The organism is Thermicanus aegyptius DSM 12793 (assembly GCF_000510645.1).
Lineage (GTDB): Bacteria > Bacillota > Bacilli > Thermicanales > Thermicanaceae > Thermicanus > Thermicanus aegyptius.
In genome coordinates, this window is record NZ_KI783301.1 from 2,237,950 (window position 1) to 2,295,620 (window position 57,671).

Below are 57,671 nucleotides of genomic sequence, written 5' to 3' on the forward strand. Positions count from 1 at the left end.
TATATAACAAATATATAAAAGAGTTGAATTGACACCCACAACAAGGTCGCAGTAGTTGATAAAATCAAATATGAAATTATTTTTATCCTCATTGAATATTTTGACTGGATATTTAGAAAGCCACGAATGGTCTTCTCTTGGGTGTGGTTTGACTATTATATTTACCTCTGAACTACTATCTTTAAGTACATACCTTTTGAAAATTTCTTCCTGGGTTATACCATAGCCATCCTCTTTGAAACTCTGCGAGGCGAAAAGTATGGTTTTCTTCTCATCTTCAAAGTATTTCCTGAACTCTTCTTTAAATTCGGGTTTGTATATCTTCATTTTCTCAAAAAATGGGTTGCCGTAAGGTAAAAGTTTTTCTTCTGCGAATCCTTCCTGAATCATTTCTTGTCGTATATATTCATTTGGAACGATAATATAGTCAGGTTCTACTGCAAATCTTTTTCTGTATCCACCAAAAAAGTCTAGCAACCCTATTGTTGTTATATTTGATTCTTTAGCGGTCTTAATTACTTCATAATTACATTGACGAGGCACTCCATCTACGGCAACAGCCATGGAATTTCCCTTTCTAATAAAATTCAGTACACTTTCCAAATCATTAAACTTGTATTGTCTTATACCGTTTTCTTCTAACAGCTTTTCGATAACTGGAGATAATGTGGTTACAATTATGTTAGCTTCTAATATATCTTTTTTCTCATATATCGGTGAAATGAAATCGACCCCCGCAGGTTGCATTAGAAACACAACTATATTCTCCTTCACGGTAATCCTCCTCTTCTTTACGATATAGGTGGGAGTTAAAAATCGAAAATTCAACGCGCCTACTTTTTTTTTATCAAACAATCACCTTTAATTGCTCCCTTAACCACCCCGCCGCAAGTCCACCACTTGCAAGAAACTCCTCCACCTGTTTAAACAACCGTTCGGCCTTTTTCATCTCTTTATCTTCTTCTTCCTGAACAACATCCACCCTCCCTTCGTCCTCCAGAATCTTTTTCCTCAATTCTCTCGTGGACAGCCCTTCATCATTCGCTACCGCAATATATTTTTGCGGCTCTTTGCTGTTAGCCGCAATCCGATGATGATACCATGACAAAGATGGTATGCGCGTACTCTCCTCTGGAAAAACCCGATATACCTTTACAAGTTCCCTGATCTGCGCCGTGCTCACCCCCAATTGCGACGAGAGAAAGCTCGCTTTCGCGCCCGCTTTAAGCATCGCGTCAAGAAGCTGCCCCTTCGTCCAACGTACTTCTTGCTCCTGCTCATCCAATTGGTGGTAAGCTGAGATAAGTTCCTCCAGGGTTGGCTCCGGCTCCTCTTTTGGAATTTCCTTTTCCACAGGCTGAGGCAGCAATCCAAGAATACCGTAGATTTCTTCCGCCGTCTTCCCTTCCCGCCCAGCCACCGCCAGAATCAAATGATGGCGGTCGATGTGACCATCATGATAAGCACGGTGATGTTCCCCGCAAAGCTGAATAAGGTTTTCCCGGATGTCGCTTCCCCCTGCTCCACGGGTCCGAATGTGATGGGGTTCCCCGGGGGCTTCCCTTTCGCATCGTTGACCGGTTGCCGGATCAACGTATTCACACCGAAATTCCGCTTCCTCACGGATGGATTGAATCACTGATCGGTTTTGAATTCGTTTATCTAATACCTGCAAGGCTTCCGCCTCCATTCTTTCTGTTTGATAGAATTTTACCCAGAATGATCGATGCTTCCCCGGCCAGTAAATCTCCCGGTGGAAGCGGAATTTTTTCTTGTTTAAGAACTTTGAACTGGTCTTTGGTCATCGGCTTTAATTGCCACGGAGCGGTGAAATGCTTCTTTGCCTCATCTGGAGTGGTTCCAAGGATGATTCCCCATACCTTAGCTTTCCGTTCCGTCCAGTCCAGCATGGCTTCCAGATGGCGTTTGATACAGAAACTCGCCTCAAAACGGGTAAGGTTCACGATCTCTTCCATCGGCCATCCGAACCCTTCCAGCGCCTTTTTCTGCCCATCGGATACCCGGAGCGTAGAAGTATCATAGTTTTTAGAGCCCCACTTTTCTTTAAATTTTTTCCTCTCTTCTAAGTACATGTCCTCGTCTTCCCTCAATTCCTCAAGTTCTCCCAACACGTCACGCCAATCGTAGTCCGGGAGGACGCTCGTATCTGAAAACTCAACCAGTAGATCCGATACTTTCTCCACTTCGATCGTCGGGAACACTTTGGAGATAAACTCCCTGACTTCAGGAATTTTCTTTTCTTCCTCCAGAACGGCTACGGTAAGCCGCTGCCCCTGCTTTACAGAATTTTTAAGGCCGACCATTTCCATCACGCTTACCACGCGGTGTCTCTTTGTGTTATCTGCAATGTCAAGCAAAATGAGGCGTTCTTTGTCCGGATGTAACCGCGTCCCGCGACCGACCATCTGGGTAAATAATGCCAACGATTTCGTGGGCCGCGCTAAAATAACCACCTCCACACTGGGTTCATCAAATCCTTCGGTTAACACCGAGACATTCACAACCACCGGAATTTCTCCCGTCTTTAGACCATCCAGCACTTCCCTCCGTTCCTCTTTCGGGGTTCCGCCGTGGACAAATGCAGCATTGATTCCCGCCCTTCGAAAGATTTCGGTGAGAGACACAGCATGTTCAATGTCTACTGCAAACACAATCGCTTTTTTCCCCGGGGCGTACTGCACATAAGCCTGAACAATCGCTTCGTTTCGATCCGCCACATTCACACGCTCCGAAAGCTCTCCGAGGTTAAAGTCCCCGGCGTTCGTTTTCACAGAGTCCAAATCCACATTGGTTTGGACTCGATAAGCTTCGATGTCCACAAGATACTGGTTCCTAATCCCTTCCAGTATCCCGTAGCTGTAAACCACCTCATCAAACACTTTCGCAAGCGTGACCCGATCCCCACGAAAAGGGGTTGCCGTTACTCCCAAAAGCAATTCCGGATTGAAGTAGTCAATCACTCGTTTATAACTGGGAGCAATGGCATGATGGGCTTCGTCAATGACTACGGTGTGAAAGCGATCAGGCTCCCACTGTTTGAGACGTTTTTCGTGCAGGGATTGGATACTTGCAACAACAATATCCGCGTCCTTTTCGTTTCGCTCCGCCTTTACCACGCCGATTTCCGCCTCCGGATAAACTAAACGGATTTTGTCTTCCGCCTGCTGAATAAGTTCGTCACGATGAGCCAAGACCAAAGCGGTTTTCCCGCGTCGGCGGAGTAATTCGGCAAAGACAATTGTTTTCCCCAATCCAGTGGCAAGGTTTAGTACCTGCTTTTTGACCCCTCTGGCAAGGGCTTTTTCGATGGCTTCCAACGCTTGTTCCTGGTAGTCCCTTAGCTTGATCAATTTTCTTGACTCCTTTCTACGCCATTTTTTGGGCTACTTTTTGTTTTTGTGCCAAATATTCGTTTGCGTCTTTAAACTCCCGAGGCAAAAACTTTATGCTTGCGTTAAGTCCTGCCGCTCTTAACAGTCTAAGATTTTCTTCTGCGGATCTCATTCCTGCTTCGTCATTGTCAGGGATGAACACAATTTTCTTACGACCAAAAAACTCTTTGATTTGAGCAACTTGCCTGTTGTTCAACCCAGTCCGCATGATAGCTACGGCTGGGAAACCTTCCTGCCAGATCGACATGGCATCAAACACACCTTCGACGACGAACAGTTCTTCCCTCGCCAGTTTTCTCGCTTGTGGGACGCCAAACAGCGTAACTCCCCCATCTTGCCTGTAGCGGTATTTCCCGGTAAGCATCCGGTAGAGAATCCCCTGGTTTTCTCCTTCGTGATCGTAAAGCGGGATTGAGATATTCCCGTCTTCAACGGTTACACTGAATTCTTTAATTGTCTTCTCATGAATCCCGCGCATAGCCAAATATTCGCGGCCTTTTGCTTCTTCATGCAACCCCACTGTGGTATGCGCATACCCTGATTTGGGGCTGGGGGAAGTGAAGGGCTTTGGCATCGGGTTTTCCTTCTCCGTCCGGTTTTCAAACGAAACGGGTTTCTTTTGCGCCGGTTCGCGTTCTATAGCGCTCGCATGAAGAACATCACTCGGCGCCTCATTCGACAGGTAAGAGAGAATCCACCGAACAGACTCCCCAAAGCGAAGGCCGTGCATCCGCTTCACAAGCTCCACCACATCACCACCAACGCCACAAGCATGGCAGTACCAAAGTCCGTTTCGCTCGTTAACGTAGAACGATGGGTGCCGATCATCGTGAAGCGGGCAATGACCCGCCCACTCCCCGGAGCTATTCTTCGGGCGGTAAAGTGTTACTCCGATCCTGCTCAGCAATTCCACAGCGTCCACGTTTTGACGAATCCACAAGGCAGCCTTCCTCGTGCCGGAAGTCCCGTAAGATTCTGTCAATTTGGGAGCATCTTCCATGATCGAAAAAGTCCCACGGCCTGCACCAGCTGGGGTATTAGCACTATAGTCCATTGAATGATCTGTATTAAACCCTGTAGTAGGGATAGACTTACTGTTTATCTCGCGCGCACGCGCGTGAACGGATTCCATGATCGAATCTGAGCTCGCCTCAATGGGACTTTTTAGGGCAGTAGGACTTTTTGGGGCGTTGTTCAAGGCAATGGGACTTTTTGGGGCAATAGGACTTTTTGGGGCGTTGTCCAAGGCAATGGGACTTTTTACGGCATGGGACTTTTTAGGTATAGGTCCCATAGGACTTTTCACTGCGCCACGTCCCGAATGACCGCCTGAAATGAGCTTTCGGCTCACTCTCCCCTCCAGCCCTTCAACGATATCCTTCATTCCTTTCACGTCGGATGATTTAGAAATGTACGTTTTCTTTTCCGCGATGACTTTTTCTACATTAGCCTTGTGAGAACCGTTTAACGTAGCATATCTGGATCTATCTGAACTTAACCACCTTTTTGCGGTGATTTCTGTAACTCCGAATTTCTTAGTTACCTCTTCAATAGAAATAGACCCACCAGAATTTAAGACCCGTTCCTTCCATAAGAAAAACTCTTCCTTCATCGTCTTGTATGGGGTATCTTTAGCGGGTGCATTAGTAATTAAAGTTTGGTCCCATTCCTTAAATCCTTCAACTTTATAACCATGTTTCGTTCGCCTTACGTGAATCAACCCTGATTCACGGAGTTTCTTGACCCACCGCATTATGGTTTTTCTTTCGACGGAAAAAAGATCGCTTAATTCGCTCAAATTTCCAAAAGAATGGTTGACAAAAAAGATATACATTTGGTACAATCTAGATGTCATGGTGTTGTTTTGAAGGGAGCCTTTGGGGTTGTGGCCAAGGCTCCCTTCTTTTTACCCTCCTTTCACTTTTTATGCAAAAAAATGTTTTTGCCTTATACAAAAAAACTCTACAAACGAAACGCAAACAAAAGAGCGATGGCTGGAAGAGAAGCCATTAGTAAAAGATTACGTATTGCATCCTCAATTATCTTTTTACCTTCTTCTAACTTATCTTTGACAACTACATCATCACTTACGACTTTAGCACCCAATTTATTAAGCTGTTCTCCGCTGATCTTTTCACCTGACTCATTGATATACAACGGATTCCCCTCCGCATCCGTCCCTACAATTTCAAGATAGGTTCCGTCAGAGGTTTGGAGATAATGCGAATAGTACCCGTCTACCACATAAGGGCTGTTTTTGTATGCATCGTTAGGCTTATATTTATAAACTTCTTGTGTTACGCCACCCCCATCATAAACATGAAACGGAAGGGGAATAAATACTGGGAAAGGTCCTCCTGCCGCTTCCGCTTTGGTGAATGGGATAGAAAAAAGCACCATTAACATAAACGAGATCAGGATAAGAGATTTGACCTTTGATTTCATTTTTGTTCCTCCTTTTACCATTTTTAGTTAAAAAAACACTCTCACCCTATGCGATAAAAAAGGCCCGCCCTGTTCTTTTGGAACAAAGCGAGCCATTAAAACCTTAGTAGGGATAGATTTACTGTTTATCTCGCACGCGCGCGCCTAAACTTGCCTTCATAGGACTTTTTGGTTCACTGTCCAAAGCAGTGGGACTTTTTACAACATGGGACTTTTTAGGTATAGACCAAAATCCACGCTCCTAAGAAAGCGACCATGACGATGACGGCAACAGCAATAAGGGCAATTAGCAAGCGATACTCATCTTTTTCGTCTTTTAAAAATTGCTCGAACAGTCTTTTCATGTTTTTCACCTCCCATAAATAGATAAAAAAATCGACTCCTCTTTTTCAGCGCAGGAGACTTCCGCTCTGTTCTTTTGGAACAAAGCGAGCCATTAAAAGTATCCTCTTTTTTTAAAAAAAATGGTATAGATCACATTGATTTGTATAGTTAATTTTAGTCTCGAAGAAACTTTTGGAATGCCTTATTTAAGCGGTCTAATATAAAAAAAATAAGAAAGGCGCAACTTCTAATCATCGTGAAACTTTTTAAACGCTTTAGCTAGGACGGTTAATCCTTTAAGTACATTTAACAGCATTGTCACGAATAGACCTAATCCTGCCCCTCCGCCCATAGCATTTAAGACACTCTCAGGGAGGTCAATTTTTAAGTATATTAGCCCGAACATTAGTGCAACTAATCCAAAGAATCCAACAAAGAAATTGATTCCGTAAGCTAAAATGAAAGCTACTAAAAAAGCGATGGACCCAGCAAAAAACTCAACCATTTACATTCACCTCCTTCAAAATTAAAAATTAAAAAAAACACATTCATTTTTTATATCGTCACCCTATCCTTTTTTTTAGCTTCCCGATCTGAGATATTACTCCTTAACCATTTTTTTAAGTATTGTTATAATCTTGTCAGATACTATTTCAGATATAAAAATAGCAAAAATCGGAATTGATATAAGAATTATGAAAGATAATGCTGAATAGAAATTATTATTAATTATCAATCTTGATCGCCTCCCATCTTAAAATATTCCATCGCTTTTTCCATCGCCTTTTGCAGGCTTATAAAATTGTCCTGGGTTCCACCGGTATCTGGGTGCATTTGCTTAACAAGGGTTTTGTATCGTTCTTTGACTTCGGCAAGATCTTTCGGAATCTGATCAAATCCCAAAAACCGAAAAAACGATGGTACCTCTGGTACTTCACTTACCGAAGGGAGATACAACATGCCGGCAACCCATGTCTGTAAATCGTAGATACCTCGTTCTACCATCCTTGCCAAATCTTCCAGTGATAAAACGACTTGAGCAAAAGCGTCCGAACCATAACGAAGTTCTATGCCATTTGATTTCGCTTTTTGAACCGAGTGTTCAAAGCGATAAAGCTGGCCCTTGTACTCAAACTGGACGAAGCAACCGAAGCGATCCCAGTTGAAATCGTAGGATTCCACCCCGAGACGATCCATTACCCGTTCCAGTTTTTGTTCATAAAACCCCGGTTTTACGTATTGTTTCTTCATTACAGGTACTCTCCTGTTCTTTTAAAAGTTCTTCTACAAACCGAGAGGCTTAATCATAAGTGTAGACTATGCTTGAACTACGCTGATCCTCTCATTAAAATTCTTCTAAGGGTATTGGACTTTTTTATTTGTTGGCAATTGTCAAAATGTATAAATGGCCTGCACCCTCTTTTTACTCCCATTCCCCCGTAAAAAGGGAGTGGAGAACATAGATGGAAATAATCAATGTTATAATAATTAGCCAAATATTGTTAACCAACATCATCAACACGATACCAGCGTATTTCGAAACAATTATTACTTTATCGGTTGTCCTCATGCTCATGAAAGCCTGAGAAACGAACAGTAAAATCGTAATGGCAGATATAGTTAAAGCAATGAAATACGCGTCTGGCATTATTCATTCCTCCTTGAAATTTAATTTATCTTGATTAAACCCTTTTCCGCTTCTTCTCCTCCGATCCCCTGAAGATGTTCTTTCAATTTTTCTACCAGACCTGTATTCCTCTTTACAATTTTGTTATTGCTTATCGCAATTTGAAGCGCTTTTCTTGTGCCGATTAACACAACTTTTTCCTCGGCCCTTGTGATCCCCGTATAGATGATGTTCCTTGCCAACATGATGTAATGCGATGTAGATACGGGCATAATGACGATCTTCGCTTGCCCACCTTGAGACTTATGCACAGTGATGGAATAAGCAAGCGAAAGCTGTTCCATTTCATCACGGGTGTATTTTACTTGTTTGTCCTGAAATGTGCATTCCACGACGATCTCTTCATTCCCGTCGTCATCTATGATGGTTTCGATACTTTTAATTGTACCTAAGTCCCCGTTCATTGGGCCTTTTTCGTAGTTGTTTTTCCTCTGGATCACCGTGTCCCCAACGCGGAAGATCGTCTGCCCATACCTTAATTCGTTTTTGGCTGGAGAAGGGGGATTCAAAATCTCTTGTAGAGCTTGATTTAACTCCAATGTACCAATTACACCTTTTTTCATCGGGCTTAGAACTAAAATGTCTTCTTTCTTATACCCTTTCTGCACGAAACGAAGGACGCTTTTCAGGATCGTCTCCTGTATCTTCTCCGGTTCCTCTCGTTCAATGAAGTAAAAATCATCTTTTGCCGGGTCGATAAGGATGGGTTTTCCCTTGTTGATTCGATGGGCGTTAACGATAATCGAACTATCCTGGGCCTGGCGGAAGATTTCGTCTAACCGGACGTGGGGAATACCCGCTTCGATTAAGTCATGCAGAACATTTCCGGGGTTTACACTGGGCAGTTGGTCTGCATCTCCCACGAGAAGCAGCTTTGTCCCCCGTTTAATCGCGTCGAGCAGCATGGCAAACAGTTCCAGATCCATCATCGAGACTTCATCTACAATGACGAGATCAAAGGGTAGCGGGTTCTTAAAGTCGAATTCCGGTTCTCCACCCGGCATGAGGTTGATCAAGCGATGGATCGTCAAAGCTGGAAGGGAGGTTACTTCCGACAGTTTCCGCGCTGCCCTACCGGTGGGAGCGGAAAGTCCGATTTTGGCGCCAGGATGAATTTTACGATACACTTCTATGATTGCTTTTGTTACAGTTGTCTTTCCGGTTCCGGGGTTTCCGGTTAAAATCAAGACGTTGTTCCTGAACAGTTCCCGGATCGCCTGCTTCTGTTTTTCGGCAAGCACTTTCTTCTCTTTGATCTGATACTCTTTGATGTAGGTTTCCAAAGACAATGCTTCGCCATCCCGAACACCGGCTTTTAGCAAACTAACCAGTTTCAGGCTCACCCTCATCTCGTAATCGTAGAGTTTTTTGGGGTAAACCCTTTTCTCCTCGATTGCGATTCTTTTTTTCGCTTCCAGATAATGCAAGGCTAAGTTTAAATCTTTATCTCCGACTCGGTTTTCATGATCCGGGACATTGTGATTCAGAATCTGTAGCGTATCTCGGACAAGCTTTTCTTCTTCGATAAAGCAATGTCCGTGATTGTAGATTTTCTCAAACAGAACAAATTCCATTCCGGCCATAACCCTGGCCATTGAATTCGGCAGAATCCCTATCTTTCGGGCAATCTCATCCGCCTTGAGAAATCCAATCCCGGTTAGCCGGGTTAGAACGTAGGGATTCCGCTTGATTTCCGCTACAGTGTTTGACCCGTATTCCTTGTACGCTTTAATGGCCAAATTAGCGGTGATGCCGAAGGGCAATAAAGCCATCATGATCTGTTGTAACTCATATGTCTGTCTGACGCTATCTACGATTTTTTGTGCTTTGATTTTACCGATTCCCTTTATCCCCTGTATGGAGCTTTCCCCTTGCTCCATCATGATCTTGAGCGCATTTTCCCCCAAATGATCCACGATCTGTGCGGCTCTTTTAGGTCCACATCCTTTGACCACGGGAGAAGCCAGGTATGCGATGATCTGATCTTTTGTTTGCGGCATTGGCCTTTCATGCCATTCTACCTTAAATTGCCTGCCGTACTTTGGATGAGTAACCCATTCCCCGTGAATCGTGATTTCTTCCCCTTTATCAATCCCAATGATCGGTCCGGTAACGGTAAATTCTTCATCGGCCAGAAACCTCGCAATGAGAAAATCGTCGCTGCGAAAGATGACTTTCGTTATTGATCCGGTATAGCTTTCACTCATTTAGCTGTATTTCTTCCCTTAATTTATTGAGGATTATAGGCACAATGAAGTTTCCTTTTACCGATTTTTCATAGGGGGTATCGGGGAGAGTTTCTTTCACTTTAAGGAAAAGGGAAAATGGGATTAAGAATCGTTCTTTCTTGACTTTAATAAACGCCTTGCACTTTTCGATCTGGGTCTTGATAACCCCCACGGCTTCATCTTTCAGTTTCTTTAACTGATTGGCCGGAGTGTTATCCAGTTCGTCCATCTTGCGGATGTATTCTTCTTGTTTTTTGATGTTTTTCTCCATATTTGCTTTGTGAAGAAGTTCTCTTTGTTCATTAGCGATTTCTTCTTCTGTTTTCGCGCGATCTACTGTTACGTCAAGAGTTGATTCGAGGTCTATGTTTGTCAGATGATGGAATTCTTCTTCTGAGACACGGTTTTTAAGTATCTGGATTACCTTTGGAACGCTTTTGATTAAATGCCAAAGGTTATTGGGTAGTTTTATATCGTTGAGCTCAATAAGAATATATCCTTCCAATTTCCCTCGATCCTTAAAGCTTGTTCCTTTTTGAGTGATAGTTTCGTAAGCGTGTATCGCTCTTACGGTTGTGTCACCGACTTTTTTCAACAATCTTGACAGTGTATCTTTTACCTCAATTTCACTTCCTGTGTACACTTGCACCGCGAAAACAGAAGTCATTTTATTTACCTCCTTGGCTTGGGCTTGGATTTTCTTTTCTCAACCATTACCCGTTCAGGACGGGGATCAGGACCTTCTAGTGTTACGATCAACTTGTCATTGTGCACGCGCATACCTTTGACTCGTTTATATCCAAACCTTTGAAGCTCGTTTGCTAAGCTTCTTAGGGAAACCGCTACGTTTTCCGCACCAACCGTTACTCCTTCTGAAGGGTTCGGCAACGCAACGGATATCTCGAAATCTTCTTGAAGACTTTCAAGACTTTCAATGAAATTTTCTATGAGATTGATATTTTCCATCTACATCCTCCTCTCTTGAAGAAAATCAAAAGAGACTGCAAAGACAAGGTTTGGTGCCATTGGTGGGATTCGAACCCACACTCGTTTCCTAAGCCTACCTGAGAGGATAACCCGCTTCCCTACTAAGCTTCTCCGAGAGGCTGTTCGGTGCTACACCCTTACTGGCTATTCACCGTTTCATGGTTACTGGAACCTCTGGTTGCGACGGAGATCCGTTTTCTCCCGCTCTTCCGTCTTGAGCTACAAAGGCATTTTTAAACTGGCAAGTTAGCATATTGGCAAAGGCGGCAGGATTTGAACCCGCACCTACGGTTTTGGAGACCGCTGTTCTGCCGTTAAACTACGCCCTTATGGTGCTGGCGGAGGGACTCGAACCCCCAACCGCGCGCTAATCTGGCGCATACGTGAGGTATAAGCTCACCGCTCTACCAATTGAGCTACACCAGCATGGTGACCCGTATGGGATTTGAACCACTGTTACCACCGTGAAATGGTGGTGTCTTAACCACTGACCAACGGGCCATATTAAAGTAAGCTTATGAACATTACATCCAGACGAATTTTTCCTCGATGATTTCTCCTTGCTTATATCGGTATGTGATCATCTCATCCCGTGACGGGTGTACTACAACCCCCATTGGTGTACGACGTACAAAACGCCATCCGTGCTTTTCAGCTTGCTCTTTCATGATCTTGTCCAATTCTCTTTCTACTTGATATGGTTCACAGGTTTTATATGATTTTTTATAGACTAATTCCATCTAAACACCCCACTTTTTTTAAGCAGCATGTTTCTGATTGCCGCGGTCTTTTATTTATTGATGTATCGTTTTGCAAATGCGTAGTTTGTACGCAAATTATTTAGTAAAGCCCTGATTCTCTTAAGTTTCAATATTTTTTCTATATCTTCTTCTGTAGGCCTTTCGCTGGTGATTACAATCTCTTTTTTGATCTTGCGGACTTCGGCTTCTAAAGCGTTTATATCTTTCTTTAGTTTCATTACATATTCTTCCATAGTATTTTCCATCGGGCTCGCCTCCTTTTTAGAAGGATTTTTCGAATAAATGTTGAAGTTACTTATTACCCTCGACTTCTGATTTCTCCGTTTTGTTTGGTTTATAGTCAAGCATGATTCTTATTGCTTTGATCATTCTTTCAAGGTCAGGCTCGTAAACAGCTTGGTAGGTAATTCCTGAAGGATGCTTTTTCGAAGGATGCTTTTTCAATGATTCTCACCTGCCCCAAGTCGGGTTGTAGATAAATTGGTGGGTTATTCCACTTGGACGATAACTTTTAATGATGATCATCTCCTCTCAAGCAAAAAAGTATTAAGAGCGTAAATGAATCTTTATGTTGCTTTTGTAATCTTCAAATAGCTTTCTTTGATCCACTTTCTGACGATTTATTTCCTAGTTGATAAAGAAACGTTTCGTTTCTTTGATCTTCAAAAAAAAGAGTCCAGTCGATATTCAAAACAGACGCTATTCTTTTTGCTACTACTACACTTGGATCACGATCACCACTTTCGATCATCCCATAATACTGACGACTTATTCTAGCATTAGCAGCCACTTGTTCTTGGGTCATATTCATAAGCTCCCTAATTCTAATTAACCATGGACGTTGCACATAATCACCCCATTAACGAATCATTTTGTTTCTCATGACTACAGTTTAACGCAACATTATGTTTCTGTCAATACTAAATGCTACTTTTTGTTTCTTTTATTTTTTGCTACATACAGTTGCATTATAATTAATACATACTCAGCAGAGGATGATGGTGCTTATGTTTCAAAAAAGGTTAAAAGCTTTAAGGACCAAAAAAAAATTAACTCATCAGGATATGGCTGATTTCCTTGGAATTAGTCGTCAAGCATACGGTCTTTATGAAAATGGAAAAAGGGAACCGGATTTCCATACATTACAAAAGCTAGCCGATTTCTTTAATGTCAGTACAGATTACCTTTTAGGGAGGACAGACGAACCAAACAATGAAACCCTCGCTGCCCATCGTACAGATGACCTAATGGCTGATCTCCCCCCAGAGGCGCGTAAGTCCTTGGAGGAGTTTATCGAAAGCATGAAGAAGTTATATGGCGGGAAAAAGGAATAAAGCCAGTTCAAATGACACTCATGATGTCGTAAATACAAGAAAATCCTCAAATGAGCCGAGCATTGCGTGATGGACAAGAAGAAATAAAGGCTCAACTGAATGCTCTTTCTGTGGATGTTCATGTACTTACCAGCAAAGTCGCTTCACCGGAAATGAAAAACTGGATCGACAGAATCAAAAGACAGAATCGAAATATGGAATCTTTAGCCATTCGATTTATTAAAACGATGAATTAAAACGATAAGATAGATATGTTCTCTTTTTCATTCCAAAAAAATAAGAACATATATTCACGGCTAATACTGCTTTATATATAATATATATAAATAGAAAGGGGTGCTGTTCCATTGCCTTTTCCTTTACTTCAATTAGCCGATAAAATGGGAATAAAGGTACACTATCACGATTTTTCTCCTCCTTTGGAGGGGGTTTATTGGTCCCATCCAGATTATCCGCCGATCATTGGGCTTTCTCGTTCCCTTCTTAGTGACCGTGCTCGTTATCGTTGTGTACTGGCCGAAGAGATTGGTCATCACTTTACTACACCTATTTTTGCTACCCTCCCCAAAGCATACTTTCACTATCGTGATCGACTTGAAATTAGCCGAGCCGAATATCGTGCCTTGAAGTGGGCGGCGAATTATCTGATACCTTTGGACAAGCTCTGTGAAGCTCAAAAAAATGGGATTGTTGATCTGTGGGATTTAGCGGAGCATTTCGATGTTACGGAGGAAATGATGAGGTTTCGGATGAATTTGGCAGATGTGCGGGGGAGATTGAAGCTCATGGAGAAAATGTCGGTGTGATAAAATTTTGATGAACCCTTGTAAAATATATTTCACGAGATAAATATCATCTAAGGGATTAAAATCTAGGGGATGATGATAGGCTGTTTGTGCAAAATGTACTAATGTTTAAGAAGGAAGAAAGGCGGTGGAATCATGTTGGAAAGCGTTGTATGGTTGGCTAGTTCTCTGGAAGAGGTGATTTTTTTAACTCTTCAGTAGTATACAATCGTTATTATCTGCAAAAATTATACCTATTTTAAATTTGAATTAATTTAATATTAAAATAGATGATTCTACAGTTAATTTTAACTTGAGCGAGAGAAAAAAAGAAAGAAGGGAGTTAGTTTCAATGAGTGATTTCTTTGAAGAAATAACTGAATCATCAGAAGTAAAATCGGAAATAGTTCGTAAATACTTTGGAGCATGGGCTAATATCATGAAGTCTCGTTCCACTAAAATGGTATATATCGATTTATTTTCAGGTCCCGGAAGATACAAAGACGGGAGCGAATCTACACCTTTAAAAATTTTGAAACAAATTATTCAAAATCCTGCCCTTAGAGAAAAAATGGTGACTATTTTTAATGATAAAAAAGAGTCGTATGCGAAAAATTTAATGAATGAAATCTCTAAATTAGAAGGGATTGATTCTTTAAAATATAAACCTTTAATTGTCAATACTGAGGTTGGTGATGAAATTGTAAATTTATTTGAGTCAATAAATTTGGCACCCACTCTTGCTTTTATCGATCCTTGGGGTTATAAAGGGCTGAGTTTAAGATTGATCCGAGCTTTAGTTAAAGACTGGGGATCTGATTTGATCTTTTTCTTTAACTACAATAGAGTTAGTATGGGGCTTAACAACTCTTCGGTAACAGAATGTATGAACAACATTTTTGGTGAAGAACGAGTTATCCAGTTAAAAGAAGAAGTAAAATTCATGTCTCCTTATGAACGAGAATTAACTATTCTTAATTCTCTTGCAGAATCTCTTTCAGATCAGGCAAAATATTATGTTTTACCTTTCCAATTCGTAAACGCGAAAAAAAATAGAACTAGTCATTACCTAATATTTGTGTCAAAACATGAACTGGGTTATACTCTAATGAAAGAGATCATGTGGGATCATAGCTCAGAAAAGGAAGATGGAGTGGCCAGTTTTTCTTTTATTCCGTTATCTCAGGAATATCAGCAATTATCCATATTATCATTATATTCTCGGCCCCTTGACGAATTGGGTATAGAACTTATGAGAAAATTTTCAGGTAAAACAATGTCTGTCCTTGAGATCTTTAAAAAACACCATGTTGGAACACCATATATTTTAAGAAATTATAAAGAAGCATTAAGTAGACTTGAAGAACAAAAACGGATTAAGGTCAATCCACCAGCAGAAAAAAGAAGAATGCGTAAAGGGAAAAGAACATTTCCGGATACAACAATCGTGCTTTTTCCTTGAAGCAGCAAAAAGATCATTTGTTCTTATAAATCGGTATGATATAATTCACTTAAGAAAGGAGTGTATGAATTGGCAAGCAGATCGAACATTGAATGGACAGAAGCCACTTGGAATCCTGTAACCGGATGCACTAAGATTTCCGAAGGTTGCCGTCATTGTTATGCGGCTACGATGGCAAAAAGGCTTCAGGCAATGGGAAACCCTCGATATAAAAACGGATTTAAGGTAACTTTACATCATGATTTAATCACATTACCTCTAACATGGAAAAAGCCACGTCTTATCTTTGTAAACTCGATGTCTGACCTTTTTCACAAGGATGTCCCCCTTGAGTTCATCCAACAAGTGTTTGAAACGATGGAAAAGGCCTATTGGCATACGTTTCAGATTTTGACAAAACGTTCGGATCGTTTATTGGAATTGGCTCCTCATCTTCCTTGGCCGGATAACGTTTGGCAAGGTGTGAGCGTAGAAGACGAGCGGGTGAAATTCCGAATTGATGATCTTCGTAAGATTCCAGCAAAAATTAGATTTCTGTCTTGCGAACCTTTAATTGGTCCTTTAGAAAATTTAAATTTAGAAGGTATTCATTGGGTAATTGCTGGTGGTGAATCAGGACCAGGAGCAAGACCGATGAAAGTTGAGTGGGTAAGATCGCTAAGAGATCAATGTGTAAATCAGGATGTAGCATTTTTCTTCAAACAATGGGGCGGCGTTCAAAAGTTCCGAACCGGGAGGACATTGGATGACCGCACTTGGGATGAACTCCCTGTCCGACCAAGACTTAACTCGGAAGTCAGTTTACAACCCGTTTAAATTACAAAATCCACGCAGGAAAGCCCACGGCTTCAGTTGTGGGATGAAAGCGAAAAAAAGAGAACATGTGTTGTGGTTTTTTCGCGTTTTTTGTATCATAAAGATAGAGGACAGAAAGGAGCAGGGGGCGATGGCGCGGAAGAAAAACTCCGGCAACCACACACCGATGCAAACCATCACGTCTAGGGCCAAAATTGTCTATCTCGCAGACCAGGACGCCCTACTACTGGGGCTTTTGGGTTTTTTCGCAACTAAGCTCTGGAATACTGCCAATCATCATCGGCGCGTGGTCTGGGGCGAGACTGGTAAAATCCCAAATTTTGTTGAACAATGTAGGGATCTCAAGACTAACAGGTGGTACAAGCTGATACCTTCACAAAGCGCCCAGGAGATTCTTGGGGAACTGGACGACTCCTATCGCTCCTGGTTTTCTCACCGTAAAAACGGCGACCTAAGCGCACGTCCGCCGCGATTCCGGAAAAAGGAACCATTAAGCACCATAACCTTTAAACAGAAGGCTTTTGAAATCCTGCCGGGCAACCATGTCAAGGTGAGGTTGCCCAAGACCTACGCGAGGCGGGAAATGGTTTTGGAATACCACCTTCCTCCTGATACCACCTTGGGCAAAGTTCAGCAGGTCAAGTTGTCCTGCGACCCCACGAGCGGGGATTGGTACGTGCACATTGTCCATAAAGTGCCAATTAAGTACCGTGAAACCGGCCAGGTCATGTCTCTTGACCTTGGGATCGTGAACACTGTGGCCGGACTAATCACGGATGGGTTTTCATTTCTCGTGCCCGGAGGCGAGCTTTTGGCCCTTGACCGGTACTTCCAGAAGGAAAAGGCGAAATGCACGAAATCAACCAGCAGAAAGTGCATCAGAATCAACGCCAAATGGGGAAGGCAACGCAGCCACTATCTGCACGCCTTGACAAAATGGCTGGTGGACCTGGCCGTTGCCCACAACGTTTCCACCATCCTAGTCGGCGAATTAAAGGGTATTCGCGCAGACAAAGATTGGGGAGACGCGGGGAATCAGAAACTTCACACCTGGCCCTTCAGCAAGATAATAAGCTTGCTCACCTACAAGGCAGCCCTTGCGGGCATTCGGGTAATTAAAGTGTCGGAAAAAAGCACCAGCACCACCTGCCCGGTATGCTCCAGGAGAACTAAAAAAGCCAGGGTTTACCGAGGATTATTCGTCCATTGCGGTCTTGCGCTGAACGCCGACTTGGTGGGCGCGTACAACATTTTGCAAAGATATCTCCGTGAGACGGGTCAGGCTTGGCCGGACCCGGTGGGAGTAGTGGGCGCACTGGCACGCCCAGCAGTCAACCTGTTTGTGTGGAGAAAAACCACACCGCTAGGCCGAGGACAGGGGACGTTCAGGCGGGCTGCTTAAGCCTGTTTGGACATCTGCGAACCGACTATCCCCGAAGGGGAACCAAACCCCTTTAGGGGTGGGAAGATGTCAGTTAACCTCCCATAATAAAACTAAGGGAGGTTAGTTTATATTTTATCAACTTCATCCGACTTCCCTCCAGCCCCCCCAAAAAAATATGTAAGGTGATCTTTATGAAAGTAGCTATTTACGCAAGAGTATCTTCGGAAGATCAACAAGAAAGAGGCACAATTGGAAACCAGACTGAATTTGCCCAGAAATATTGTGACCTACATCAATTAGATGTATTGCATTGGTATCTTGATGATGGGATATCCGGGACTATTCCTCTCGAAGAACGCGAGGAAGGAAAGAAGCTCTTGGAAGACGCAAAAGCCGGGAAAATTGACTTGCTCCTGATCTATCGTCTGGATCGACTAGGCCGATCCGCACGAATCATTTTAAATGCAGTCTATGACCTGGAACAAAACGGGGTTAAAATTCGTTCCATGACCGAACCCTTCGACACCGGCGATCCGTCTGGGCGTTTTCTCCTAACCATCCTCGCAGGTGTTGCGGACCTGGAACGGGAAACAATCCTTGAACGCATGTGGTTAGGAGCAAATCGTGCGGCCCGCTCCGGCAAATGGCTGGGGGGGATTGTCCCTTATGGATATCGAGTGAACAAGGATGGATTTATTGAGGTCAACGAAGACTTTCTCCCGGGCTTTGATATGAGTGAAGCTGATGTGATACGCTTAATCTATCGTCTTGTTGGGGAACAGGGAATGTCCACAATCAAGTTGGCGGATTATCTAAATGCGCTTGGTATACCTCCTTCTTATGTAAAGGACGCACGCATGGTTACGCAAGGAAAAAGAAAAGTTGCCACGTCCGGTATATGGCTTCCCGGAAGAATCCGAAATATGATTGTAAACACAACCTATAAAGGAATTCATTATTATGGCAAACGAACAAATAAGAAAAGAGAGCTTATTAAAAGAGAAGTCCCTGCAATCGTTTCTGAGGAATTATGGCAAAAAGCACAAGATGCCTTGAAACAGAATCAGATCGAGGCCATGCGAAATTCCAAAAGGAAATATCTCCTCAGAGGCTTAATCAAATGCGGTGTTTGTGGGCTCACCTATCACGGATCAGTTTTTGGAAAGGAACTAAAGGCGTTTTATCTTTGCGGTGGGAAAACTTCCTATCACGGACCTTTTAAAGAAAAATGTGTTTCGAAGAACGTCCCGGCAGAATGGGTGGAGGAGTTGGTCTGGAATGATTGTGTGAATTTTATCCGTAACCCTGGAAGTGCCATGATGGAAATGGCAGCAACCTTTGAGGAACGTACATTTCATAAAAAGGAGATCCTCGCGGAATTGGAGAGTGTAAAAAAGGCCTTAAACGAAAAAGAGGAAGAGAAGCAGAGCATTCTCGACCTTTACCGTAGGAAATTGATCGGAAGTACCGATGTGGAAATCCAGCTTCAACGTATATCCAAAGAGAAAGACTCATTAGAGCTTAGAATCGCGGATCTCGAAAATGAACTAAGGCTGGAGGATGGGATGGCGAAGCAGTTTTTTTCCGTGGAAGAGTTACTTAAAGATCTCCGGAGCAAAATTGAAGGAGACCCTCCGTTTGAGGTGAAAAGGGAAATCATCAAGACGTTGGTGAAAGAAGTGGTCGTCCATACGATTCCAAAAGAAAGGGGAAGGCCAAATGCGACGGTTACTGTACACTTTACCTTTTCCAAGGATGTTCCACGCACGGACAGGGATTCATCGAAGCGATTAACATGAATCGGGCAGGGAAGGTGAGCGCCCCCCTCGCCCTGCCGATGGTCACCTGACCATCTTCCAGCGGCTGGCGCATCACTTCCAGGGTATGGCGGGTAAACTCCGGCATCTCATCGAGAAAGAGAACGCCCCGGTGGGCCAGAGAGACTTCCCCGGGCCTTGGGACGGCTCCCCCTCCCACCAGTCCATGGACCGAAATCGTATGGTGAGGAGACCGGAAAGGACGGTTTCGCATCAAAGTGCCCCGCTCATTTAGTCCCGCAATGCTGTAGATCTTCGTCACCTCCAGCGCTTCCTCCCTTGTCAAGGGAGGAAGAATCGATGGAAGCCGCCGGGCCAGCATCGTCTTCCCCGAACCGGGCGGGCCCACCATCATGAGGTTATGAAACCCCGCCGCCGCCACCTCGAAAGCCCTTTTCGCCTGATATTGTCCCTTCACTTCCTTAAAATCAGGGAGAGTCTCCTCCTCGATCTTCTCCTCATCCTTCATACGTGAACGTGGTATCGGAGAGGGATTTTTCAAGTATGAAACCACCTCCTCCAGACTTGTCGCCGGAAGAGTCGTAATCTCTAACAAATCCCCCTCATTCCGGTTCGCTTCCGGAATAACCACCAACTCATACCCCGCCGCCTCCGCCGCCATTAACATGGCGAGGAGCCCCTGAACCGGGCGCAAGCCCCCTTCCAGGGAAAGTTCCCCTACGAAGAGGATCTTCCTGAGGTCAAGGGGGGTTTTCAATTGTCCGCTGGCAAGAAGTATCCCCACCGCGACAGGCAGGTCCAAAGAGGAGCCTTCCTTCTTCATGTCGGCAGGGGCTAAATTGGTCGTAATGCGAAGGAGCGGGAACTCAAACCGACTATTGCGTATGGCGGAGCGCACCCTCTCCCTCGATTCACGGATGGCGCTGTCGGGAAGTCCTACCAGATCGAAGGTGGGCAATCCGTTGCTCAAATCGATTTCTACCTCAATGAGGTGTCCGTCCACCCCATATACGGTTGCTCCATATACCCGAGCGTACACTTGATGCATTCTCCTTATCTACTCAATATCACAACATGTCGCATGGATTACTCCTATCCTCATTCGTATTCTACATCTATCGTCTAAATCCTTTTATGAGTTCCCAAAAATCACCCTTTTCCTTAGAACCGATTCAGGTTAGCGTCCCAGCAGGAAGAGAGTGGAAGAGAGAAAGAGGATAAAGAAATTGGCCACCCCATACATGAGGTGAACCGTTTCGACGATGTGAGAAGGCCGAAGCGGATGAAGCGGCTCTCCCAGGTAGGCACGGAAAGATTCCACTCCTTGATAGCGATTGAATCCCCCTAAACGGATCCCTAATGCGCCCGCCACCCCGGCTTCAGGAATCCCACTGTTGGGACTGGGATGCTTGCCGGCATCGCGCCACATGGTTCGCCAAGCCCCCACGGCATCAAGGCGGTAAACGAAAGAGAGAAGTACAATCAGGATCCCGGTGATGCGGGCAGGGATGATATTGAGCACGTCATCCAATCGCGCCGAAGCCCAGCCTAAGTTTTGGTACCGTTCGTTTTTATACCCCACCATCGAATCGAGGGTATTGGCGGCTCGATAGGCTAGGGCGAACGGCGCACCACCCACTGCGGCATAAAAAAGGGGGGAAATGATGGCATCCACGATATTCTCCGCCACCGTCTCCACAGCTCCGCGAACCACCTCTTTCTCCTCCAAGTGTTCCGTATCCCTTCCCACAATCATGGATAAAGAAGCGCGCGCATGCCGCAGATTTCCTTCCCTCAGCTTGTCATACACCTCCATCGCCGCATCCGCCAATCCTTTGGAGGCGATGGTCGTCGAGATGAGCCAAATCTCCAGGAGTTCGGAAAGCCAGGGATGAATCATCTTTAATCCCGTAATGAGCCCCCAAGCAATCCCCCCGCTTCCTCCAACCAAACATAGAGGATAAAGAAGGCCAATCCGGCGAAGCGCCTTCTCCGATGAAGCCATTCTCCTCAAAAACGGTTCCATGCGGCGAATGATGTTTCCCATGATTACCACCGGATGAGGAATGAAACGCGGATCTCCAATCCCACGATCCACCAGATAGGCGAGGAGAAGTTTCAAAGAGAGCATCATCTCGCCAAAGCCTCCTTAATGGCGGCATAGACCGCCTTGCCCACTCCATCTCCCAACGTCGTCGCCGTCCCGGCGAAATGATGTGGATACTCTTCCCCCTTCCCGCCCTGGACCGCCAAAACGATGGAATCCGTCGTGGTTCCCGTGGCGATTTCTCCATCTACGGTACGTACTCCCAAATCCTGCAACAGGGCGCACTTTGCCTCTGTGGCCGTCATGATGAGATTGATCATGGCTGCCTCGGTAAGCGATGCTTGCAAAAAGAGAAAAAGGTTGATGGTACCGCTAAGGTAACTGGAAAAAAGAGACTTCACTTTCCCCACCCGTCCCGTATTAGAAAGGCCTGCCGTGGCGCAGACGACCAACCGGTACTGATCACCCACCCTCTCGATCACCGAGGTTCGCTCCAAATTGGCTGCGGTAAGAAGAACCACCGTGCCTTCCTCCTCAAATCCCCAGGTGGCAAGGCGCTCCTTCACCCACTCCTCGGGGTTGTCGCTGTGATAAGAAAGCGGAACCTTTCCATTAATAAAGCGACTTATCTGTCGCAGCCCACCTCCCCAGAGTGCAGAACTCAGGGTGGTCATGGTCTCACCGCTTTCCACCAAAAGGTAATCGGGATGTAACTGAAAGGTAAGGGTGGGCCAAAAAGAAGGGGAGTACATGTAACGATCTGTTCCATTCCCATGCTTCAACCAAAACGTGTTCATCCCCTTTGCTCCCCTTTAAGACGCAGAGGGAGCCCGGCCACTACCCATGTCACTTCATCGGAGACGGACGCCACCCTTTGGTTTAATTCCCCTAAGAGATCGGCATACCATCTCCCCAGAGGGGAGAGCGCTACACCGCCGAGACCGATCTCATCGGAGACGATAAGCCAATTCTGATCTCTCCCCTTGATCACTTCGAGAAAACGGGAGATGTCCTCTATGATTCTTTCGTTATGCCTGGCTCCGCGCCATTCCGCTTCCGGAATGGGGGACAACCGATTGCTTAACCAAGCGGAGAGGGAATCCAATAAGACCACCCGATCCCCTTCTGTGATGGATGAGATTCGTTTTAAATCGAGAGGCTCTTCCATCACTCGCCAAGAAAGGGGACGCCGCGCTTGATGAAGACGAATCCGTTCTTTCATCTCCTCATCCATGCAAACGTTGGTCGCCACATAAGAAACCGGCCCCCCATCTCCTTGAGCCAACTCCTCAGCCACCCGGCTCTTTCCGGAACGAATCCCGCCTAACACCAGATGAATGGTCATCTTTCTCCCTCCCCTTGTTTTACAAAAAGGACCGGAGCCTGTTCGGATCCTACCCGCGAAAGGAGAAGATCCCGCGCCCGTGCCATCTCCTCCATCAATCGTGCATTCTCCGTCCGCGTGCGAACCGCAATGCGAAAATGGAATGGGGTTAATCCCACATACGAAGAGGCATTGCGGATGAGAATGCCCCGCTTTCCCAAAACCTCCTGCAGGTCCGTCACCGTAAAAGGATCCAGAATACGCACCAAGAGGTAATTGGCGGCGGAGGGATAGACCCTCCACCCCAGCCGTTCCGTAATCGCCTCGTTAAGAAAGCTCCTCTCCTGCTGAATCAACACGCGCGTTTGTTCCACATACTCCTTCTCGTCAAGACAAGCCAGTCCCACTTCCTGTGCAAGGAGATTGACACTCCAGGGCACCTGAAAACTCTCCAGCCGACGGATCATGTGGGGTGAAGCCAAAGCATATCCTAAGCGTAATCCGGGAATGGCATAGATCTTCGTCAGGGATCGGAGCAAGAGAAAATAAGAATCGTGGCGGAGAAAGGGAAGGAGGGTCGCCTGCTCCTGATCAGGAAGAAAGTCGATAAAGGCTTCATCCAACACGCAGAGAATCTGTCGCGCTTTACTCCATGCGAATAGATGAAGCAATTCTTCCCGTGCATACACACTGCCCGTCGGATTATTGGGAGTGCCCAGGAGGATCAGGTCACACTCCTCAAATCGGGCCAGCATCTCTTGAAGATGCGGGCGGTATTCATTTTCCTCCGCAGCCACATAGCGGACGATTTCCACCCCGTAGATCCTCGCCATCCGCTCATATTCAACGAAAGAGGGGGATAGGAGCCCCACCCTCCGAGGACGGAACGCTTGGAAGAGAAGAGAGAGCAGTTCTGCCGCTCCATTCCCGACGAGAATAAAGTCCTCTTCCATGTGGTGCAAAGAAGATAATTTACGGGTTAAAGCCCGTTTCCCCGGATCTGGGTAACGATCAATCCTCCCCATGGCCTGTTCCATCGTTTTATATACCGTAGGGGGTGGTCCCATGGGATTGATGTTGGCACTGAAGTCGAGGAACTGGTCCGGATGAAACGGGAATTTCTCCGCCGCGCTCACCCGATCCCCCCCATGGCCATATTTCTCCAACCGACCCTCTTCGAGGTTCATCCTCGTCACTATCCTTTCCACTTGAACCTCCACTCACATCATCGATCACTCACTTAAAGACGTCCGGATAAACATCTTTCGCGATCTCCTCCAAGGCATCCATGAGACGAGGGCCAGGGCGTGAAACGGTATCCTGATTCAATTGGTAGATTTCTCCATTCTTAACCGCCGGAACTTCCTTCCAGGCCGGACGCTTCTTCACTTCTTCTACGGCATTGGGTACATAATCATAAGTTAACAAAATGACATCCGGTTTGGCCGCCACCGCCTGCTCCTCCGTCCACTTCGGCCAACCTTCCTGATCGGCGGCCACATTGATGGCTCCCGCCGCTTCGAGAAGCTCATTCATAAAAGTTCCCTTTCCGGTGGTATAAAGTTCCGGGGGAGCAGAAATCTCCACCCATACTTTTTTCTTTTTATCGGCTGGGATCGTTTTCGCTTTCTCCACCACCGCCCGGTAACGTTCCTGCATGCCTTTAATCACTTCTTCTCCTTTATCGGAAGTGCCCGTCACTTTCGCCAAAAGTCGAATAGATTCATAGACCTGATTCAGAGAAGTCGCGTCGTTCACCACCAAAACGTTTAACCCCGCTTCCCGCATCTTGGCCACCTGATCCACTTGTCCCGTCACATGCCACTGGTTGGCCAGCACAAGATCGGGATGGAGGGAGACCACTTTCTCAAGATCTACATTCATGTCGCCCACTTTCTCTTTGTTCTTTACCTCTTCCGGATAATTATCATTGCTCGTCACCCCTACGATTTGATCCCCGTATCCCAACGCATAAATAATCTCTGTATTGCTGGGAATGAGGGAGATGATCCGCTCAGGGGCTTTTTCCACCGTAATCTCTTTGCCCGTCCCATCCTTGACGGTCACAGGGAAGGCATTCTCTTTCGTTGGGTTGTTTTCCGTGGGGGCGGTCGTCTGTGGATTCGAAAGTTGACCGGATGCGCTCTGTTCCGGTTTCCCTTGATCGGCACTGCACCCGATCATGCCCATCATGACTAGCGACAAGATAAGCAGGAACAGGCTTAATTTACGAAAGATCGACTGTTTCATTTTTTCCCCTTCCTTTTTACTGGTCTATTGGTCCATAAACATTTTTATAAGGACAGCAGAATCGATTCCCTTTTCTTTCTATCCCACCTCCATCCTCGAGTTTCCCTTCATGGCGGCATGAAAAAGGAGACTTCCCCTTCAGGAAATCTCCTTTTGCAAACGGATTTCGATACAAAGCTATGTATCTTCTCTGCCGTTGCCCTTTTCCTCGAAGGGAACTTGCCGTTCTTTTAGGCAGGTCTCCTGGCTTGCAGTTCCTCGATTCGTTCACCTTCCCATGCACGACGGTACACAGTGGCTGCCTTTCGGCCTAAACGTCTCTCCCTGCTTACAGTGGCGGGACCGCGCCGGATTTCCACCGGACTTCCCTATTAACACTTAGCGAGTCAACTAAGTGACCTAAAAGAGATATGAAGTTGATCTAAGCTTAATTATAGTAAAAAACCGGAATGAATCAACCGTCTTAGGATCTAAACAGGATCAAAATTTACATCATTCATCCTTACTTTACTCCTCTTTCTTTCTGACCACCAATACCGGGCATCTCGTCTGATGTATCACCCCGTAACTAACACTTCCCAAAAGTGAACCTCTTAATGGCCCCATCCCCCTCGCCCCCATCACGATGTAATCCGCCTTCCACTGATCCGCAGCCTCCACGATTTTCTCTGCAGGGTTGCCCATCTCCACAACCTTTTCATAGGGGATGTGGGCTTCTTCCAAAAGGGACAGATAAGGAGTCATCACCGCCTCTCCCAATTCCTCGGCATAGGAACGTATTTCTTCTTTGGAGAAAAAGATCTTGGTATGGGCGGTATCGAAACTGGGCTGTACGTTCATGATAAGAACCTTGGCGGCAAAAGCCTTGGCCAGTTTCATTCCTTCCTGCAGCGCCTCTTTGGAATGGTCAGATCCATCTACCGGAACCAGAATCACCATCTTGAACATCGCCTCCCCTTCCGGCCTTTATCCAATCTGTATGATAACTTCGACGGAGGGAGGCGATTCCCCTTCCTTGCCGGGCTAGAAAAATAAAATCACACAAAACATTTTCATGATATCGTTTTCATTTTTATTATGATATAATAGAGAATAGTACAATAATTCTGTTACATAGAAAGGGAAAAGAAATGGCAGGTTATCGGCAAAAGCCCCCAATCCACAGGAGGGAAAAAGATGAACCCCCAGTTATCCTTTCATTCAGCCAGAGAAATGCATAAGAAGATCGATGAATTGGCCAATCTTTGGAGGACCTATGTTTTGGAAAACCATGACCCAGGACCCATACGACAAGATGTTCTGGAATCGTGGAAGCGGAGTGAACAATTCGGCGTAAGCCCAAAACAGAAAAGGACCTCGATCGTATGGACCGATGAAGAGATAAAAGAATGGACTCGGAAATCAAATTTCTATAAGATTTCTTATCCCATCTTGCAACACCTAACCTCTCAAATCAAGGGAACCGGTCACATGGTGGCGTTAACCGACCATCATGGGCGAATCGTCTATTTGGAAGGGGACCAACCGATTTTAAAAAAGGGGGAAGAGATTCATTTCCTTCGCGGGGCCGATTGGAGCGAGAAGACGGCAGGCACGAACGCCATCGGAACATCCCTCGCGCTCTCCCACCCCATCCAAATTTTCTCCTATGAGCATTTTAGCGAAGGCTTCCATCCCTGGACCTGCGCTTCCGCTCCCATCCGCGACCCGTTTACCGGGGAACTACTGGGTGCCATCGATCTGACCGGGCCCACCGAGTTTGGGCAGCCCCATACGTTGGGAATCGCCACGATGACCGCTTCCATCATACAACAGGGATATAAAGAAATCTCCCAAAAGAATTATCATCTCCTGCATGATCATTTTTTTAAAACGTTGCAGCTCTATAAAAATGACCCCCTGATGGTGCTCAGCTCTACGCTGCAGGTGATCGATGCTTCGGAGAAAGCCTTTGCCTTATTTCAGATGCAGGATCTCCATACCTTTTGGTCCCTTCCCGGAATGGACGGACTAAGGGAAGCCCTCCTTCAACAACGGGAAAGCAAAACCGAGATCGAACTATCCTCTCGTTCGTTAAAAATCATCTCCCAACTTCTCATGACGGATGGGAAGAAAATAGGGTACCTCCTCCATCTAAAGCGGTCGGAAAGAAAGCCGATTCCCCGCCTTATCCCGGAAGACCCGTGGGAGGAATTGATCGGGCAATCCCAGGTAATGAAAGAACTGATCCAAAAAGGCAGAAAAGTCTCTCCCACCAATGTTCCCGTCCTCTTAACCGGGGAAAGCGGTACGGGAAAGGAGAGGTTCGCCCAGGCGATTCATCGGTCCAGCCTCCGCCATAAAGGACCTTTTGTCGCCATCAACTGCGGGGCCATTCCCAAAGAACTGATGGCCAGCGAACTCTTCGGTTATGAGCCGGGAACCTTTACAGGAGGGAACCCGAAAGGGAAGGCCGGAAAATTCGAAGAGGCGAATGGAGGGACCCTCTTCCTGGATGAAATCGGAGAGATGCCTCTGGACCTGCAAATCTATCTGTTGCGGGTATTGCAAGAGAAGGAAGTTATACGGCTCGGTTCCTCCAAACCGATCCAGGTGGATGTTCGGATCCTGGCCGCCACCAACCGAAATTTGGAGGAAATGGTGACGAAAGGGCTATTCCGGGCAGATCTCTACTTTCGCCTAAACGTGGTGGAGTTAAAACTCCCTCCCCTGCGGGAACGAAGGGAAGACATTCCACTCTTATGCCGATATTTTCTCCGGAAAAGCGCCATGAAGCATCAGAAACAGGTCTTGCGACTGGACGAAGAGGTAATGAACCTCTGTATGCATCATCCCTGGCCCGGGAATCTCCGCCAACTGGAGAACGTGATCGAACACGCCCTCATTTTCGCCCATGGGGACATGATTCAGCGGACGGATCTCCCGGCCTCCCTCTTCTTTCAACCTGAGATGGCATCGGAAGAAGAGGGGGAAGGAGAGGAGGATAACCCCCTGGCTGCAGAAGAAAAACGTCTGCTCCTAAAGCTTATCCTCGAGACGGATGGGAACCTCTCCGAAGTGGCAAGACGTTGCAACATCGCCCGATCCACCCTCTATCGGAAACTGCGGAAGTACAAGATAAAGATGAAATAAACCCCGTCATAAAATCTCCATCAACTCTGAAAACGGAAAGTTCACCTCTTTATCCCCGATCATCGAAATTCCAGGAACACGGCTGATACCGCATCGGAACTCATGCGAGGTTCATACCCTCATATGCGGGGTTCATACCCGAATAAAGGAAAATGCGCCCGTTTTCGGGCGCACGTAGAAAAATCGCCATCAGATTCCACAAAATATCTCCAGTTCTGCATCACCATTCCCCTCAAGCAGCGTTTATCTCGGGACCGGGCGCCCCAACCATTCTTCGTAGAACGCATCGATGTCCGGCTCAAACTCCTTGATGACCGGATACCAAGGGGCCACATTTTCCACCTCCAATTGGGTCCCGCAGGAAGGGCAGTAATATTCCCGGAGCACCTGCCAGGCAGGATCGGGTGCCAGGAGCTTGGGATAAATCTCTTCCAGCTTCTCCTCCGTATCCCTCACATAAACCAACGCATGGAGTTTCCAATTGTCCGATGCATCGCAAAATTCATGGCCGCAATCGCACTTCACCACCCGTTTTCCATCTTCTTTCGCCACGATATAGAGATGGAGGCCTGCCGGAAGGAGGATCTTCTCCTTCCAGGGAACCCGCTCCTGCAAAATCTCCAGGTATAGATCAAAGCGATCCGGGTCCTTAAAACTGGAGAGCATCTCCTTCAGCTTAAAGAACTCAATCGTCCCATCGATCAATTCTTCAATGGTCTTCTTCTCATATTTCGCCATCTGTGATCCCTCCCTTTTTGGCTCTTTCCCGCAAAAATCGCCTAATGACTCCCCGACGCACCGGAAGAGTGAATTTAGTTGCGGCGATGCGCTCCGAAGATGGGCATCTCCTGCGCTAACTCGCTTTCCGTCAATTCCCATTCGTCGGGCAGATTCCAGAAAGCACGGAATTCCTGGAGAAAGCGACCACTTAAGGCGAAGCTGGAAGCATACATGTGGCGCACCTGGATGGCTGCCTCTTTCTTCAGAATTTTTTCCCGTTCCATCTCCATCCATTCCCGCGTCGGCCTGCCTCTTTTGATCCGCTCCTGCCGGATCTTCCTCCTTCGCTCTTCCGTCTTTTCTTCATCCACCACCCATTTCCCTTTCTCATTCCGTGAAATGACGGCTCCGTACACCTTCTCCGCATAGTCGGGCAAAAGATGGCCACCATTCAGATCCTGTTCAATCGCCTTCGGTCTCCTCTCCAGGGGGTCGCCGAATCCAGGGCCCCCTCGGAGATAATTGAGGTAAAGATCATAATTCTCGAAGATGGCCTCTGTGGTGATCGCCTGCTTATCCCGGTATACCTCTTTGGCATTCATCACCTTCTCATACTGGGGATTGCCGGGATCGGGATCGCCTCCCAGCGGGATGGGCAGTTTCTTTTCGATCCGTTCATTCAAATCAGTGCCATGGGCTTCAAAACGATATCCCGATGCAGCCGGATATCCGCCCATGAGCCCCCCGTCGCTCGATACATAACCGTTCCCCATGAAGAACATGGTCCAATCCTTCGCACCCCAAACCATGCGCAGGCTCTCATACCCATTTCCTCCCCGGTATTTGCCCGCTCCTCCCGTATTCGGTTTTATCTTTCGGCCCAGGTAGATCAGGGGTTCGGCCAATTCCCAGATCTCCATATCCCCCATGTCCCCTTCCGGGTTCCAAACCGCGGCGGCGTGATCAATTCCATCCTTTACCGCACCGGCGCCTACCCCTTCCGCCGCCGACTCAAAACTGTTCACCGCATGATTCTCATGAAACTGGTTGTATCCGCCTCCTTGCAGCCAGTTGCTGGTATTGGCATTCCCTGCGTTTACCTCTTCCAAGTATCCCCGGGCAAAATAGGCTCGGCTTAGGGAACGCCACAGGGGGCTCCAGGCCGATACGAGGAAGTGCCACGCGTAACTATGGGCGGTGCGGATATCATCGGGGTTGAGCCAGGAACCGTACGGTAGATCAAATCGGCTGGCAAAGTAAGCGCCGTCATTGATCCGGTCATTGGGGACGAGGGTCTGGGAGAGCATCACCCAGATGCCGCTGGTGATGGATACCGGGGTTGCGTTATAGCTGTGCCATCCCCAGCGATTTACCCCTTCAAAATCAATTTGGAACTTCCCATCCTTGTGAATGGTCATCTCATGGGGAGCATGCATCATGGTGTCGATCCGGGCATAGGGAGGGACATCCACATTCCGATAAGGAATATCGACGAAGGAGACGCCTCGGTACTTTCCAGGAATGGTGAGTGTTTTCACCTGATTGATAAATCCCCGCCGCCCGTCTTCAATCACTTCCCGGATGAACTGCTTATAGGCATCAATCCCCTCATCCTCCACCATCTGCAGGACCAGATCCCGAATCATGTGGCAGCCGGCAATCCGGGTCCGTTCATCCAACAGCCAATATTTGGTCGTGCGGATGGAACGTTGGCTTTCAATGAGCCAATCCCGGGAAAGGGTATCATTCTGACCGATTTTGCGGCAGGCGATCTGATACCCGTCGTCATAGCGGGTGACCGGTCCCACCGTCATGCTTCCCGGCGCGGTGGCGCCCGTGTCGATGACGTGGGTGACGCCTCCCACCCAGCCGATCAGTTCATCTCCCCAGAAAATGGGGACGATCGTGTGGACGTCGCAGGGATGGACATTCCCGATTTGACAATCGTTGTTGCAAAAGATATCCCCCGGATGGATGCCCGGATTTTCTTCATATTCGTTGCGGATCATAAACTTGATGGCGGCGCCCATCGTCCCCACGTGGATGATGATCCCCGTGGACGTGACGATGGAATCCCCCTCCGGGGAATAAAGGGTAAAGCAGAGTTCCCCTTCCTGCTCCACGATCGGGGAGGCAGCCACCCGTTTCGCCGTTTCCCGGGCGTGAACCACCCCTCCCCGGAGTTTGGCAAACATCTTCTCAAAACGGATCGGATTCGATTCCTTAAACGGAAGCTCCGTAAGCCCGGCGTAATGCCCCGTCTCTTTGCTGATGCGGTCCATCTCTTCCCGCATCTCCTTCAGGGTCTTCCCGTTCCAGCCAATGGCCTTATTGGGGCTTACTCCTGCTTTTAAATCTTCTTGCCGAATGGCCAAAGTAAATCCCTCCTTTTTTCTGTCTCACATTCCAGTTCCTTTTATGCGTTCCGCGGCTCTTTCAAGTGAAAGATCCGGTGGGCATCCAAATAGGTCTCGTAACCGGGAGGCACGACAAAGGTGGTGGCCGAAGATTCCAGAATGGCAAATCCTTTCACCCGGTTTCCTGCCTTTAAAGCTTCCATCTTCCATATGTCGGCCTTCACCCATTCTCCTTTCCAGTACACATTCCTTTGCCCCACATAAGCTTCCGCCGGGGGGGTTGCTCCCTGCAGGGGCTCTTCGGGAATCTTCGGTTTCGGCACATCGACGATTCCCCGGACGATCGCCCCGGTGACGGAGTACCCCAACTCCGGAGAACGGGCCGCCTTCGCATAAACCCTGGCATACGTCTCTTCAAAGGCATTCACCAATTCTCCCCAGTCTTTCACCGTTTTTACCTCCCGGATCGGGGATTCGATCTCCAAGTCGTTTAATTGCCCCTGGTATTGCATGCGGAAGTAGAAACGGAACTTCACCTTCTCCTTGGAAAAAAAATTCTTCTCAAACTCTTCCGCCACTTTTTCCGCCAGTTCTTCCCACGCCGCTTGTAAGGCGGCACCGGCCGCTTCTTTCTCCCGATCGGAGGCGTTGGCGTTTACATTAATGTCCAAGGTTTTATCGTAACGGTATTCAAAATCGGCCGCCCCGCACCCGAAGGCGGAAAATCCGGCCGCCCAGGCCGGGACCAGGATATCCTCGAAACCGAGTCCTTTCGTGTAGCCGGCCGTATGAAGGGGGCCGCCTCCTCCATAGGAAAAGCAGACGTATTGGGAGGGGGTATAGCCTTTCCCCAGGATCATGGACTCCAAGTAATTCCTGAGCTGCGATTCGAGGAGATCAATCACCCCATAGGCCGCATCTTCCACCGTCAACCCCAAAGGATCCGCGATCTGCTCCTTGATGGCCTGGTAAGCCCGTTCCGGATAAAGCTTCACCTCACCTCCCAGGAAATTGTCCGGGTTGATCAAGCCCAGGACCACGTGGCAATCGGAGACGGTCACCGTATCAACCCCTCCGGCCGGGTTGCAGACCCCCACCCGGTAACCGGCGCTGTCCGGTCCCAGGGTGATCGACTTATAATTCGGATCGATCCGTACAAAACTTCCCGCCCCTGCCCCCACCGAATCCATGGCCACCAACGGGAGAGACATGACGAGGCGGGCCATATCGGGACTTGAATTAATGCTTAGGTCCCCCTGGGTGATGAGGGCCATATCAAAGCTGGTCCCGCCGATGTCGGAGCAGGCGATGTTCGGCAGCTTCAGATAATCCCCCAGGTATTTCGCCCCCACCCCCCCGCCGATGGGACCCGAGACGAGGGTTCGGGCCAGTTCATTGGCTCGAATGCTGATCGTTCCACCGTGGCTCGCCATCACCCGAAGATCAAAGTGGGCCCCTTCTTCTTTCATCCGTTTGTCGATTTTGGAAAAAGTCTGCCGGGAGGGGTCTGCCGCATAGGCTTCAATAATGGTGGTGTTGGTCCGATGGGATTCCTTGCGAACAGGATAGTAATCGACGGAAGCAAAGACGGGGATGGAAAGGCCCCGCGCCGCGATGATCTCTTTCGCCCGATCCCTCACCCTGCGCTCGTGATCCGGGTACTTATACGAATGGAGGAAGCTGATCACAATCGCCTCCACATTCTCGTCGAGGAGTTCATTCACTGCCGGATCAATCTCGTGTTCGTAAAGGGGGATCACCACGTTTCCGAAGAGATCTACCCTTTCCGTCACCCCCCTCGTCCATTCCCTGGGAACCAGGGGAGGATCATAGCGGTGGGTGTTTAAGTGGATCCGATCGGAGTATGAATACCCCAGATAAGACTGAATCGCTCTCCCCATGCGGTGAAAATCTTCCATCCCTTTGTTGGTGATCAGGCCAACACGTCTTCCCTTCCGGGAGACGAGGCGATTCAACATCGCCGTTCCGGAGTAAACCCCTGCCACCATCTGTGGGAAAGCATCCCGGACTTTAATCTCCCACTGGGAGAGGGCGTCCCGGGAAGAATTAAGGAGCCCCACCGATTCATCCTCCGGTGTAGATTGGGCTTTCCCCACCACGAACTCTCCCCGGTCATCAATGATAAAGGTGTCGGTCATGGTGCCTCCCGCATCAATCGCGAGAATTTGCGGACTTCTCATCGCCATCTGTTGAATCACCCCTTCTTTATTTTCATGGTCAGGAAGCGGGTCTTCTCTCTTCTACCCCTTTTGTCCTTTGGAGGAGAAGGATGAGCCCCCTCTGCTCTTCCCTTCCTACCCCATCCGTTGCAAGTACCATGCCAAAACACCCATGTTCGTCTTCTTCGCCTCCATGCTGCGGTCATTGCACCTTCTCTCCTTTGATACCAGGCGGCGGGCACCGCCCCCTTCTCCCTTGATTTCCAAGATCCGATGGCGGCAACATGATCGGATGAAAACGTGAAACGAGCCAATTCTCTGAACCGGTGTTGAACCGGGAGGAGAATAAGCCGACCTTCCATGTGTTGCAAAACGAAACAACTGTATCACTACAGAATGAGACAGGTGTAATTCGGACGAGATTTGAAAAAACCCCTTTGTTATTTGGGGATTGACAGTTTATCACCCCCGTTGTATAGTGAGGACGAACGGAATGATCGCAGAGATCGAAGTCTGTTGTATTACACAACAGGCGAAGAAGCTCTTATTTCGTATGAAAATTCTTTTTAGCGGTCCTCGATGAGCAGTCTCCGTTTTCTTTATCTTCGGTGATCTGTTAATCATCATAAATCATGATGTTTTCTCATTTTTCTTTTAAAATCGAAAGGGGAGGTACACATGGGTAAAGCGGTTTGGTTTCCCGATCCGAAATGGATTGAAGCAACCCGTCTCGATCGCTGGATGAAGCAACTGGGGTTTACTAACTATGAGGAGTTCTTCCAAGCCTCCGTCAGGGATATCGGCTGGTTCTGGGGAGAAGTGGAGAAGGCATTGGGCATCGAATGGTTTCAGCCCTATGAAAGGGTGCTCGATCTATCCCAGGGGATCCAATGGCCCCATTGGTACGTGGGCGGCAAGATCAATGTGGTCCATAATGCTCTGGAAAAATGGAGCCGAAACCCCGCGACGAAAGAACACCTCGCCCTCCTTTGGGAGGGGGAGGATGGAAAAACGAAGAGATACACTTATTCCCAATTGGCGGAGTGGGTGGAACGCGTGGCGGGAGGATTACGACGTCTGGGAATTGGCCGCGGAGACCGGGTCACCCTCTACCTCCCCATGATTCCAGAAACGGTGGCGGTGATGTTAGCGCTATCAAAAATAGGAGCCATCTTTACTCCCGCCTTTTCCGGGTATGGAGCCGAAGCAGTGGCCAAGCGGGCCCATGCCTCTTCATCGAAGCTGCTCGTGACGGCCGATGGATTCCTCCGCAGGGGAAAGGGGATTCGCATGAAGGAAGAGGCGGAGCTCATCCCCTCCCTCGCCCCGTCCATTGAAAAGGTCCTCGTCGTCCGTCGTTTGGGAATCGAGATCCCTTGGGTAGAGGGGCGAGATGTGGATTGGATAGAGGTGGAAAAACCCCATGAATGGGGCGAAAGCACAGAACGAATGAATAGCGAGGATCCCTTCATGCTCCTCTATACCTCAGGCACCACCGGAAAGCCGAAGGGGACGATCCACATCCACGCCGGCTTTCCCATCAAGGCAGCCTTCGATGCCGGATTCGCCATGGATTTACATCCTGAGGAGATCCTCTTCTGGTACACCGATATGGGTTGGATGATGGGCCCCTTCATGGTTTTTGGCGCGCTCCTCAATGGAGCCGCCGCCCTCCTCTACGAAGGAAGCCCCGACTTCCCCGCTCCGGACCGGTTATGGGAAATCGTAGAAAAACACCGGGTCACCCATCTGGGCGTCTCCCCCACCTTGATCCGGTCCTTAATGCGGTTTGAAGGCGCGGAAAAACGCCATGAGGTAAGGACCCTGCGGGTGGTCGGCTCTACGGGAGAACCGTGGAATCATGAGCCATGGATGTGGTTATTTCAAAACGTTCTGGGCGGAAAAGTACCGATTTTTAACTACTCCGGAGGAACGGAGATATCCGGCGGAATCCTTTGCAATCTCCTGATCAAACCGATCGCCCCCGCCTCCTTTAACGCGCCCGTCCCTGGAATGGATGTGGATATCTACAACGAGACGGGGGAACCGGTCCGGGGGGAAGTGGGAGAGCTGGTGATCAAAAAACCCTGGGTAGGGATGGCCAGCGGTTTTTGGGAGGAGCCAAAACGTTATGAGGAGGCTTATTTTAGCCGTTGGCCCGAGGTGTGGGTCCATGGAGATTGGGTGATTCAGGATGAGGAGGGGTTTTGGACCATCACCGGCCGCTCCGATGATACGCTAAACGTGGCCGGAAAACGGATTGGACCCGCCGAGGTGGAATCGATCCTGGTCGACCATGAGAGTGTGGTAGAAGCGGGAGTGATCGGGGTTCCCGATGAGATGAAGGGAGAGGCGATGGTCTGCTTCGTCGTGGTAAAACCTGGGGTTGAACCCTCTCCCTCTTTGAAAGAGGATTTGATCCGCTCCATCGTGGAGCAAATGGGGAAAGCATTTAAACCGAAGGAGCTTCATTTTATTCAGGAACTGCCGAAGACCCGAAACGGAAAAATCCTACGCCGGGCGATTCGCGCCTCCTACCTGGCTCAGGAAGCAGGCGATCTCTCCGCCCTGGAAAACCCGGCAGCCATCTCCGAGATCGGGGGAAAACGGCAGGAAGGGTAAGGTTTATTGGTTGAGACGGGAACCGGCGATAGGAGGCGGAGAAATCCCCGTGAAAACGAGCCAGATCCTGAGAAATTATCCGATCATGGTGGAATCCCCCGTCTCCTCTCCCCAATCTTGTGCCTTCCGGATCTCGATGGGAACCTGAAGCCGGTGAAAGGTAGGAACGAGATCCTCCACTCCCCGTTCCATATGCTCCACCCCAAAGAGGCGGGTTTCCCCTTCCGCCATCATCCCGGCGATGAGGAGTGCAAGCCCTGCCCGTACATCGGTAGCTTGTACATCGGCGCCGGCAAGGGAAATCCCTCCTCGGATGAGGGCGGTCGCTTCTCTCCGCTCAATCCGGGCACCCATGCGGAGGAGTTCGGGAAGGTGGGAAAAGCGGTTCGGATAAACCGTCTCCGTCACGATGCTTCTTCCCATCGCCTTTAGCATCAGTGCCGTTAGGGGTTGCTGGAGATCGGTGGCAAAAGCCGGATACATCCCGGTCCGAACCCTGGTGGCTTTGAGAGATTGAATTCCTTCCGCATAGAGGCTTTCCTCTCCCACGTGAAAGCGGGCATTCATCTCCTCCAGTTTGCGCAAAAGGGGAGTCAAATGTTCCGGAATCACGTTTCGGATCTCCACCGCGCCGTCTGTGGCGAGGCCGGCGATTAAGAAAGTCCCTGCCATGAGGCGGTCGGGAATGATGGTATGCTCTGCCCCACGGAGCCTCTTGACTCCGACGATGCGAATCGTATCCGTTCCGGCTCCGTAGATCTTTGCCCCCATCTTCATCAGAAGATTGCAGAGATCCACCACCTCCGGGTCCCGGGCGGCATTTTGGAGAATCGTCTCCCCTTCCGCTTTCACCGAGGCAAGAATCATGTTGATCGTGGCGCCGGATGTAATGACGTCAAAGGTGATCTTCGCCCCTTTTACCTTCTCCGCCTGAAGATAGAGACCGTCCCGGCTCCGAACGATCCTCATCCCCATCGCCCGAAAGCCTTTTAGATGCTGATCGATGGGCCTTGCGCCGAAATCATCGCCTCCAGGCAATCCGATCAAAAGGCTGCCAAGGCGTCCGATCAGGGAACCGATAAAATAATAGGAAGCCCGATATTGTTTCGCCCATTCCCCGGGAATCTCCCGTTTTCCATTCATCCCGGTAGGATCGATTCTTACGCTCCCCCTTCCTTCCCGGGTGAACTTCACCCCAAGTTGACGGAAGATGGAGAAGATCACCTCCACATCCCGGATCTGAGGGATGTGGTGAAGAAGAACCTCTCCATCGGCTAACAGGGCTGCCGGAAGCAAAGCGACGGCACTGTTTTTCGCTCCTTGGACCGAAACGACGCCCTCGATTCGATTCCTGCCTTGGATCTGTAGATAGCGCATGGGCAAACCTCCTGGCGGGAAGATTCACGTGATCTGTGACCCGGTTAGTATTCCTCAATTTTCCAGATGAATAACTTCTTTCCCATGAGAAACAAAGCAAGTTTTACATACTCATAAGAATTTTCTTCGTCCTCGCCGGATAATTGGTAATAATTCCGTCGACGCCGAGGGATATCATCCGGGAGAGATCTTCTTCCCGATCGACGGTCCAGGGACGAATCTTCATTCCTGCCCTTTTCGTTCCCTGGATGATCTCCTGCACCGCATTATAGAAATATGGGTGGAGGGATGTGGCCCCAACTCTCCCGGCGTACTCCCAGGGCTCATAAAGCCCGGCCACATAAAGAATGGCCCGTTCCATCTCAGGGGCGATCCTTCCCAACGTGACGAGGCTATAGTGATTAAAGCTGGAGAGGATTACCCGGTCGCTCAGCCCATAATGGCGCACCAATTCTACCACTTCCTTCTCCATTCCTTCATAGGGGAGGATGCCGTTCTTCAGTTCGATGTTTAGCAAAAGAGAGGTTGAGGCAATCCAAGCCAGAACCTCTTCCAAGAGAGGAACCGGTTCCCCTCCATAGCCGTTTCCAAAGTGGGCGGCTGCATTCATCCGACTCAGTTCTTTGTATGTTTTGGTGGCGACCAATCCTTTCCCGTCGGTGGTTCGCTCCAAAGTCTCATCATGAATCACCACCAATTTGCGATCGGCGGTCCGTTGTACATCCAGTTCAATGCCATCTGCCCCCTGTTCCAGGGCTAGGCGAAAAGCGGACATCGTATTCTCGGGGGCATCTCCCGATGCGCCTCGATGGGCAAAGATAAGGGGCCGCATCGTTTCTCCTTTCCAGGCCGTCAAAAACGCCTTTTCTCATATTTTTCCATACATTCTTCGATGGATCGATGTGAAACCGAGCTCCCCGCTCCGGTTCCCCCACCCATTAAAAAGCACCTTCCAGATGGCGCAGATGTGCTTCGATCTCATCCTTTTCCCGGCCATAGTGAATCTCAATCACGTCAAAACGAATTCTTCGCTCCGTCAGCTTATGGGAGAGAAGATACTGTTCCGCCACGCGGCGGATTTTCTCCCGTTTTTTACGGATCACCGATTCGGCTCCGGTACCAAAGGCGAGGCTTCTCTTGGAACGAACCTCCACGAAGATGAGGGTTCCTTCCCGTTCGCAGATGAGGTCAATTTCTCCAAAACGAGTGCGGTAATTGCGGTGCAGAATCTGGTACCCCCGCTTTGAAAGATAGCGGGAGGCATCCTCCTCCGCTTTATTCCCCAATTCCTTCTTATGTAACCGCAAAGGTTCGTTTTCTCCCCGATGCGTCACCCCTCTCCGCTCCCCCTCTTCAATCCCGAGATGATTCTCTTTTTCCCTTGCACGAGTTAATTTTTTCGCTGCCGGGTTGTAGGAAGCATCTTCTTTCATCTTCCTCCCTCCCTGCGCAAAAGTTCCGCCCTTTTTTCCATCCGATAGATCATGCTTAATACCTCCGCCACTACCCGATATAGCTCCGGAGGAATCGTCTGGTCCACTTCCACCTTCATCAGGAGGGAGGTTAACGCTTCATCCTTATACAGAGGAACCTGATGTTCCCGAGCGAGCTTTAAGATTTTCTCCGCACTTTTTCCGCGTCCCTTGGCCACCACCTTTGGAGCCCGATCTTTTCCCAGACGGTAACGTAAGGCAACAGCCGCCTTTTGTTTTTCCAACTTCCATCCCCGCTTGGTCAAAGGAACGCCTCCTTTCTCCGGAAAGTCCCGCTCATCATTTATCGTTTAAGACCCGGTGAATGGTTTTGGTAAGCAGTAATTTTCACACCCGATGGTCGATGTGGGGGGCAGGAAACGGGGAGACCGTTCCTCCCTCCACCGCTTTTTTCAAAGAAGAGAGGGGAGCCCATCTTACCTCTTCTAAGCGATATCCCAGCGCCTTAAGCCCCTCCATCATCTTCTCCTTCTCTTCCATGAGAAGGCGATGCCCGTTCTCCAAATCGGAGAAGAAATAGAGGGAAGCATTTCGCCCCGCCACATAGAGGCGAAGGGCCATCTCGCCCAATAAAGGAAGCTCCATGGAGAGGGAAAGAGAGAAATACGACGGGTCCATCTCCTTCCCCTTCCGCCTCCCGATGATCTCCATGAAGGAATGGAGAGGTTCATCTCTATGATAAAAAGGAAACTGAAGGAGGGTATGGAAATAGTTCGCCTCCCCATCTTGACGGAGGAGGAATTGTTGCCCTGTGAACCAGAGATCAATATCACGAATCCATCGCTGGGAGGAAGCGTGCGCCTTCTCTCCTTTTAATCGGTGCAGGAGCTCCTGCATCGACGCGAACAGAAAGAGGGGAAAGGACCTCTCCCCTTCTCCTTTGATTCCGATCCTGGCCATCTCTTCCAGGGAGAAGTTTTTGACCATTTGTCCCCATAATTCCCTCAGTTCCTTTACGGTGGAGGAAGAATCCTGGGAAAGAAGGCGTAGGAGTTCCCCCATCCGAGCCGCCAGAGGAGGGCCGAAGAGAAAAGAGTCTAAGGCGAGGGCGACTTCCGGTGTAAAGGGAAGGGAGTGCTCTCCCATGAACTTAAGGAGCGTGGAGAGGCGGGAAGACTCCATGGAAGGAAAAAACTCTTTCCACTCCTTCAGGGAGGAAAAATCCAATCGAAGCGGGGGAAGGGGGGTGTCGCCCCGATTCCGTGCCAATCCCTTTTGATTCGCATCTTCCGCCTTGACATGATAACCTAGATCCCTCTGTTCCTGGGGCAAAACTCTCAGGATTTCCACCATCAGGTTGGATATCATCCTCTTCCCTCCCTTCATCGATTTAATTCCCCTTGATCTGTTCCTTCACCCCGGCAAAAGTTCGGCGATGGGCAGGGCAGATCCCGTAACGGGCAATCGCCTCCAGGTGTTCCCGAGTCCCATACCCCACATTCCGCTCAAAGCCATACATAGGGTACTCTTCGGCCAGCCGCATCATATAACGATCCCTCGCCACTTTCGCCACCACGGAAGCCGCGGCGATGGAGATGCTCTTCCCATCCCCTCCGACGATGGAACGTTGCGGCAGATGGATCGGCAAAGAGAGAGCGTCAATCAGGAGGTATTGGGGAGGATGAGGAAGAGAGGTGACCGCCTCGACCATCGCCTTTTTGGTGGCATTCAGAATATTGATTTGATCGATTTCCTCCGGGTAGACCCAGCCTAACCCGATCGCAACCGCATTTTTTCGGATCTCCTCTTCAAATCGTTCCCGTTCCACAGGCGTAAGTTGTTTTGAATCATTTAAACCGGGAAGATAAAATTCAGGGGAGAGGATGACGGCGGCGCTTACCACCGGGCCGGCCAAGGGCCCCCTACCCACCTCATCGATCCCGGCGATATAGAGATAACCGGCCGCCCACAGTTCCTGCTCATAATGGCTCAATTCCCTCCAATGCCTTCGTTCCTCTTCCCGGCGTTCCCGAACTTTCTTCACCTGGGCAAGAAGCTTCTTCACACCTTCCCGTCCATCCTCCCGTACCATGCTCTCCCATTCTTCATCCACCAGAAAATCCACCGATTCCAAATAAGCACGCATCTCACCGATGGTTTGCCGCTTCCTATTTTCCATACCCATCCCACGCCATCTTTGAAGAAGTTCCCATGTGAACCCCGAAGGCGCCGATGCACCTCCATCTTTACTCCTTTAGAACTCCGCCGCATCTCCCGGGCTCTCCAAGGAGATGGGACCTAACTTTCCATTTCGCAACTCCTTCAGAAATAGATCGGCACTCCGCTCCATATCTACTTCGCCGCCACGGCGGAGGATTCCTCTTTTTCTCCCAATCTCCTCCAAAATTTGCAGGGGATCGGATACCCCCTCCTCCAAACCATATCGCTCCACAAGCCGCTTTTCATAGCGTTCCTTCATGATTTTTAACGTAAAGAGGGCCACATCATAAATATCGAGGATTTCGTCCCGGATGGCACCTGTGGCGGCAAGGAGATACCCTACCCGTTCCTCCCCAAATTTGGGCCAAAGGATCCCAGGGGTATCAAGAAGATCCAGGTTCTTCCCTGTTTTGATCCACTGCTGGGACTTTGTCACCCCAGGGCGATCCCCGGTCTGGGCAACACTTCGCTTCGCCAGGCGGTTGATGAGGGAGGATTTTCCCACATTGGGGATCCCTACGATCATCGCTCGGATGGCACGGCCTTTCATCCCCTTCGCCTGCCGTTTATCCTGAACGGATTGGGTTAAGGATTCAGCCAATTTGGGAATCGTCTCCAACCCACGGCCGCTTAACGAGTCGATCGGTAACGCATGTCCCCCTTTTCGCTCAAAAAAGGAGACCCACTCCTTCGTCACCGCCGGGTCGGAAAGATCATATTTGTTAAGAAGAATGATGCGGGGCTTATGACCCACAATCTCGTCCATCATAGGATTTTGAGAGGCGGAAGGGATCCGGGCGTCAAGAAGCTCAAAAACTATGTCGATGATCTTCAGCCTCTCCTCCACTTGACGTCGTGCCTTCGCCATATGCCCCGGGAACCATTGGATCGTCATATTACCACCACGAGTGAAGAAGTCGTATTTGATCGATGGGCCAGAAGGAAAGATCCGCCCGTCCCACCACCCGGTCTAAAGAGATGGGGCCTAAGATGCGGCTATCGGTGCTGTTTACCCGGTTATCCCCGAGGACAAAAACCGTCCCATCCGGGACCCGGTCGACGGTGAAATCATTGGTGTAGGGGCCCGGTCCTTTCCAAGCCGCTTTATTCTTCTCGAGATACGTCTCCGGAACCTCTTTCCCGTTTATGTACAGGCGATCCCCTTTCATCTCAATCCGATCACCGGCCACACCGATCACCCGCTTGATAAAATCCTTGCCTTGAATCGCATGGAAGACGATAATATCTCCCCGCTGGGGCGGATGAAAGAGATAGACGATCTTATTGACGATTAAGCGCTCCTGGTTTTGCAAGGTCTCTTTCATCGATTCCCCATCCACGATCGTTGGCGCAAAAAGGAAGGTTCGAATGAGATAGGCGAGCAAAAGGGCGATGGCGATTGCCTTCGTCCAATCCCAAACCTCACCTAAGAAACCTCTCCTCTCCTTTTCTTTTATCGCCTCTTCTTGAAGGGATTCCTGCTCGGGAAATTCCTTCCGTTCGGATGGGCTAAACTCTTTCTGGTCCATACATTTCACCTGCCGTAACCGTTAAGTTTAGTCTATAAAACGAGGGCCGGATCACTCCAACCTAATGACGTTATACAAAAAAGGACTTGTTGGTACAAGTCCTTTTCCTGTTTTCGGTGTCGGTTATCTGCGAGCTTCCTTTATCCGGGCAGCCTTACCTCTCAGGTTGCGCAGATAATATAGTTTGGCCCGCCGCACCTTTCCACGCTTTACGACTTCAATCTTATCGATCTTTGGAGAGTGGATGGGAAAAGTACGTTCTACCCCTACTCCATAAGAAATTTTGCGGACGGTGAACGTCTCGCTGATCCCGCCGCCTTGGCGTTTAATCACAACGCCCTCAAAAACCTGGATTCGTTCCCGCTGTCCTTCAATCACTTTCACATGGACTCGGACGCTGTCTCCAGGACGGAACTCGGGAAGATTGGTCTTTAGTTGATCTTGCGTTAATTCCCTTATCAAATCCATTTTATTCCCTCCTTCCTCACAAGACGTTCGTCACTCATTCCGAGGAGAGGACCGTCGTTCTACCCCAAACCGACACATTGGGTATTTTATCATAGAAGTGGGGAGAGTTCAACTGCTTTAATCCTTTTCGGCGTTTTCGTTTTTTGATCCGATCACCCTGAAAAACCGGCATCTGTACTCGTAGACAAAGAGAGAGATGAAATCACCCTCTTTTTCGGATCCGGTGAAGAAAACTGGCTCTCGTAGAGATCTGCATAAAAACCTCTTTGAGCAAGCAATTCCCGATGGGTTCCCTGTTCCACGATGCGGCCATGGTTCATCACCAGGATGAGATCTGCCTCGCGAATGGTTGAGAGGCGATGAGCGATGACGAAGCTGGTCCGGCCCTTCATCAGGAAGTCCATCCCCCTTTGGATGAGCAGTTCCGTCCGGGGATCCACATTGCTCGTCGCCTCATCCAGGATGAGAATCGGCGGATTGGCCAAGAACGCCCTGGCAATCGTCAGGAGCTGCTTTTCCCCTTGGGAGAGATTAGAAGCTTCTTCGTTTAAGAGGGTATCATACCCTTCCGGCAAGGAACGGATAAAGGAATCGGCGTGCGCCAATTTGGCCGCATGAATGATCTCTTCTTCGGTTGCATTTTCCCGTCCATAGGCGATATTCTCCCGGATCGTGCCGTGGAAGAGCCATGTATCCTGAAGCACCATGCCGAACAGGCGCCGCAGATTCTCCCGTTTCATCTCCCGGATATCCACGCCGTCAATGGCAATCCTCCCCTGATCCACATCATAAAATCGGAGAAGCAGATTGACCAAGGTGGTCTTTCCCGCGCCGGTGGGACCCACGATGGCAATCCTTTTCCCGGGGCTTACGGTAAGATTAAAATCCTCAATCACCGGATTCTCTCTGTTGTAGCCAAAGGTAACATGCTCAAAAGTAACCTCGCCACCTTCAGCCGGTCGAACATCCTTCTCCTCAGGTACCTCCTCCTCTTCGTCCAACAGCTCAAAGACCCGCTCCGCAGAGGCGATGGTGGCCTGGATGACGTTCGCAATATTGGCCGCCTGGATGATGGGTTGGCTAAACTGCCGCATATAGGAGATAAAGGCTTGGACGTCTCCGATCTCGATCGCACGCCTCATCACCAGAATCCCCCCCAGGACGCTGACCAGCACATAACCGATGTTATTCACGAAGGAGATCGCCGGCCAGATGATCCCGGAGATAAATTGGGCCTTCCACCCCGCATCATACAAATTCTCATTCAACTTTTTAAATGTTTCAATCGAACGCCTCTCCCTGCCGAAAGCCTTTACGATCAAATGGCCGGTAAACATCTCTTCCACGTGGGCGTTTAATTCTCCCAACGCTTTTTGCTGACCGGCAAATTGAATTTGTGACCGCTTCGCAATCCCTGCAGTGGCCAGGACGGAAAGAGGCAGGGTAAACAGGGCAATGAGGGTCATGAGCGGGCTGATGAGAAACATCATGGCCAAGATCCCGATGAAACTTATGAAGGAAGCAATCATCTGGGTGAGGCCTTGTTGCAACGTAGAACTGATCATATCCACATCATTGGTCACTCTGCTCAAGATTTCTCCATGGGGTCTTGAGTCGTAAAATTTCAGAGGAAGCCGGGATAACTTTTCGCTAATATCTTTTCTTAAGGCGTAAACCGTCCTCTGGGAAACCCCTGCCATGATCCACTGTTGGAAATAGCTAAAAAGAGCACTGATGAGATAGAGGAGGAGCAAGAGGAGAATGATGCGGAATATGGCGTTAAAATCAATTCTTGCCCCAGGAACTCCCTGCATTTTGGCCAACCAGCCCTTAAAGAGGATGGTGGTTATGTCCCCGGTGAGCTTCGGGCTGATGATGCTAAAGAGGGTACTTAAGAGGGCCATGAGAAAGACAACGATGAGAAAGAAACGCTGGGGCTTCAAATAGGTGAGAAGGCGCCGAAGGGTACCTCGGAAATTCTTCACTTTCGCAGGGGGCATCATCCCCATTCCTCCATGCATGCCGCCTCCGAAAGGTCCTCGTTGTTGCGGTGAATGTCCGCTCCCTCCCCTGCTCATGCGATTTCCTCCTCCGTCCGTTGAGACGAAACGATTTCCCGGTAAACCGGGCAGGTCTCCAAAAGATCATGGTGTTTACCGTTACCGACCACCCGTCCTTCATCCAGGACGATGATCTGATCGGCATCCATGACCGTACGAACCCGTTGGGCTACGACGATGACCGTTTTATCTTTCGTCACCTCTTTGAGCGCTTCCCTCACCTTCGCATCCGTTCGATAATCTAAAGCGGAGAAGGCATCATCAAAGAGATAAATCTCCGGCTTACGTGCCAGCGCCCTGGCGATGGCAAGTCGCTGTTTCTGTCCACCGGACAGGTTGGTTCCTCCCTGGGTGATCCTCGCTTCAACTCCCCCCTCCATCTGTGAAACGAATTCGACAGCCTGAGCAGCCTCTAAAGCCGCATAAACTTCCTCATCGGTCGCCTCTTCTTTTCCAAAGCGGATATTTTCAGCGATGGTTCCGCTGAATAGAACCGCTTTCTGGGGAGCGTAACCGATGTTCTCCCGCAATCTCTCTTGGGGGATCTTTCGAATATCCACTCCATCCACACGGATCTCTCCTTCTTCCGGTTCGTAGAAGCGAAGAATCAGATTTAAGAGTGTCGTCTTTCCGGATCCGGTCCCCCCGATGATCGCCGTCACCTGACCGGGTTTGGCTTGGAAAGAGATTCTCTTTAATACCGGCTCCTCTGCTCCAGGATAGCGAAAGGTGACCTCCCGGAACTCCACTCCCCTTAGGCCCCGGGGATCGATCCTATCCCCTTCGGGATCTTTGATCTGAGGAGTGGTCTCGAGAACTTCACGGATCCGGGCAGCGGAAGCAGAGGCCCTGGGGATCATAACGAACATCATGGAGACCATCAAAAGGCTAAAGAGGATCATCATGGCGTATTGAATGAAGGCCATCAAGTCCCCTACCTGCATCTGCCCCTGATCGACCCGTATCCCTCCAAACCAAAGGATGGCCACAATGGTCCCATTCATGGTAAGCATGATGATGGGCATGAGGGATGCCAGGATCTGATTGACGCGGACGGCGGTTTTCGTCAAATCCCGGTTGGCTTGATCAAACCGTTCCTTTTCGTGGGCCATCTTGTGAAACGCCCGAATCACCCGAATGCCCGTCAGGTTTTCCCGCAAGACTACGTTTAACCGATCCAGCTTCTTCTGCATGGATTGAAAGAGGGGGATCCCTTTCGTGGCGATCACGCCGATCACCATCCCCAAAACAGGGAGGACCCCGATGAGTATCAAAGAGAGGAGGGGATCCTTGGAGACGGCCATCACCACCCCTCCAGCGAACATTAAGGGGGCGCTGATCATCATGCGCAGGAGCAAGAGAAGTACCTGTTGAACCTGAGTGATGTCGTTGCCGGTCCTCGTGATTAGAGAAGCCGTACCGATGCGGTCAAATTCATGGAGAGAAAATCCCTCGATTCGGGTAAAAAGCTCCGAGCGAAGATCTCTGCCGAAACCCACAGAGGTCTTGGCGCTGAAAAAACCTGCCGCCACAGATGCGACCATGCCGAGAATGGCAACGAGTAGCATCCACCCTCCTGTTTGTAAGATAAAGGGAAGATCTCCTTGCACCACCCCCACATCTACGATTTCAGCCATCAGTGTGGGAAGATATAGCTCCGTCATGGCCTGAAAGAAGAGCAGGATCAGGGTGAAGAAGACAAAGAGGCGATACGGTTTTAAAAAGCGAAGTAAACGAATCATTGGAAGATCCTCCCTATTTGCTGATCGCCGCCCCACTCTTCATCAATAAGATGGGACCGGTCAGCAGAGCGTTTTACGGGCATGGCTTCACGGGCCTATCATTCTTCTTTCTTCATGATTTCCACATCATTATAGCATCTTTGGCCAAACGATGTTCTATCCCAAAATTCTTAAGCTGCTCCGGTGAAACTTCGTACCTGACGATTTTCTTTTTTCCTTTAACCGGCCCGACGGGTTCCTTCCTTTTGCTTCACCAAGCACAATAAGATATGATTAGGCTATCATACGAACGATCCTAGAGAAAAAGGAGAAGGTTATGATCTCTATCATCGTAGCCATGGGCCGAAATCGGGTGATCGGTAAGGGAAATCAACTTCCCTGGCACCTGCCGGCCGATCTGAATTATTTCAAAAAGATGACCATGGGGCACCCGATCGTGATGGGGAGGAAGACCTATGACGCCATAGGCAAACCCCTCCCTGGGAGGACCAACATCGTGGTTACCCGGGATCCGGCATGTAAAGCCGAAGGATGCATCATCCTGCATTCTCTGGAGGAAGTATGGAGGAAATTCCGAGACCAAGATCTTTTTGTCATCGGCGGTGCCGAAATCTTTCGGCAAACCCTCTCCCTGGCCGACCGCCTCTACCTCACCCATATTGACCATCCCTTTTCAGGGGACCGGTTTTTCCCGGAATTAACGGAAGGGGACTGGCGGCTTATTTCCCGGGAAAAGGGAATAAAAAATGAGCGAAATCCCTACGATTATGAGTTCCTTCTGTATGAACGCATCCGCGCTGGCTAGGCATTTCAGGTGAATGAAATCCAGGTGAATGAAATCCGTCTTCTCCGGTAAAAACGAAGCCAATCTTCTCCTGTCCGCCTAAACCAATGGAACTTCGCTTAATCCCCCTCCGATCCTCTTCGCCCGTCTCTTTCATGGGTACCTTCTTCTCTCATTTCTCTCGAAAGAAGGAGGTCGGGTCTCCTCTCCCGAGTCCGTTCAAGGGACTTTTCCCGGCGCCATTCCTCAATCCTCCCGTGGTGACCGGAAAGAAGCACCTCCGGAACCTTCCATCCCCGGAAATCGGCGGGTCGGGTATATTGGGGATATTCGAGGAGACCATGGGAGAACGAATCCTCCTCCGGGGAGGAATCATTTCCCAAAACCCCTTTTCTCAGGCGGACGATGCTGTCGATCATCGCCATGGCGGCAATTTCCCCGCCGGTAAGGACAAAATCCCCGATGGAATATTCATCGGTGACCAAATGTTCCCGAATCCGCTCATCATACCCTTCATAATGGCCACAGATAAAAATGAGACGTTCCTCTTCGGAAAGCTCTTTTGCTTTTTTCTGACGGAAAAGCTCCCCCTGGGGGGTGGTCAGGATCACCCGGGGGCGGCGCTCCTTTTTAGGCAGGGAAAGCCACTGGGAGAAGGCATCTTCCCCTCCCAGGAGATGTTCCAAGGCGAGATAAATGGGCTCAATCTGAAGGACCATCCCTCCGCCACCGCCGAAGGGGTAATCATCCACCGTATGATGTTTGTTCGTGGAATAATCCCGGAAATTAATATAGGCAAACTCCACCAGACCCCGTTCATGAGCCTTCCCGAGAATGCTCTGCTTAAAAACGCAAGGAAACATCTCGGGAAAGAGGGTAAGAATTTCAATGCGCATCATTGATCCAACCCTTCCAATAGATGAACCACCACTTTCTCATTCACAAGATCCACCTTTTTAATGCACTCATCGATATAGGGCAGGAGGAGATCCGATCGGTTCGGACGGCTGACCACCCAGACATCATTTGCCCCCGGTTGAAGGATCTCCTTCACCACCCCGACTCTCTCCCCCTCTTCCGTCTCTACCGTGAGGCCAATAATCTGGTCAAAGTAGTACTCCCCAGGAGGGAGGGGCTTCCGTTCCCTCTCACTTACCTTAAGCAAAGAGCCCTTCCATTTCTCCACCGTATTCCTATCGTCATAACCCTTAAACTTCAAGATCTCAAACTGCTTATGAGAACGATGAGACTCCAAGGAGAGGGGTAAAGGGGATGAGCCATCCTCAGTGAAGAGATAAAGCGTCGCACCGGGGGTAAAGCGTTCCTCGGGAAAATCCGTCGTGGAGATCACCCGAAGTTCCCCACGTATGCCGTGGGTATTTACAATTTTTCCTACGGTGTAGAACTTCTCCGCCATTCCATGCCTCCCGTGTTGTTTTCTCTTTTCTTTTATGTAAGCAACTGAAACAAAAAGGCATCCGAGAATTGAGCGATAAAACGCAAAAAGGAGGGGATCTCCCCTCCCCACTATAAAATCTCCAGCATGACCCTCCGGGAATTTTTCCCCGCCGCCGCAATCATGACGGTACGGATCGCCTTGGCAATCTTGCCCTGCTTCCCGATCACCTTTCCCATATCATCGGGATGAACCGTTAGCTCATAAAGGATCCCCTTCTCTATCTCCACCTCTGTCACCCGCACATACTCGGGATGATCGACCAATGCTTTGGCAATCGTCTCTATCAATTCCTTCAAGGCTGTTCACGCCTCCTCACCCCCTAAGGATCGGCGCATCCCTGCCTCCTTAAAAGGGTCGATCTTTCCACTTACACTTCAACATCAACAATCCACTTCCACAAAACCGGCTTTTTCTCCCGAACCCTTACGCTTTTTTTCTCTTTTGTTCATGAAGCTTTTTCATGATTCCCGCTTTGGAAAAGAGGCTCCGGACGGTATCGGTAGGTTGCGCGCCGGTCAAGAGCCATTTCATGGCCTTTTCTTCATTGATCTTTACCTCCGCCGGATGAGTTAGGGGATTGTAAGTCCCAATCTCATCGATAAACCGCCCATCCCGGGGGGAAAGGGAATCGGCCACCACCACGCGGTAAAAAGGAGCTTTCTTTGAACCCATTCTTCTTAAACGAATTTTAACTGCCATGACGATTCCTCCTTAAATTGATGAAAGATCCTCTTGCAAAGAAAAATTCGATTTATTTTTCTTATTGCATAAAAGGAAAGCGCATCTTTCCTTTTTTCCCTTTCTTTCCCTGCATCTTGGTCAACTGTTTCATCATCTTCTTCGTCTCTTCAAACTGCTTTAAGAGGCGGTTTACTTCCGTTAAACTGGTACCGCTCCCCTGGGCGATCCGTTTCCTGCGGGAATAATTGATGATCTGGGGGTTTTGCTTCTCCTGTCTGGTCATCGACTTGATGATGGCTTCCACATGGGCGATCTGTTTCTCATCGATTTTTAAATCCTTCAACCGATTCATTCCCGGGATCATGGCAAGGAGGTCTTCCAAGGGGCCGAGCTTCCGGACCTGTTCCATCTGCTCCAGAAAATCTTCTAAGGTGAATTCCGCCTTTCGTAACTTCCGCTCCAGCTCTTTCGCCTTCTCGGCATCCACCTCAGCCTGGGCTTTCTCAATCAGAGTGAGGACATCGCCCATCCCGAGAATGCGGCTCGCCATCCGGTCCGGGTAAAAGGGTTCCAGCGCCTCCAATTTTTCTCCCATGGCGGCGAACTTGATGGGACAACCTGTTACCGCTTTAACCGAGAGGGCCGCCCCTCCCCGGGTATCTCCATCCAGTTTCGTCAGCACGACGCCGGTTAAGTCCAATTGCTGATGAAAGCTTTCCGCCACGGTGACTGCATCCTGACCGGTCATGGCATCGACCACGAGGAGGATTTCCTGGGGATGAACCTGGGCTTTGATCTCTTTTAACTCTACCATCAGGCGTTCATCCACATGGAGGCGGCCGGCCGTATCGATGATCACCACATCAAGATGCTCTTCCCTCGCTTTCTCCAACCCTTGACGGGCGATTTCCACGGGACTTACCTCCGTCCCCATGGAGAAGACGGGAAGACCGATGCTCTCTCCCAGCACCTGAAGTTGCTTAATGGCCGCCGGGCGGTAGACGTCGCAAGCGACGAGAAGGGAACGTTTCCCCTGCTGCTTCTTCAAATGAAGGGCCAACTTCCCGGTCGTGGTGGTCTTCCCCGCTCCCTGAAGTCCGACCATCATGATGACCGCAGGGGGTTTCTTTCCAAGCTCCAGGCGAGCCGCTTCCCCTCCCATGAGGGCGGTAAGCTCTTCGTTTACCACCTTTATCACTTGCTGGGCCGGATTCAGGGTCTTCAGCACCTCGATCCCTACAGCCCGTTCCTTCACCCGGGCGATTAGATCCTTTACCACTTTGAAGTTCACATCTGCTTCGAGAAGGGCTAGGCGTACTTCCCGCATCGCCTCATTCACATCGGCTTCGGTTACCTTTCCTTTTCCCCGCAGGCGCCTAAATGCCTCCTGCAAGCGATTGGTTAGCGATTCGAAGGGCACGTTATTGCCTCCTATACTTTTTCTCGCAAGCGATCCAAGATGGATGAAAGTTCCTCATAACGGGGATCACCGGGAGGAAGCACTTTTCTCACCCATTCTTCCAGTTTGCGCAAAGCTTCTTCCCTCTCATTTCCCTTTTGCAAGAGCTTCAACTTGTCCTCCAGATGTTCCAATTGAGTTTCCGCCCGGTGCAATTGGTCGTAGACCGCCTGCCGGCTGAGATGTACCTCCTCCGCGATCTCCCCCAGCGACAGATCGGCCCGATAGTACCACTCCATATACTGTTGCTGCTTCTCGGTCAAAAGTTCACCGTAGAGATCGTAGAGAAGGTTCATCCGCGTCGTCTTCTCCAGCATCTGTCCTCCTCCAAGGGCCTGACAAGGTTCCAACTTGACACGTTTTATCTTACTCGAGCGGAAAGGGAATGTCAAGCATTTTTCTTGTCACGACTATTCCGGGTTTTAAGCATTACGATTCAGGCAGAAAAAGCTTCTCCAAAATGAGGGCATAGGCACCGATGAGAGGTGACTTATCCCCCAAATTGGATAAACGAATCTCCACATTTCTTCTCGGTAAAGGAAGAGTCCGCTCATCGATGGCCTTCATCATGGGGTCGAGATAAAATTTGCCGCCCTGAAGAAGACTTCCGCAGAGAATGATCCGTTCCGGATTAAAGACATGAATCAGATTGACGATGGCATAGCCCAGATACCGGCCAGCCTCTTCTACCACCATTCTGGCCAGGGGATCTCCTTCCTTTGCCAGAGAAATAACCTCTTCTGCGTTCAACAACTCCTCTCCCCGATCTCCGTCTGCCCCGGAGGTCGGTTCTGTGGCCATGAAGCGTTCAATATCCTCTTCTGACGAAGAGGGGGATGGAGGAGTTAAACCTCCTTTCCTCCCCTGCAACTTCTCTTCTCCATAGCGGCGGGCAATCGCCATTCCCGATGCCAGGGCTTCCAGACAACCCCTTTGACCACAGCTGCATACGGGCCCGTCGGGAAGAATCACCGTATGACCCACCTCCCCGGCCGTAAATCCTTTCCCCCGATATCGCTTCCCTTCCAGAATGAGGCCGGCTCCAATTCCGCTTCCCACATGGAGAACGATGACATTGGCGCTTCCCACCCCTTCGCCAAACCATTGCTCCGCCAGGGCCATCGCCCGCACATCGTTCTCCAGTTCCACATCCAAACCGAACCGCTCCTCCAGATGAGCTTTAATCGGAAGATTCACCAAGTGCAGGTGGGGAGCAAAGAGCGAAATCCCCCGGATCGGATCGACCAGGCCATGCATCCCCACGCCAATGCCTAACAGAGGAGGATCCCCTTGCTTCGGAAGGAGCCTTTCGATCACCTGATCGAGGAGGGATAAATACCTCTCCGCCGTTACCCCCGATGTAACAGACAATTCCTCTTCCCGAAGAATTTCTCCGTCTAGGGTAGCCAGCATTCCCCGAATCCGTTGGCCGCCGGCACAAAGACCAATCCCTCCCATCCCCTTGCCATTCAATTCAAGGAGGATGGGGCGACGGCCCCCTGTCGATGGACCGGATTCCTTCTCTACAACCAGGTTCGCTTCCAGGAGCTCTGCCACGATATGGGTCACGGTAGGCGGGGTAAGCGTCGTTAATTTCGCCAGCTCTGCCCTGGAGATGGGGCCATGGAGACGGATCAGGTTCAAGATGGTGCTCTTATTCAAATTTTTCATTCCACGGAAACTGCCTATGCGAATTGAATGATCCATGGGTTCCCTCATTTACCGAATCCGCCAGGATGGGTTCGATGCCATTCCCAAGCACTGGCTACGATTTCCTCCAGAGATTCATGCTGCGGACGCCATCCCAACTCCTCTTTGGCACGATCCGAAGAGGCGATCAAGATCGCCGGGTCACCTGCTCTTCTCCCCTTTTCCTCTGCCGGAATGGGATGCCCTGTAACCCGCCTTGCGGTTTCGATCACTTCCTTTACGGAAAAACCCCGACCGTTTCCCAAATTGTATACCCCGCTCTTCTCCTCCTTCCGCAGTTTTTCCAGGGCCAGATAATGGGCGACGGCCAGATCCATCACATGGATGTAATCCCGTATCGGGGTTCCGTCGGGGGTGGGATAATCGTTCCCGAAGATATGGATGCTCTCCCTTTTTCCCAGAGGAACCTGCAAGATCAGGGGGATGAGATGGGTCTCAGGCACATGATCCTCACCGATTTTCGCCTCGGGATGGGCCCCTGCGGCATTAAAGTAACGGAGGGAGATGGATTTTACACCATAGGCCCCGTCGCACCAGCGGAACATCCTCTCCATCGCCAGCTTTGTTTCCCCGTACGGATTGGTGGGAAGGGTATCGTCCTCTTCCTGAATGGGAATTCGTTTCGGCTCGCCGTAGGTGGCTGCCGTGGAGGAAAAGACGATTTTTTTCACCCCGTGGCGTACCATCGCCGACAATAAGGAATGGGATCCCAACAAATTATTCTCATAGTAATCAAGGGGTTTTCCCACACTTTCCCCGACGAGGGAATGGGCGGCGAAATGGATGACCGCTTCCACCTCATGAGTACGAAACAGACGATCCAAAAGATCACCGTCGCGGATGTCCCCTTCGATCAATTCCCCGCCCAACACCGATTCCCTATGTCCCGTCCGCAGGTTATCCAAGACGATCACCTCTTCGCCATGGGACAAAAGCTCCACTACCGTGTGACTTCCAATATACCCGGCTCCCCCGGTTACTAAAATAGCCATCCCTCTTCCTCCCTTGATAAATGGTAATCATCCTGCTCCTTAAATGTGAATCTCCTTTACCCCATCCCCGATGTCAAAAAGATAAGAAGAAGAAACGTATTCCCTCCTTGGGTTCCCCGAATATTTCCAGATAAGAAGAAAGAAGCTTTTCATAGACCCTCTCATGCATCTCCTGTTTCATACGGAACACCCCTTGTATGCGATTTCGAAAAAACTACCCTCCCCTTTCTCCGTTTTGAAGTGAAAAATAATGCCTTAAAGTTAATTAATTAATTTAATTAACTTCCACCCCAGTATAGACCGTACTGTACTTTATGTCAATGGTCTTTCTAAACTCTCGTCCATTGACCTTTCGCTTTCTTCGGGGTATACTTATGTTATCATATGAACATTTGCTCAATTGTTCATTAATAGGGGGGAATCGTATGGTAACGGATCGAGAGGCCACGGATCAGCGAAACATCCCTTCCAGGGTCACCCAGGAACGGGAAGAAGGAGATACCTGCTCATGCAACATCATCCATCATGAAACCATGGAAAAGGTCAGAAAGGAGATGCCGAGCGAAGAAGATCTGTATGAGATGGCCCAACTCTTTAAGATCCTGGGCGATCCGACCCGAGTAAGGATCCTCCAAGCTCTTTCCATCAGCGAGATGTGCGTCTGCGATATCGCCGCTCTCCTCGAAATGACACAATCGGCCATCTCCCATCAATTGCGGCTCTTAAAACAAGGCAGATTGGTCAAATATAGGAGAGATGGAAAGGTGGTCTACTACTCCTTAAACGATAACCACGTTCGTCTCATCTTTGACCAGGCCTTATCCCATATCACGGAGCCTGCATCTTTTACCCGTTTCTAAGAAACTTACCCCCTTTTTTGATTACATCCCGTGATCCTGAAGTATCGAAAAGAAACCATAACGCCTACAAAGGAAGGAAGGAAGCAGAATGGGAGAGCGAATCGTAAAAGAACTGATCTTGGAAGGACTGGACTGCGCCAATTGCGCCGCTAAAATTGAAGATCGGGTAAGCGCTCTGGAGGGGATACGGTCCGTCTCTCTTAATTTTGTCACGAAAACGTTGACTATCGAAACCTCCGAGGGCCAATCTCTCCCCCATCTATTGGAGAGGACGAAAGAGATCGTTCGGCGGGTGGAACCGGATGTCACCATTCAGGAGAAAGAAAGAGAGCCTCAAGAGGAGGCGGAAGGCTCCCCTTCCGTTCGTAAAATTCTACTCCTTGGTGTTGGATCTTTTCTCTTCTTGCTCGGTCTCCTTCTCCCCCTTCCCCCGTGGGGTGAATGGTCGCTCTTCCTCTCCAGTTATCTCCTGGTGGGAGGAGGGGTGGTTTATCACGCGGTGAGGAACCTCTTGCGAGGTCAATTCTTCGACGAAACTTTCCTCATGACCCTCGCCACGATCGGTGCTTTCGCCATTGGAATGCTCCCTGAAGGAGTGGCGGTCATGCTCTTTTTTGAGATTGGAGAATTCTTGCAAGATCTCACCGTACACCGCGCCCGGAGATCGATCCGCTCCCTGCTTTCCTTGCGCTCTGATTTTGCCAACCTTCTCGAAGGGGAAAAGGTAAAAGAGGTCCCACCGGAAGAAATAAATGTGGGCGATCTGATCCTCGTTCGACCTGGAGAACGGATCCCCTTGGATGGAAAGGTGGTAAAGGGGAGCTCCTCCCTCGATACCTCGGCCCTTACCGGGGAATCGATGCCCCGTGAAGTACATCCGGGTGATGAGGTCCTCTCCGGATCGATCAACCTGAACGGCCTTTTAACCCTGGAAGTGACCAAAAACGCAGGGGAATCTACGGTTGCTAAAATCCTGAAATTGGTTCAACATGCAAGTGCAAAGAAGGCCCAGACGGAGCAGTTTATCACCCGCTTCGCCCGTTACTACACCCCGGTCGTTGTATTCGCCGCCGTTGCCCTTGCTCTCCTCCCTCCTCTCCTATTCCCGGAAGAAGCGTTCCATGATTGGATCTATAGGGCACTCATCTTTCTCGTCATCTCCTGTCCCTGCGCTCTGGTCCTCTCGATCCCGCTCGGCTTCTTTGGAGGAATCGGCGCCGCCTCCAAGAATGGGATTCTCGTCAAAGGGGGGAATTTTTTAGAGGCGTTATCCCAGGTGGATCAGGTGGCCTTCGATAAAACCGGCACCTTGACGAAGGGAGTTTTTCAAGTGACTCAAGTCGTACCTGAGGACGGGATATCCGGCCAAGAATTATTGGAATATGCCGCCTTGGCTGAAGTACACTCGAACCATCCCATCGCCCTTTCCATTAAAAAAGCATATGGAAACGAGCTCGACCCAACGGAGATTACACATTATGAGGAGCGGGCAGGACATGGCGTAAAAGTTTTTGCCCGGAATCGCCAGATCTTGCTTGGAAACCGTAAGTGGATGGAGGAAGAGGGGATCCCTTACAACAGAACGGAAAGCCCGGCCGGCACCCTCCTCCACATGGCCATCGACGGCAAATATGCCGGATATCTCCTCATCACCGATGAGGTAAAAGAAGACGCGAAGAAAGCCGTTCATGGTTTAAAGCGATTGGGAATCAAAAAAATCGTGATGCTTTCCGGAGACCTGGATCAAGCAGCCCGATGGATCGGTCGTCAGGTGGGCGTGGATGAAGTAAAGGCAGAACTTCTTCCCCATGAGAAAGTGGCTGCATTAGAGGAATTGTACAGGGAGCCCATCTCAAAAGGGAAGATTGCCTATGTGGGAGATGGGATGAATGATGCTCCTGTGCTCGCGCGGTCCGACATCGGCATCGCCATGGGAGGAGTGGGAACCGATGCAGCCATCGAAGCGGCCGATGTGGTGATCATGAACGATGAACCTTCCAAGTTGGTTACTGCCGTCCAGATCGCCAGAAAGACGAAAAGAATTGTATGGCAGAACATCTTCCTTGCCTTAGGGGTAAAAGCGTTCTTTCTCCTCCTCGGTGCTTTAGGGATGGCCACCATGTGGGAAGCGGTCTTTGCCGATGTGGGCGTTTCCCTCCTGGCGGTACTTAACACATTGCGCGTGTTTCGACCCTCCGTTCGCATTTAGATTTTTTCGACCATTTTTACTGCAGTTTCAGTACGCAGATCTCTTCCGGTATCTCAAACCCCTCTCGGTTCAGGCAAAAGAGTTTCGTTCACAAAATTTTCACTATATTCCGCAGAAAAAGAAAGGGATCAGGAATGAATCGAAGAAAAGAGTTGTGATAAGAAAAAAGGAAGGAGGATCCCGGGTGAAACTTCCAACCTCGATTTTAACCAAGATCATCACATTCTTTGAATGGGTTCTGGCCATCATCATCATTATGGCGGTGATGGCGGAAGGAACCATGCTCATCATGGAACTTTATACCTACATTAGTGACTGGCAAATTGCGGAGAAATTCCAGACTTTCCTCTCCAACGCTCTTCTTTATATCATCGGCCTTGAAGTTGCCCTCATGCTGATCAAACGGGATGCCATCCTGATTATCGACATCATGATTTACGCCGTGGCCAGAAAGATCATCATTCAGAACGTATCCGTATGGGAGATTTTGATCGGCGTGATTGCCATTATCCTTCTCTATTTCTTGAAAAATTACGGTGTAAAAAAACAATCCTCCTAACGTTACCTGTTTAAATAACCCTTGATTTTCTTCCTGAACTTTTTTCATTCAATTTTCTCCCATGTTGTAAGGAAATGGAAAACGAGGTTTTTG

General features: G+C 49.1%; 55 protein-coding genes, 2 tRNA genes, 1 pseudogene and 1 riboswitch (1 of these 59 running past the window's edge). Of the genes and pseudogenes, 13 read left to right on the plus strand and 45 right to left on the minus strand.

Annotated features, from left to right (window positions below; genetic code table 11):
* From THEAE_RS0111840 to THEAE_RS0111935, 16 genes are all read right to left on the minus strand, one after another.
* Positions 1-774, minus strand: the 5' portion of a protein-coding gene (locus tag THEAE_RS0111840; RefSeq protein WP_028987633.1) for a glycosyltransferase family protein. The gene continues 147 nt to the left of window position 1, outside the view; 774 of the gene's 921 nt are visible here — the first part of the coding sequence; it begins with the start codon at positions 772-774; its stop codon lies beyond the left edge, outside the window.
* 73 nt (positions 775-847) lie between these two features.
* Complete coding sequence (locus THEAE_RS0111845; protein WP_028987634.1) at positions 848-1,675, minus strand: hypothetical protein; 828 nt, start codon at positions 1,673-1,675, stop codon at positions 848-850.
* Complete coding sequence (locus tag THEAE_RS22125) at positions 1,659-3,371, minus strand: DEAD/DEAH box helicase (RefSeq protein ID WP_052329966.1); 1,713 nt, start codon at positions 3,369-3,371, stop codon at positions 1,659-1,661. Before THEAE_RS22125 ends, THEAE_RS0111845 begins: the two co-directional genes overlap by 17 nt.
* Positions 3,372-3,387: 16 nt before the next feature.
* On the minus strand, positions 3,388-5,247 hold the full coding sequence (locus THEAE_RS0111855; protein ID WP_169729987.1) for a CHC2 zinc finger domain-containing protein: 1,860 nt from the start codon (positions 5,245-5,247) through the stop codon (positions 3,388-3,390).
* A 128-nt stretch (positions 5,248-5,375) separates the two neighbouring features.
* On the minus strand, positions 5,376-5,858 hold the full coding sequence (locus THEAE_RS0111860) for a hypothetical protein (RefSeq protein WP_028987636.1): 483 nt from the start codon (positions 5,856-5,858) through the stop codon (positions 5,376-5,378).
* Between the two features lie 215 nt (positions 5,859-6,073).
* A complete protein-coding gene (locus THEAE_RS23710; protein WP_281169572.1) occupies positions 6,074-6,202 on the minus strand; it encodes a Flp family type IVb pilin in 129 nt (42 codons plus the stop codon).
* A 227-nt stretch (positions 6,203-6,429) separates the two neighbouring features.
* Complete coding sequence (locus THEAE_RS0111870) at positions 6,430-6,687, minus strand: hypothetical protein (protein ID WP_028987637.1); 258 nt, start codon at positions 6,685-6,687, stop codon at positions 6,430-6,432.
* Between the two features lie 227 nt (positions 6,688-6,914).
* Positions 6,915-7,433, minus strand: a complete 519-nt coding sequence (locus THEAE_RS0111880; protein ID WP_028987638.1) for a hypothetical protein — start codon at positions 7,431-7,433, stop codon at positions 6,915-6,917.
* A gap of 417 nt (positions 7,434-7,850) precedes the next feature.
* A complete protein-coding gene (gene recD2, locus THEAE_RS0111890; protein ID WP_028987640.1) occupies positions 7,851-10,076 on the minus strand; it encodes an SF1B family DNA helicase RecD2 in 2,226 nt (741 codons plus the stop codon).
* Positions 10,069-10,764, minus strand: coding sequence for a transcription termination/antitermination NusG family protein (locus tag THEAE_RS0111895; protein WP_028987641.1), 696 nt, complete (start codon positions 10,762-10,764; stop codon positions 10,069-10,071). The genes recD2 and THEAE_RS0111895 overlap by 8 nt, the downstream gene beginning before the upstream one ends.
* 5 nt (positions 10,765-10,769) lie before the next feature.
* Positions 10,770-11,063: a hypothetical protein gene (locus tag THEAE_RS0111900; protein WP_028987642.1), complete on the minus strand. Its 294-nt coding sequence runs from the start codon at positions 11,061-11,063 to the stop codon at positions 10,770-10,772.
* A 276-nt stretch (positions 11,064-11,339) separates the two neighbouring features.
* A tRNA-Trp gene (locus THEAE_RS0111905) sits at positions 11,340-11,413 on the minus strand.
* A gap of 1 nt (position 11,414) precedes the next feature.
* Positions 11,415-11,510 (minus strand) — tRNA-Ile (locus tag THEAE_RS0111910).
* A 98-nt stretch (positions 11,511-11,608) separates the two neighbouring features.
* Positions 11,609-11,824: a hypothetical protein gene (locus THEAE_RS0111920; RefSeq protein ID WP_028987643.1), complete on the minus strand. Its 216-nt coding sequence runs from the start codon at positions 11,822-11,824 to the stop codon at positions 11,609-11,611.
* Positions 11,825-11,874: 50 nt separating this feature from the next.
* Positions 11,875-12,090, minus strand: coding sequence for a hypothetical protein (locus tag THEAE_RS0111925; RefSeq protein WP_028987644.1), 216 nt, complete (start codon positions 12,088-12,090; stop codon positions 11,875-11,877).
* Between the two features lie 341 nt (positions 12,091-12,431).
* Positions 12,432-12,674 (minus strand): helix-turn-helix transcriptional regulator, encoded by a 243-nt coding sequence (locus THEAE_RS0111935; protein WP_425426429.1) that lies wholly within the window; start codon positions 12,672-12,674, stop codon positions 12,432-12,434.
* Between the two features lie 178 nt (positions 12,675-12,852).
* Between THEAE_RS0111935 and THEAE_RS0111940 the strand changes: the two genes are divergently transcribed.
* The 7 genes from THEAE_RS0111940 (at position 12,853) to THEAE_RS20835 (ending at position 19,425) form a co-directional block, all read left to right on the plus strand.
* Positions 12,853-13,179, plus strand: a complete 327-nt coding sequence (locus THEAE_RS0111940) for a helix-turn-helix domain-containing protein (RefSeq protein ID WP_028987646.1) — start codon at positions 12,853-12,855, stop codon at positions 13,177-13,179.
* A 50-nt stretch (positions 13,180-13,229) separates the two neighbouring features.
* The gene (locus THEAE_RS0111945) at positions 13,230-13,415 is read left to right on the plus strand and encodes a hypothetical protein (protein ID WP_028987647.1); all 186 of its coding nucleotides are present in this window, start codon (positions 13,230-13,232) and stop codon (positions 13,413-13,415) included.
* Positions 13,416-13,526: 111 nt separating this feature from the next.
* Complete coding sequence (locus tag THEAE_RS0111950; protein WP_028987648.1) at positions 13,527-13,985, plus strand: ImmA/IrrE family metallo-endopeptidase; 459 nt, start codon at positions 13,527-13,529, stop codon at positions 13,983-13,985.
* Positions 13,986-14,316: 331 nt separating this feature from the next.
* Entirely contained in the window at positions 14,317-15,426 is a 1,110-nt protein-coding gene (locus tag THEAE_RS0111955) for a three-Cys-motif partner protein TcmP (protein ID WP_039944450.1), read from the plus strand.
* A 69-nt stretch (positions 15,427-15,495) separates the two neighbouring features.
* A complete protein-coding gene (locus tag THEAE_RS0111960) occupies positions 15,496-16,242 on the plus strand; it encodes a DUF5131 family protein (protein WP_028987650.1) in 747 nt (248 codons plus the stop codon).
* On the plus strand, positions 16,172-17,644 hold the full coding sequence (locus THEAE_RS22130) for an RNA-guided endonuclease InsQ/TnpB family protein (RefSeq protein WP_084213537.1): 1,473 nt from the start codon (positions 16,172-16,174) through the stop codon (positions 17,642-17,644). Before THEAE_RS0111960 ends, THEAE_RS22130 begins: the two co-directional genes overlap by 71 nt.
* A gap of 173 nt (positions 17,645-17,817) precedes the next feature.
* A complete protein-coding gene (locus THEAE_RS20835) occupies positions 17,818-19,425 on the plus strand; it encodes a recombinase family protein (RefSeq protein ID WP_039944451.1) in 1,608 nt (535 codons plus the stop codon).
* Here the strand turns inward: THEAE_RS20835 and THEAE_RS20840 are convergent.
* The 7 genes from THEAE_RS20840 to THEAE_RS0112005 all read right to left on the minus strand — a co-directional run bounded on the left by THEAE_RS20840 (position 19,367) and on the right by THEAE_RS0112005 (position 25,973).
* A complete protein-coding gene (locus THEAE_RS20840; RefSeq protein WP_245605554.1) occupies positions 19,367-20,452 on the minus strand; it encodes a YifB family Mg chelatase-like AAA ATPase in 1,086 nt (361 codons plus the stop codon). The genes THEAE_RS20835 and THEAE_RS20840 overlap by 59 nt on opposite strands.
* Positions 20,453-20,581: 129 nt before the next feature.
* On the minus strand, positions 20,582-21,538 hold the full coding sequence (gene cbiB / locus THEAE_RS0111980; RefSeq protein ID WP_028987651.1) for an adenosylcobinamide-phosphate synthase CbiB: 957 nt from the start codon (positions 21,536-21,538) through the stop codon (positions 20,582-20,584).
* Complete coding sequence (locus tag THEAE_RS20845) at positions 21,535-22,248, minus strand: adenosylcobinamide amidohydrolase (protein WP_052329971.1); 714 nt, start codon at positions 22,246-22,248, stop codon at positions 21,535-21,537. The genes cbiB and THEAE_RS20845 overlap by 4 nt, the downstream gene beginning before the upstream one ends.
* Entirely contained in the window at positions 22,245-22,796 is a 552-nt protein-coding gene (cobU, locus tag THEAE_RS0111990; protein WP_028987652.1) for a bifunctional adenosylcobinamide kinase/adenosylcobinamide-phosphate guanylyltransferase, read from the minus strand. The genes THEAE_RS20845 and cobU overlap by 4 nt, the downstream gene beginning before the upstream one ends.
* Positions 22,793-23,983 (minus strand): threonine-phosphate decarboxylase CobD, encoded by a 1,191-nt coding sequence (cobD, locus tag THEAE_RS20850; protein WP_052329973.1) that lies wholly within the window; start codon positions 23,981-23,983, stop codon positions 22,793-22,795. The genes cobU and cobD overlap by 4 nt, the downstream gene beginning before the upstream one ends.
* A gap of 28 nt (positions 23,984-24,011) precedes the next feature.
* Entirely contained in the window at positions 24,012-25,025 is a 1,014-nt protein-coding gene (locus tag THEAE_RS0112000) for an ABC transporter substrate-binding protein (RefSeq protein WP_028987653.1), read from the minus strand.
* A 216-nt stretch (positions 25,026-25,241) separates the two neighbouring features.
* A riboswitch (cobalamin riboswitch) is annotated at positions 25,242-25,443 on the minus strand.
* An 89-nt stretch (positions 25,444-25,532) separates the two neighbouring features.
* Positions 25,533-25,973, minus strand: a complete 441-nt coding sequence (locus THEAE_RS0112005) for a universal stress protein (protein WP_005581815.1) — start codon at positions 25,971-25,973, stop codon at positions 25,533-25,535.
* Between the two features lie 228 nt (positions 25,974-26,201).
* Here THEAE_RS0112005 and THEAE_RS0112010 point away from each other — a divergent pair, with 228 nt between their 5' ends.
* The gene (locus tag THEAE_RS0112010) at positions 26,202-28,157 is read left to right on the plus strand and encodes a sigma-54-dependent Fis family transcriptional regulator (protein WP_028987654.1); all 1,956 of its coding nucleotides are present in this window, start codon (positions 26,202-26,204) and stop codon (positions 28,155-28,157) included.
* Positions 28,158-28,400: 243 nt separating this feature from the next.
* On the opposite strand, the gene THEAE_RS0112015 is transcribed toward THEAE_RS0112010, so the two are convergent.
* The 3 genes from THEAE_RS0112015 to THEAE_RS0112025 all read right to left on the minus strand — a co-directional run bounded on the left by THEAE_RS0112015 (position 28,401) and on the right by THEAE_RS0112025 (position 33,441).
* On the minus strand, positions 28,401-28,895 hold the full coding sequence (locus THEAE_RS0112015) for an acetone carboxylase subunit gamma (protein ID WP_005581818.1): 495 nt from the start codon (positions 28,893-28,895) through the stop codon (positions 28,401-28,403).
* Between the two features lie 74 nt (positions 28,896-28,969).
* Positions 28,970-31,252 (minus strand): hydantoinase B/oxoprolinase family protein, encoded by a 2,283-nt coding sequence (locus THEAE_RS0112020; RefSeq protein ID WP_028987655.1) that lies wholly within the window; start codon positions 31,250-31,252, stop codon positions 28,970-28,972.
* A 41-nt stretch (positions 31,253-31,293) separates the two neighbouring features.
* Positions 31,294-33,441 carry a hydantoinase/oxoprolinase family protein gene (locus THEAE_RS0112025; protein ID WP_028987656.1) on the minus strand — a complete coding sequence of 716 codons (2,148 nt, stop codon included), beginning with the start codon at positions 33,439-33,441 and terminating at the stop codon, positions 31,294-31,296.
* A gap of 651 nt (positions 33,442-34,092) precedes the next feature.
* On the opposite strand from THEAE_RS0112025, the gene THEAE_RS0112035 reads away from it, so the two are divergent.
* A complete protein-coding gene (locus THEAE_RS0112035) occupies positions 34,093-36,036 on the plus strand; it encodes an AMP-binding protein (RefSeq protein ID WP_028987658.1) in 1,944 nt (647 codons plus the stop codon).
* 75 nt (positions 36,037-36,111) lie between these two features.
* Here THEAE_RS0112035 and murA read toward each other — a convergent pair whose 3' ends face one another.
* The 11 genes from murA to THEAE_RS0112095 all read right to left on the minus strand — a co-directional run bounded on the left by murA (position 36,112) and on the right by THEAE_RS0112095 (position 46,865).
* Complete coding sequence (gene murA, locus THEAE_RS0112040) at positions 36,112-37,413, minus strand: UDP-N-acetylglucosamine 1-carboxyvinyltransferase (RefSeq protein WP_005581821.1); 1,302 nt, start codon at positions 37,411-37,413, stop codon at positions 36,112-36,114.
* Between the two features lie 103 nt (positions 37,414-37,516).
* Positions 37,517-38,245, minus strand: coding sequence for a glycerophosphodiester phosphodiesterase (locus THEAE_RS0112045; RefSeq protein ID WP_028987659.1), 729 nt, complete (start codon positions 38,243-38,245; stop codon positions 37,517-37,519).
* Positions 38,246-38,351: 106 nt separating this feature from the next.
* Positions 38,352-38,846: a YraN family protein gene (locus THEAE_RS0112055; RefSeq protein ID WP_005581824.1), complete on the minus strand. Its 495-nt coding sequence runs from the start codon at positions 38,844-38,846 to the stop codon at positions 38,352-38,354.
* On the minus strand, positions 38,843-39,151 hold the full coding sequence (locus tag THEAE_RS0112060; RefSeq protein ID WP_005581826.1) for an EscU/YscU/HrcU family type III secretion system export apparatus switch protein: 309 nt from the start codon (positions 39,149-39,151) through the stop codon (positions 38,843-38,845). The genes THEAE_RS0112055 and THEAE_RS0112060 overlap by 4 nt, the downstream gene beginning before the upstream one ends.
* Before the next feature lie 82 nt (positions 39,152-39,233).
* Positions 39,234-40,214 carry a hypothetical protein gene (locus THEAE_RS0112065; RefSeq protein WP_005581827.1) on the minus strand — a complete coding sequence of 327 codons (981 nt, stop codon included), beginning with the start codon at positions 40,212-40,214 and terminating at the stop codon, positions 39,234-39,236.
* A gap of 22 nt (positions 40,215-40,236) precedes the next feature.
* Positions 40,237-41,025, minus strand: coding sequence for a ribonuclease HII (locus tag THEAE_RS0112070; protein ID WP_039945135.1), 789 nt, complete (start codon positions 41,023-41,025; stop codon positions 40,237-40,239).
* A 75-nt stretch (positions 41,026-41,100) separates the two neighbouring features.
* A complete protein-coding gene (gene ylqF, locus THEAE_RS0112075; protein WP_005581828.1) occupies positions 41,101-41,961 on the minus strand; it encodes a ribosome biogenesis GTPase YlqF in 861 nt (286 codons plus the stop codon).
* A gap of 1 nt (position 41,962) precedes the next feature.
* The gene (gene lepB / locus THEAE_RS0112080; protein ID WP_005581829.1) at positions 41,963-42,595 is read right to left on the minus strand and encodes a signal peptidase I; all 633 of its coding nucleotides are present in this window, start codon (positions 42,593-42,595) and stop codon (positions 41,963-41,965) included.
* 123 nt (positions 42,596-42,718) lie between these two features.
* A complete protein-coding gene (rplS, locus tag THEAE_RS0112085; protein ID WP_005581830.1) occupies positions 42,719-43,063 on the minus strand; it encodes a 50S ribosomal protein L19 in 345 nt (114 codons plus the stop codon).
* 152 nt (positions 43,064-43,215) lie between these two features.
* The gene (locus tag THEAE_RS20855; RefSeq protein ID WP_052329975.1) at positions 43,216-45,141 is read right to left on the minus strand and encodes an ABC transporter ATP-binding protein; all 1,926 of its coding nucleotides are present in this window, start codon (positions 45,139-45,141) and stop codon (positions 43,216-43,218) included.
* A complete protein-coding gene (locus tag THEAE_RS0112095) occupies positions 45,138-46,865 on the minus strand; it encodes an ABC transporter ATP-binding protein (protein WP_005581833.1) in 1,728 nt (575 codons plus the stop codon). Before THEAE_RS0112095 ends, THEAE_RS20855 begins: the two co-directional genes overlap by 4 nt.
* A 316-nt stretch (positions 46,866-47,181) precedes the next feature.
* Here THEAE_RS0112095 and THEAE_RS0112105 point away from each other — a divergent pair, with 316 nt between their 5' ends.
* Positions 47,182-47,670, plus strand: coding sequence for a dihydrofolate reductase (locus THEAE_RS0112105; RefSeq protein ID WP_005581834.1), 489 nt, complete (start codon positions 47,182-47,184; stop codon positions 47,668-47,670).
* Positions 47,671-47,768: 98 nt separating this feature from the next.
* Here the strand turns inward: THEAE_RS0112105 and trmD are convergent, their stop codons facing one another.
* From trmD to galE, 8 genes are all read right to left on the minus strand, one after another.
* Complete coding sequence (gene trmD, locus THEAE_RS0112110) at positions 47,769-48,545, minus strand: tRNA (guanosine(37)-N1)-methyltransferase TrmD (protein ID WP_051430931.1); 777 nt, start codon at positions 48,543-48,545, stop codon at positions 47,769-47,771.
* Positions 48,545-49,066 carry a ribosome maturation factor RimM gene (gene rimM, locus THEAE_RS0112115; protein ID WP_005581837.1) on the minus strand — a complete coding sequence of 174 codons (522 nt, stop codon included), beginning with the start codon at positions 49,064-49,066 and terminating at the stop codon, positions 48,545-48,547. Before rimM ends, trmD begins: the two co-directional genes overlap by 1 nt.
* A 110-nt stretch (positions 49,067-49,176) precedes the next feature.
* Positions 49,177-49,404, minus strand: coding sequence for a KH domain-containing protein (locus tag THEAE_RS0112120; protein ID WP_005581839.1), 228 nt, complete (start codon positions 49,402-49,404; stop codon positions 49,177-49,179).
* A 127-nt stretch (positions 49,405-49,531) separates the two neighbouring features.
* Entirely contained in the window at positions 49,532-49,807 is a 276-nt protein-coding gene (rpsP, locus tag THEAE_RS0112125; RefSeq protein ID WP_005581840.1) for a 30S ribosomal protein S16, read from the minus strand.
* A gap of 61 nt (positions 49,808-49,868) precedes the next feature.
* Positions 49,869-51,209 (minus strand): signal recognition particle protein, encoded by a 1,341-nt coding sequence (gene ffh / locus THEAE_RS0112130; protein WP_005581841.1) that lies wholly within the window; start codon positions 51,207-51,209, stop codon positions 49,869-49,871.
* 11 nt (positions 51,210-51,220) lie between these two features.
* On the minus strand, positions 51,221-51,565 hold the full coding sequence (ylxM, locus tag THEAE_RS0112135; RefSeq protein ID WP_005581842.1) for a YlxM family DNA-binding protein: 345 nt from the start codon (positions 51,563-51,565) through the stop codon (positions 51,221-51,223).
* A 112-nt stretch (positions 51,566-51,677) separates the two neighbouring features.
* Positions 51,678-52,955 (minus strand): ROK family protein, encoded by a 1,278-nt coding sequence (locus THEAE_RS0112140; RefSeq protein WP_028987665.1) that lies wholly within the window; start codon positions 52,953-52,955, stop codon positions 51,678-51,680.
* Between the two features lie 8 nt (positions 52,956-52,963).
* Entirely contained in the window at positions 52,964-53,950 is a 987-nt protein-coding gene (galE, locus tag THEAE_RS0112145; RefSeq protein WP_028987666.1) for a UDP-glucose 4-epimerase GalE, read from the minus strand.
* A gap of 533 nt (positions 53,951-54,483) precedes the next feature.
* Between galE and THEAE_RS0112155 the strand changes: the two genes are divergently transcribed.
* The 3 genes and pseudogenes from THEAE_RS0112155 to THEAE_RS0112165 all read left to right on the plus strand — a co-directional run bounded on the left by THEAE_RS0112155 (position 54,484) and on the right by THEAE_RS0112165 (position 57,578).
* Positions 54,484-54,810 (plus strand): ArsR/SmtB family transcription factor, encoded by a 327-nt coding sequence (locus THEAE_RS0112155; RefSeq protein WP_052330246.1) that lies wholly within the window; start codon positions 54,484-54,486, stop codon positions 54,808-54,810.
* Between the two features lie 127 nt (positions 54,811-54,937).
* Positions 54,938-57,019: pseudogene (locus THEAE_RS0112160) on the plus strand (heavy metal translocating P-type ATPase); the annotation flags it as partial.
* Between the two features lie 184 nt (positions 57,020-57,203).
* Positions 57,204-57,578: a hypothetical protein gene (locus THEAE_RS0112165; RefSeq protein ID WP_028987669.1), complete on the plus strand. Its 375-nt coding sequence runs from the start codon at positions 57,204-57,206 to the stop codon at positions 57,576-57,578.
* Positions 57,579-57,671: the final 93 nt, after the last annotated feature.

What these genes read in the sequence shown, in the direction of transcription:
- THEAE_RS0111855 (WP_169729987.1), bottom strand. Translation starts at nt 5,247, where the DNA reads ATGTATATCTTTTTTGTCAACCATTCTTTTGGAAATTTGAGCGAATTA.
- THEAE_RS0111860 (WP_028987636.1), bottom strand. Translation starts at nt 5,858, where the DNA reads ATGAAATCAAAGGTCAAATCTCTTATCCTGATCTCGTTTATGTTAATG.
- THEAE_RS23710 (WP_281169572.1), bottom strand. Translation starts at nt 6,202, where the DNA reads ATGAAAAGACTGTTCGAGCAATTTTTAAAAGACGAAAAAGATGAGTAT.
- THEAE_RS0111870 (WP_028987637.1), bottom strand. Translation starts at nt 6,687, where the DNA reads ATGGTTGAGTTTTTTGCTGGGTCCATCGCTTTTTTAGTAGCTTTCATT.
- THEAE_RS0111880 (WP_028987638.1), bottom strand. Translation starts at nt 7,433, where the DNA reads ATGAAGAAACAATACGTAAAACCGGGGTTTTATGAACAAAAACTGGAA.
- recD2 (WP_028987640.1), bottom strand. Translation starts at nt 10,076, where the DNA reads ATGAGTGAAAGCTATACCGGATCAATAACGAAAGTCATCTTTCGCAGC.
- THEAE_RS0111895 (WP_028987641.1), bottom strand. Translation starts at nt 10,764, where the DNA reads ATGACTTCTGTTTTCGCGGTGCAAGTGTACACAGGAAGTGAAATTGAG.
- THEAE_RS0111900 (WP_028987642.1), bottom strand. Translation starts at nt 11,063, where the DNA reads ATGGAAAATATCAATCTCATAGAAAATTTCATTGAAAGTCTTGAAAGT.
- THEAE_RS0111920 (WP_028987643.1), bottom strand. Translation starts at nt 11,824, where the DNA reads ATGGAATTAGTCTATAAAAAATCATATAAAACCTGTGAACCATATCAA.
- THEAE_RS0111925 (WP_028987644.1), bottom strand. Translation starts at nt 12,090, where the DNA reads ATGGAAAATACTATGGAAGAATATGTAATGAAACTAAAGAAAGATATA.
- THEAE_RS0111940 (WP_028987646.1), top strand. Translation starts at nt 12,853, where the DNA reads ATGTTTCAAAAAAGGTTAAAAGCTTTAAGGACCAAAAAAAAATTAACT.
- THEAE_RS0111945 (WP_028987647.1), top strand. Translation starts at nt 13,230, where the DNA reads ATGAGCCGAGCATTGCGTGATGGACAAGAAGAAATAAAGGCTCAACTG.
- THEAE_RS0111955 (WP_039944450.1), top strand. Translation starts at nt 14,317, where the DNA reads ATGAGTGATTTCTTTGAAGAAATAACTGAATCATCAGAAGTAAAATCG.
- THEAE_RS22130 (WP_084213537.1), top strand. Translation starts at nt 16,172, where the DNA reads ATGACCGCACTTGGGATGAACTCCCTGTCCGACCAAGACTTAACTCGG.
- THEAE_RS20835 (WP_039944451.1), top strand. Translation starts at nt 17,818, where the DNA reads ATGAAAGTAGCTATTTACGCAAGAGTATCTTCGGAAGATCAACAAGAA.
- THEAE_RS20840 (WP_245605554.1), bottom strand. Translation starts at nt 20,452, where the DNA reads ATGCATCAAGTGTACGCTCGGGTATATGGAGCAACCGTATATGGGGTG.
- cbiB (WP_028987651.1), bottom strand. Translation starts at nt 21,538, where the DNA reads ATGATGCTCTCTTTGAAACTTCTCCTCGCCTATCTGGTGGATCGTGGG.
- THEAE_RS20845 (WP_052329971.1), bottom strand. Translation starts at nt 22,248, where the DNA reads ATGAACACGTTTTGGTTGAAGCATGGGAATGGAACAGATCGTTACATG.
- cobU (WP_028987652.1), bottom strand. Translation starts at nt 22,796, where the DNA reads ATGACCATTCATCTGGTGTTAGGCGGGATTCGTTCCGGAAAGAGCCGG.
- THEAE_RS0112000 (WP_028987653.1), bottom strand. Translation starts at nt 25,025, where the DNA reads ATGAAACAGTCGATCTTTCGTAAATTAAGCCTGTTCCTGCTTATCTTG.
- THEAE_RS0112005 (WP_005581815.1), bottom strand. Translation starts at nt 25,973, where the DNA reads ATGTTCAAGATGGTGATTCTGGTTCCGGTAGATGGATCTGACCATTCC.
- THEAE_RS0112010 (WP_028987654.1), top strand. Translation starts at nt 26,202, where the DNA reads ATGAACCCCCAGTTATCCTTTCATTCAGCCAGAGAAATGCATAAGAAG.
- THEAE_RS0112015 (WP_005581818.1), bottom strand. Translation starts at nt 28,895, where the DNA reads ATGGCGAAATATGAGAAGAAGACCATTGAAGAATTGATCGATGGGACG.
- THEAE_RS0112025 (WP_028987656.1), bottom strand. Translation starts at nt 33,441, where the DNA reads ATGGCGATGAGAAGTCCGCAAATTCTCGCGATTGATGCGGGAGGCACC.
- THEAE_RS0112035 (WP_028987658.1), top strand. Translation starts at nt 34,093, where the DNA reads ATGGGTAAAGCGGTTTGGTTTCCCGATCCGAAATGGATTGAAGCAACC.
- murA (WP_005581821.1), bottom strand. Translation starts at nt 37,413, where the DNA reads ATGCGCTATCTACAGATCCAAGGCAGGAATCGAATCGAGGGCGTCGTT.
- THEAE_RS0112045 (WP_028987659.1), bottom strand. Translation starts at nt 38,245, where the DNA reads ATGCGGCCCCTTATCTTTGCCCATCGAGGCGCATCGGGAGATGCCCCC.
- THEAE_RS0112055 (WP_005581824.1), bottom strand. Translation starts at nt 38,846, where the DNA reads ATGAAAGAAGATGCTTCCTACAACCCGGCAGCGAAAAAATTAACTCGT.
- THEAE_RS0112065 (WP_005581827.1), bottom strand. Translation starts at nt 40,214, where the DNA reads ATGATATCCAACCTGATGGTGGAAATCCTGAGAGTTTTGCCCCAGGAA.
- THEAE_RS0112070 (WP_039945135.1), bottom strand. Translation starts at nt 41,025, where the DNA reads ATGGAAAATAGGAAGCGGCAAACCATCGGTGAGATGCGTGCTTATTTG.
- ylqF (WP_005581828.1), bottom strand. Translation starts at nt 41,961, where the DNA reads ATGACGATCCAATGGTTCCCGGGGCATATGGCGAAGGCACGACGTCAA.
- lepB (WP_005581829.1), bottom strand. Translation starts at nt 42,595, where the DNA reads ATGGACCAGAAAGAGTTTAGCCCATCCGAACGGAAGGAATTTCCCGAG.
- rplS (WP_005581830.1), bottom strand. Translation starts at nt 43,063, where the DNA reads ATGGATTTGATAAGGGAATTAACGCAAGATCAACTAAAGACCAATCTT.
- THEAE_RS20855 (WP_052329975.1), bottom strand. Translation starts at nt 45,141, where the DNA reads ATGAGCAGGGGAGGGAGCGGACATTCACCGCAACAACGAGGACCTTTC.
- THEAE_RS0112095 (WP_005581833.1), bottom strand. Translation starts at nt 46,865, where the DNA reads ATGATTCGTTTACTTCGCTTTTTAAAACCGTATCGCCTCTTTGTCTTC.
- THEAE_RS0112105 (WP_005581834.1), top strand. Translation starts at nt 47,182, where the DNA reads ATGATCTCTATCATCGTAGCCATGGGCCGAAATCGGGTGATCGGTAAG.
- trmD (WP_051430931.1), bottom strand. Translation starts at nt 48,545, where the DNA reads ATGCGCATTGAAATTCTTACCCTCTTTCCCGAGATGTTTCCTTGCGTT.
- rimM (WP_005581837.1), bottom strand. Translation starts at nt 49,066, where the DNA reads ATGGCGGAGAAGTTCTACACCGTAGGAAAAATTGTAAATACCCACGGC.
- rpsP (WP_005581840.1), bottom strand. Translation starts at nt 49,807, where the DNA reads ATGGCAGTTAAAATTCGTTTAAGAAGAATGGGTTCAAAGAAAGCTCCT.
- ylxM (WP_005581842.1), bottom strand. Translation starts at nt 51,565, where the DNA reads ATGCTGGAGAAGACGACGCGGATGAACCTTCTCTACGATCTCTACGGT.
- THEAE_RS0112140 (WP_028987665.1), bottom strand. Translation starts at nt 52,955, where the DNA reads ATGGATCATTCAATTCGCATAGGCAGTTTCCGTGGAATGAAAAATTTG.
- galE (WP_028987666.1), bottom strand. Translation starts at nt 53,950, where the DNA reads ATGGCTATTTTAGTAACCGGGGGAGCCGGGTATATTGGAAGTCACACG.
- THEAE_RS0112155 (WP_052330246.1), top strand. Translation starts at nt 54,484, where the DNA reads ATGGAAAAGGTCAGAAAGGAGATGCCGAGCGAAGAAGATCTGTATGAG.